The sequence below is a fragment of the Pseudomonas rosaeacicularis genome, assembly GCF_057128745.1.
This window is the reverse complement of record NZ_JBSKHT010000023.1, coordinates 57,672-109,169: the sequence shown is the minus strand read 5'-3', so window position 1 is coordinate 109,169 and position 51,498 is coordinate 57,672. Positions and strand designations below refer to the sequence as shown.

Below are 51,498 nucleotides of genomic sequence, written 5' to 3'. Positions count from 1 at the left end.
AGAGTAGGTCATCGTCAAGATTAAATTCCGAAACCCCTCACCGCTTGCGCGGTGAGGGGTTTTGTTTTGGGCGGCCGAAAAATCCTCATCTGCGTAAGCCACCATCAATCACAACCCCGGGAACCACCTTCAAGGTTACACTTCGCCCCACTAAATCCATTGGCGAAGGAGCTGTCATGCCAGTCACATCCAATCTAAACGCCGGTTTCATGGTGGTACACGGCAACCGGCTGGATGAACTGCGCAGCTTGGTAGTCTCATGGATGCGGCGCTACCCGCTGGCCCCACTAGAGAACGAAGTCGCCTTGGTGCAAAGCAACGGGATTGCCCAATGGCTAAAAATGGCTTTGGCCGAAGATGCTGTTGATGATGACCAAGGGGGATGTGGCATCGCCGCTGCCGTCGATGTGCAACTTCCCGGCAGTTTCATGTGGCAGCTTTACCGATTGGTATTGGGCCGCGAAGAAATCCCCCTCACCTCGTTGCTCGACAAGGCACCCTTGACTTGGCGTCTGATGCGCCTGCTCCCTGCTCTAATCAATCAACCTCATTTCGAACCACTGCAGCGCTTCCTGACAGCGGACACTGACCTGCGCAAGCGGTATCAGTTGTCCGAACGTCTCGCCGACCTCTTTGACCAGTATCAGGTATACCGCGCCGACTGGCTGGAAGACTGGGCCGCAGGCCGTCACCAGTTGAAAAACGTCCGTGGCGAAGCCAAACCGTTAAAAACAGAAAATTGCTGGCAAGCCGAACTATGGCGCGCATTGCTACTGGACGTCGGTGCAGAAGGCATGGCGCAGAGCCGCGCAGGCGTGCATCAGCGTTTCATGGAGCGCATCAAAAAGACGACCGAGGCGCCCTCAGGATTACCCGTACGCGTTATCGTTTTTGGCATTTCATCACTGCCCGCTCAAGCGCTAGAAGCTTTAGCCGGACTCGCCAGGTTCAGTCAGGTTCTGTTGTGCGTTCACAATCCATGCCGACACCACTGGGCCGACATCGTCGCCGACAAAGATCTGCTTCGGCATGAGTACAAACGCCAATCACGCAAACCCGGCATGCCGGTAGTGCTAAACCCTGAAGCCCTGCATCAGCACGCCCATCCCTTGCTGGCTGCGTGGGGAAAACAGGGCCGTGACTACATCAATCTGCTCGACAGTCACGATGATCCCAACAACTACCGCTCTGCTTTCAGAGATGGGCGGATCGACCTCTTCAGCGAGAGCGATCCGCAAACCCTCCTCAATCAACTGCAAGACGACATTCTTGAGCTGCGCCCACTCAGTGAAACTCGCGAGCGTTGGCCTGCTGTTAACCCCGGACAAGATCGCTCGATCCGGTTTCACGTCGCTCACAGTGCCCAGCGTGAAGTCGAAGTCCTGCACGATCAGTTGCTCGTACGCTTCCACAAAGATCCCAATCTCCGCCCCCGCGACATCATTGTCATGGTCCCCGACATCGATAGCTACGCCCCGCACATTCGCGCCGTGTTTGGGCAGCTTGATCGTGATGATCGACGCTTCATTCCGTTCACCTTGGCGGACCAGGGGCAGCGAGGCCGTGAACCGCTGCTGATCGCCGTCGAGCACCTGCTAAAGATTCCCGACAGCCGCTTTCCCGTCAGTGAAATTCTTGACCTGTTGGACGTCCCCGCACTCAGAGCCCGCTTTGGCATTAACGAGCGGGACTTGCCCACCTTGCACCGCTGGATCGAAGGTGCGGGTGTGCGCTGGGGGCTCGATGCACGACAGCGCGCGGGGCTTGGGCTTCCAGAGTTGCTCGAACAGAACAGCTGGCACTTCGGGCTGCGACGTATGCTGCTGGGTTACGCCGTCGGAGCAGGAGCGGCGTACGAAGGGATTGAGCCATATGACGAAATCGGTGGCCTGGATGCCGCGCTGATCGGACCTTTGGTGTCGCTGATCGACGCGTTACAAGTAGCTCACCACGAACTGTCGCAGCCCGCCGAACCACAGGTGTGGGGCAAGCGGCTGCAAGCGATCATGCAGCTGTTCTTTACGGCCGACAGTGAGCACGACGATTACTTGCTCGCCCAACTGGAAACCCTGCGCGAGACGTGGCTGGAAACCTGTGAGTCCGTCGGACTGCACGAAGTGCTGCCCCTGACCGTGGTCCGTGAAGCCTGGCTTGCGGGACTTGATCAAGGGCGTCTCTCACAGCGCTTCCTTGCGGGTTCGGTCAACTTCTGCACGCTGATGCCGATGCGCGCGATACCGTTCAAAGTCGTCTGCCTTCTGGGCATGAACGACGGCGATTACCCCCGGGCTCAACCGCCTCTGGATTTCGATCTCATGGGCAGTGACTATCGCCCCGGGGACCGATCCCGCCGCGAGGATGACCGCTATCTGTTGCTTGAGGCGTTGCTCTCCGCGCGCGAGCAGCTGTACATCAGTTGGGTGGGCCGCAGCATTCGCGACAACTCCGAACGCCCGGCATCAGTGCTTATCGGTCAACTGCGCGATCACCTATCCAGCGGCTGGAGGCTGGCAAACGCAGCCGAGCCCGAAGACAACAAAAAGCGTGATCCGGGTCAGCAGTTGTTGCACAAGTTGACCCTAGAACACCCGTTGCAGCCCTTTAGCGCCAAATACTTTCACGAGAGCCCTGAGTACTTCAGCTTCGCTCGCGAATGGCAGGTGTTGCACGAGACTGCTGCGGCAAAACCGGAGCAATTGCAGCTAACAAAGCACCAGCAAGAAGAGCCGCTGAGCCTCATGCAGTTGCAGGATTTCTTGCGCAATCCGGTCAAACATTTTTTCAGTCAGCGCCTGAAAATCTTTTTCGAAATGGCTGAAGCGCCCCTCGCCGATGAAGAACCCTTTGTTCTGGATGCGCTTGAGCGTTACGGCCTGAGCGACAGCCTGCTACAAGCGGCGCTGGCCCAGCCCGATCAAATCGAGGCCGCGCTTCATGCCCAGGCCAATCGTTTGCAAGACAGTGGTCTGCTGCCAATGGCGGGGTTTGGAACCAGCCTTCAGGCAGAACTCATCGAGCCATTGCCCGATCTGGTTCAGCGCTATCACTCGCTGTTGATTCGATGGCCCGAGCGACTGCACAGCGCACTGCCAGTGACTTATCAGCACCAAGGTGTGGAGTTCGACGGTTGGGTGGATGGCTTGCATCAAAACGCCTCCCACGAACTGCTGTCAATTACGGCCATCCCCAATGCCATCGGCGGCAAGAAAACCCGTAAATGGCATCGCCTGACCCGCCCCTGGGTCAATCATCTGGTGGCGTGCGCGTGTGATCTGCCCTTGACGACTGCGCTGGTTGCGAGCGACGAGACGCTGTTGTTGGCACCTTTGGAAAAAAACCAAGCGGCGCAAACGCTCAATGACCTGCTGCTCGCCTGGCAGCTCGGCATGCAGCGCCCGTTGCCCGTTGCAGTGAAGACGGCGTTTGCCTGGCTCGGCCAGACCGACGAAACAAAAGCCGAGGCCTCTGCGCGCAAGGCGTACGAAGGGGACGGCCAGACCACCGATGGCGAGCGACGCGAGAGCACCGCGCTGGCTCGGCAGTTTCCGGACTTCAACGCACTGCTCGATAGCGAAGAATTCGTCGGCTGGTGTGAGGCGCTGTACAAACCGATTTTCGACGCGCCTTGGCAATCGCTGTCCAGCGAAGAGGCGGGAGCATGAGTATCCAGACCAACAAACCACTGGCCCTGAGCTTCCCACTCAAGGGCAGCCAACTGATCGAAGCCAGCGCCGGCACGGGCAAAACCTTCACCATCTCTGCGTTGTACTTGCGACTTGTGCTGGGCCACGGTGGTGAGCTGTCGGGATTCGGCCGCGAACTGCTGCCACCGCAAATTCTGGTGGTAACTTTCACCGACGCCGCGACCAAGGAGCTGCGCGATCGCATCCGCACGCGTCTGGCCGAAGCCGCGCGATTCTTTCGCGCAGAAATTGAAGCGCCGGACGCGCTCATCGCTGATTTGCGAAACGAGTTTGAACCCGAGCAGTGGGCTGCGTGTGCTAGCCGTCTGGACATTGCCGCGCAGTGGATGGACGAGGCGGCGGTTTCGACCATTCATAGCTGGTGTCAGCGCATGCTGCGCGAACACGCCTTCGACAGCGGCAGCCTGTTCACCCAGACGTTGGAAACCGACCATAGCGATTTGCTCAGCGAAGTGCTGCGCGATTACTGGCGCAAGTTCTGCTACCCCATGACCGGCGACGCGTTGGACTGGGTGCGAGCCAACTGGAGCGGGCCAGCGGCGCTATTGCCGCGCGTACGAGCGTTGTTTGGCAGCGACAGACCTGTCGTCACCCAGAGCCCGACTCAGGTGATTGAACAGTCGATTCACGAGCGTCGCGAAGCGCTGAGAGTCCTGAAATCGCCTTGGGCCAATTGGGCCGCCGAGCTGCATGCGATCTGCATCGACGGCGTGCAATGCAAGATCGTCGATGGCCGCAAGATGCAGGAGCGCTATTTCAGGCCGTGGTTCGACAAGCTCATTGCCTGGGCCAACGATGAAGCTCAGGAGCAACTCGACCTTGGCACCGGCTTCACGCGCCTGACCCCCGACGGCATCGCCGAAGCGTGGAAAAGCAATCCGCCTTCGCACCCGGCGTTCGAGGCGATGGTTGAGCTGAAAGTTGCGCTGGACACGCTGCCCACGCCAGACGCTGCAGTCCTGGAGCACGCGGCTCAATGGGTCGGTGCGCGTTTTGAAGAAGAGAAACGCCGCCGCGCGGAAATGGGCTTCGATGACATGCTGATGCGTCTGGATGCAGCCCTTCGGGGCAGCGGCGGCGAGCGTTTGGCGACGCTGATTCGGGAGCAATTCCCGGTCGCGCTGATCGATGAATTTCAAGACACGGACCCTGTGCAATATCGGATATTCGACAGCATTTATCAGCTCGAACACAGCAACGACGAGACTGGGCTGTTCCTGATCGGCGACCCGAAGCAGGCGATCTACGCCTTTCGCGGCGCCGACATCTACACCTATTTGCGCGCCCGCACAGCCACTCAAGGGCGCTGGCACACACTGGACACCAACTTTCGCTCAAGTCACGCCATGGTCGAAGCCGTGAACCATGTATTCGCCCGTGCCGAAACCAGCGCGACAGGGCGTGGTGCGTTTCTTTTTCGTAACGCTGAAAGCAACCCCGTGCCCTTTGTCTCGGTGGCGGCGCAGGGACGAAAAGAGCACTTCCAGATCGACGGCACTGTTGCGCCCGCACTGACTGTCTGGCAGCTGGAAACGGATCAGCCAGTGTCTGGCACCGTTTACCGCCAGCAACTGGCGGCCAGTTGTGCGAGTGAGATTTCGCGGCTGTTGAACGCCGGCCAGCAGGGCCACGCAGGATTCGCCAAGACAGGCGAAACGCTGCAAGGCCTGGTGCCAGCCGACATCGCGATTCTGGTGCGCGATGGCAAGGAGGCCCAGGCCGTTCGCGCTGAAATGTCAGCGCGTGGGATACGTAGCGTTTATTTGTCGGACAAGGATTCAGTGTTCGCTGCCCAAGAGGCCCATGACCTTTTGGCCTGGCTCAAAGCCTGCGCCGAACCCGACGCCGAGCGCACGCTACGCGCCGCTTTGGCCAGCATCACGCTTGATTTGCCCTTGGCGGAGCTTGAACTGCTCAATGAGGACGAATTGGCGTGGGAAACCCGGGTCATGCAGTTCCGTGGCTATCGCGCGATCTGGCGCAGCCAGGGCGTGTTGCCGATGCTGCGGCGCTTGCTGCACGATTTCAAATTGCCGCAAGCACTTATCCTGCGCAGCGACGGCGAGCGCGTGCTGACCAACCTTCTGCACCTGTCCGAATTGTTGCAGCAAGCCGCCGCCGAACTCGATGGTGAGCAGGCGCTGATTCGTCATCTGAGCGAGCACCTTGCGTTGTCGGGCCAAGCAGGCGAAGAGCAGATTCTGCGTCTGGAAAGCGATGAGCAATTGGTCAAAGTCGTGACCATCCACAAGTCCAAGGGCCTGGAATATCCACTGGTTTTCCTGCCGTTCATTTGCTCATCCAAACCGGTAGATGGCAGTCGTTTGCCGCTGCACTTTCACGACGAGCAGGGCCGTGCGCAGATCAGTTTGAAACCCACGGCTGCGCTGATTGAACAGGCGGACGACGAGCGTCTCGCCGAGGATCTGCGCCTTCTGTACGTGGCGTTGACCCGGGCCCGGCACGCGTGCTGGCTGGGTGTCGCCGACCTCAAACGCGGTAATAGCAGCAGTTCGATTCTGCACCGCTCGGCCGTGGGGTATCTGCTCGGCGGCGGGGCTATGCTGACCGAATCCACGGCGCTGAAGATCTGGCTGCAAGCACTGATCGAAGGCGCGCCCTCACTCAGCGTAGAGCGGGTGCCGGAGCTGACCAAAGAAATGTTTGTCCCGCCGCAGAATGAAGCCGCGCTGGTCAAGCTGCGCGAGCCCCGGCGCAGCGCCAAAGAGAACTGGTGGATTGCGTCCTATAGCGCGTTGCGCATCGGCGACATCATCACCGACAGCGGCGATCAGTCTCCTGACAGCCCTCAGGCGCAGAAGCTGTTCGACGACGAGCGTCTGGACCCGGATGCACCGCGCGAGGTGCTGGTCAGCGGTGGCGATATCCACAGATTTCCACGCGGCCCAAACCCAGGCACCTTTTTGCATGGCTTGCTGGAATGGGCTGGCGGCGAGAGCTTTTCCGTCGCCGCTAATGATCCGAAGGCGCTGGAAAGCGCGGTCGCCAGACGCTGCAATCGACGCGGTTGGGAAGGCTGGATTGTCACATTGAGCGACTGGCTGCAGCACCTGCTGACCTTGCCGTTGCGCCTTGCCGAGGATGATCAGCCGGTGGCGTTGTGCGATCTCGATCAGCCCAATCAGTACCGTGTCGAGATGGAATTCTGGTTTGCCAGCCACAAAGTCGACGTTGCGCAAATGGACGCGCTGGTACGCCGCTACACCCACAACGGCGCGCCTCGCGCAGCAGCAGAAACCTACTCGCTCAATGGCATGTTCAAGGGCTTCATCGACCTGACGTTCGAGCATCAAGGCCGGTATTACGTGGCCGATTACAAATCTAACTGGCTGGGTCTGGATGACGACGCTTACACCGAGCACGCCATGGAAACTGCGATCCTCGACAACCGCTACGACCTGCAATACGTGCTGTACCTGCTCGCGCTGCATCGTCAGCTAAAGGCGCGTCTGGCCGATTATGACTACGACCAGCACATGGGCGGCGCGCTGTATTTGTTCGTGCGTGGCAGCCGTTCGGCCAGTCAAGGCGCCTGGTTTACCCGGCCGCCCCGAGCGCTGATCGAAAACCTCGACTTGCTGTTTCAAGGCCGGCCGTTGATCCAGGAAGACGTGTTGTCAGGAGAGTTTGCATGAGCCGTACCTTCGAGCAATTGCTGCCCACGGCGCTGGACGCGCAAAGCCTGATCGATCTTAAACCCCTGGCCGATGTCGATGATTTGCTGTTGTTGCTTGCGCGATGGGTTGAACGTGGCTGGTTGCGCGCGCTGGATAAAGCGTTCGTGGCGTTTCTCAGCGAACTGGACCCTACGGCGGACTCTTTGGTGCTGCTGGCGGCGGCGTTGACCAGCCACCAGTTGGGCCATGGTCATGTTTGTCTTGATCTGTATGAAACCCTGAAAGAGCCTGATTTCGCTTTGTCGCTACCCCCCGAAGGGGACGTGCAAAGCGGGCCGATGTTGCTGCCGTCCCAACTGCTCGTCGCACTCGACGGCGCCGCGTGGTGTCAGGCACTGGCGAGCAGTCCGTTGGTGGCTCAGGCCGGGGATTTGAGTGAGGCCGCGTCCCGTAAGCCATTGGTGTTGTCTGATCGGCGTTTGTATTTGCGCCGTTACTGGACTTACGAGCGGCGCATTGATGCCGCACTGAACATGCGTTTGAATCAGGTTGAGGCGGCGCCGGCTGATCTGGCTCAGCGTCTTGATGCGCTGTTCGGCCCGGCAAATGCTGCGCCTGACGCGCTGATCGACTGGCAAAAACTGGCCTGCGCCATCGCGACACGCGGCGCCTTCAGCATCATCACCGGCGGGCCCGGTACCGGCAAAACTACCACTGTGGTGCGCCTGCTGGCTTTGTTGCAATCACCCGCTGTTGAGCAAGGCAAGCCGCTGCGAATCCGTTTGGCGGCCCCCACGGGTAAAGCCGCCGCGCGCCTGACCGAATCCATTAGCCATCAAGTGCAATCGCTGGAAGTGCCCGAGGCGGTGCGGCAAAAAATCCCGAGCGACGTCACCACAGTGCATCGATTACTGGGAAGTCGTCCGGGTACGCGTCACTTCCGTCATCACGCGGGCAATCCGTTGCCGCTGGACGTGTTGGTGGTCGACGAAGCCTCGATGATCGACCTGGAAATGATGGCCAATCTGCTGGATGCGCTGCCATCGCACGCGCGTATGGTTTTGCTGGGTGACAAGGATCAATTGGCCTCGGTGGAAGCGGGCGCCGTGCTTGGAGATTTGTGTCGTGATGCCGAGGCGGGTAGGTACAGCCCACAGACTCAAGCGTGGCTGGAGTCGATCAGCGGTGAAGATTTGAGCCACAGCGGCCTGACTCAAGGCAGCGATGCGCAATACCCATTGGCGCAGCAAGTGGTGATGCTGCGTCACTCTCGACGCTTTGTGCAGGGCAGCGGCATTGGGCAACTGGCCAAGCTGGTCAATCAGCAGCAGGACCAGCAGGCCCGCGCGCTGTTGGCTGGCGGCACTTACAAGGATCTGTTTTCCCTCGCGCTCAAAGGCGAGCAGGATCGGGCGCTCACCAGGTTGTTGCTCGATGGGCACGGCGACGGTCCCCAGGGCTATCGGCATTATCTGGGCGTGCTCGCGGCGCTGCGTCCTGAGGCGCTAGCGCCGATTGAAGACCCGAGCTGGACACAATGGGCGCGGGCGGTGCTTGGCGCGTTCGATGAATTCCAATTGTTGTGCGCCGTGCGCAAAGGGCCGTGGGGCGTTGAAGGCTTGAACCAGCGCATCACTCGGACGTTGTTCGACGCGCAGATGATCGAGAGCGATCAGCAATGGTACGAAGGCCGCCCGGTGCTGATGACCCGCAACGACTACGGGCTGGGCTTGATGAACGGCGACATCGGCATTGCCCTGCGTTTGCCCGAAGGTGCGCCGCAAGAACAGCGCCGAGCGCTTTGCGTGGCGTTCCCTCGTAACGATGGCAGTGGTGGCGTGCGCTTTGTTCTGCCAAGCCGGCTGAACGATGTGGAAACCGTGTATGCGATGACCGTCCACAAGTCCCAAGGCTCGGAATTCGCGCACACCGCGCTGATCCTCCCCGAAGCGCTGAACCCGGTGTTGACCAAAGAGCTGATCTACACCGGCATCACCCGCGCGAAAAACTGGTTCAGCCTGATCGAGCCCAGACAGGGAGTTTTTGAAGAAGCGCTGCGGCGTAAAGTGAAGCGGCTGAGCGGGTTGATGCTGGAGTTGTGATATCCGCAACCCCGTTGGAGCGAGGCTACGCCGTTCTGTTGGAGCGAGGCTTGCCCGCGAAGCTGAGAATGCGGTGTGTCAGGTAGATCGCATCGCAGCCTTCGGCAGCTCCTACAAAGAGCCTTGCTCCAACAAAGGGAAATCACATCCCCATAAACTTCTTGATCCGCTCGCCACTCTGCGCCGCGCGAATCACTTCCGGCGAGGCATCTAGCTGCACAACGCCATTCTCCATAAAGATCACTCGGTCCGAGATCGACATCGCAAAATCCATCTCGTGAGTAACGATCAACATGGTCATGCCTTCTTTGGCCAGGTCGCCAATCACCTTGAGCACATCGCCCACCAGCTCAGGGTCGAGCGCTGACGTCGGCTCGTCGAACAACATGATCTGCGGGTCCATCGCCAACGCCCGGGCGATGGCGACACGCTGCTGCTGACCTCCTGACAATTGATGCGGATATTTCAGCGCATGAGCCAGCAAGCCAACCTTGTCCAGCAAGGCGTAGGCACGTTGCTCACTGATGGCTTTGTCGCGGCCGTGGTAGCGCGGCGCAAGGGTGACGTTGTCTAGAATGGTGCGGTGCGGGAACAGGTTGAAGTTCTGGAACACCATGCCGATGCGCTGCACGCCCTTGCGGATTTGCGGCGCGTTGGGGCTGTCGCCGGCGTGAATGAAGCCTTCGCCGAACAGAATGATCTCGCCCTTATCGATGGTTTCCAGGCTGTTCACGGTACGGATCAACGAGGTCTTGCCCGAGCCCGACGGCCCGATGATGGAAATCACCTGACCGACGTTCACGTCCAGATTGATGCCCTTGAGCACTTCATGTTGGCCGTAGCTCTTGTGGATGTTCACCAGTTGCAACGCCGGTGCAGAGCCAGGTCCGGACTCCGCGCGATTACCCGCCGAAGCCTGTGCCACCAGAGAAGAGCGAAGGCGCTGCAGGCTCACATCGTCCAGCGTCTGTGGCTTGCGATTGTTCAACTCCAGATGCTGTTCGAGCCAATGAAACAGCCAGCCGAACACCGTCACGATCAGCACGTAATACACCGCCACCGCCGACAGCGTTTCCATCACCAGGAAGTTTTGCGCGTACAGCCGCTGGCCCACAGTCAGCAGTTCGGTCAGCGAAATCACTGATATCAGCGAGGTGAGTTTCACCACCGTGATGTATTCGTTGATCAGCGTTGGCAGAGAAATCCGAAACGCTTGGGGGATGACGATCAAGCGCTGCAATCCGATCAGACCAACACCCAGCGCGCGCCCGGCTTCCTTCTGCCCTTTGGCGACGGAAATCAAGCCGCCCCGGTGAATCTCTGCCATGTATGCCGCTTCGGTGACAACCAGCGCCAACAGCCCGGAGTAGAAGGGGTTGGACAGTACTTCTCGGGTGAACGGAAACATCTGCGGCAGGTTGTAAACGAACACCACCAAAACCAACAGCGGGACGCTACGGAAGAACCAGATATAAATCGACGCCGGTACACGAATCCAGCGCGTGGTCGAGAGCTTGGCCGAAGCCAGCAGGAAACCCAGCAGCATGCCGATGAACCAGGCGAGCCCGCTGAGCTCAATCACCGTGATGCACGACTCCCAGAAGTCCGAGACCGAAAACAGAGAAAAAAAGTAAGACCATTCGAATTGCATGTACACCTCAGCGCGGCAGATCCCTGTAGGAGCGAACTTGTTCGCGAGAGATCGGCCTGACACACCGATGTCTAGCCAACAAGTTGGCTCCTACAGGGGGGAAGCTTTCGGCCGTTAGTTAGCCGGTTCTTCCAGGTTGTATTTCTTCAGCAGCGCCGCGTACTCACCGGACTTCTTGGTCTCGTCGAAGGCCTTGAGCAGCGCTTGATACAGCTCGTCGTTGCCTTTCTTCACGTAGATGCCCAGCGTCTGTTGATAGATCGAATGCTCGGTGCTGACCACCACGCGGCCTTTGGTGCGCTCAGCGATCATGCCGGCAGCGCCGTCGATTTCCACCTGAGCCTGAACGTTGCCCGACAGCAGCGCCTGAGTCACTTCAGGCGCGGACGGGAATTCGCTGACTGAGATCGCACCCTTGTTGTTCGGGATGCAGTAGTCGGTCGACAGCTTGTTGAACTGCGCCACCCAGGTCGTGCCCTTTTCCAGGCCGACTTTCAGGCCGCACAAGTCTTCCGGCACCTTGGGTTTGATCGTGCTGTCCTTGAGCACCATGATCGCCGCGCCGGTCTTGGCGTACGCGATGGTCTGCGCCTGGGTCTGGCGCTCAGGGGTGATGTACATGCCTGAGATGATTGCGTCGTAGTGCCCAGCGTTGAGGCTGAGGATCAGGCTGGAAAACTTGGTATCGACGAACTCGGCTTTGAGGTCCATGTGCTTGGCCAGCATGCGCGACAGGTCCGGGTCGGAACCCACCACGTTTTTCTTCTCGTCGTAGGATTCGAACGGCGGATAGGTGATTTCCATGCCGACTTTGAACTGGCCAGGGGTCACAGTCGAAGCGGCGTGGGCCATGGTGGCGCCGAGGACGGCAGCGGCAAGCACGGTCAAGCGGACAACTGAGTTCATTTTGTTGCGCATCGTCGATGACTCCACGTCAGGAAGGAAAGGCACGGCTGGTGATAGGGCGTTGTCGTTGAACGGCATCAAGACGCTTCCTGCGTCTGGTTTTTCAGGTGGCCGAAGCTCGAAGGCTTGCGCGCCTTTTCGTACAACTTGATTTCTCCAGCTTCCACTTTGCGGCGCAGATACTGGTAGGTCTGCAACGCCTGGCCGAACATATGTTCGCCAATGGTGATCTCTTCGTAATCTTTGCCCGCTTGCGCAAACTGCGGCAGCGGCTTGATCTGGGTGTGGAAATCGCAGGCGTAAAACAGCGGAAAGGAATAACGCTCCTCGCTGACCGTGCGCACCCGATGAGCCGTAGCAACGAACGTACCAGCGGTCATCACCTCCAGCATGTCGCCGATATTCACAACAAATGCGCCTTCCACGGGGGGCGCGTCGATCCACTGACCCTGATCGTTCATCACTTCAAGGCCGGGCTTGTCGGCAAGCAACATTGTGAAGTACTCGTAGTCGGTGTGCGCACCAATACCGGGCGCATCCTGCGCAGCGCCGTCGAAGGGGTAATGAATCAGCCGCAGTTTAGAGGGCGGGCGCGTTACCAGTGCCTCGAAATAGCCCTCTTTCAGGCCCAATGCCAGTGCGAAGCCATCGAACAGCCTGCGGCCCAACGCAAATACGGCTGCGTAGTAAGCCTCGACGGCGGGGCGAAACCCCGGCAGATCAGGCCACTCGTTGGCGCCAATCAGCGGGGTTTTGGCAATCACCAGCGGGTCTTCGTCACCCACTTCAAAGCCAATATCGAAGGCTTCTTTGTGATCTGGTTTGCCCTTGGCGTAGACCTCTTCGCCCTCTGGCACAAAACCTTTATGGCTGCGCGAGGTGCCGATGTAATGCTGCATCTTGTAGTCAAGCGATTGCGCGAACAGGTCCTTGGCGGCCTGACGCAGGCCATCGATCAACGCAGGGTCGATGCCGTGATTCTTCACATACAGAAAGCCGACTTCACGGGCGGCCTTGCCCAGTTCGTCAGCGACCGCTTGACGCTGGTCGATGTCAGCGCTGAACAGGCCAGCGATGTCCACCACCGGAATGCTGTTGAAGTTGGCGACCCCAGCGGGTTTGGCTTGGATTTGATCAGGCATGGCGAAACGCTCCTTATCGGCTTGTTGTATGGGTGAAGCGCTGAAAATGTTCGCGTTGGGCTTTGGCCATCCACACGTTCAGCGACCACAGATCGGCCACCGGAACATTGGTGAAAGGCAGGTGATGTAGATAGCCATCGGCGCCGAATTCAGGGGTCAAGGTGCTGACCTGATAACCGCGAGCTGCTTGCGAGCGCCAGATCGCTTCCCAGTGCTGCTGATGGAAGTCCAACTCTTTGGCGTACTCGGGGGCGGCGGGGTGTGGGACTTGCGGGCCCTGGTCGTAACCGACGCGGGCCTGAATGTGATGCACGCGTTCGACGAAGGCGCTGAGGTCGTCTTCGGGGTCATTGAGCAAGCGCTCGCATGTCACGATCCAGTGGCTGATGTCGCTGGTGAAACGCAGCTCTGGGAGTTGGCGAATCAACTCCAGCGTCACCCAGGGATTGAACAGCGAACGGGCGCGGTGGGATTCGAAAGTGACCATTTGCCCATGCTTGCGAGCGACGTCCATGGCGCGACCGAAGAAGTCCACTTGCTGCGCCAGTTGCCAACGGTCGTTGCCGGCCAGCAAATTGACGAAGCGCGGAGACATTTCTGCCGCCCAACCGAGCTTTTTATCGAGATCGATCAGGTGCTCGTCGACCGTCGCCGATTGCTCGGGCAACACATCGTAGGCCGTGAAGACGGTACTGATGTAGCCGACGTCATTGGCACGCAGGAACGCAGCAAATTCAGCGCGCTCGCTGGCGGCCATGGGCAGGCGGGCTTCCATGCCGTCGAACCCGGCTTCGAGCATCTCATCGAGTGCGCAAGCCTTGCTCGCGGTATAGCCCCACAGCGTGCGGAAAATTTCCAGTTTCATCGAACGACCCCAAAGATTGCTGTGGACAGCTGACACGGCTCCGCCACGGCGCAAACCGAAACGGGTAACAAACGGCAGTGACAATCTGAAAAGGCAAACTTCGGGCCGTGTCTCTGTGGACGGGCTCCTTTATTGGAGCCGATCTTAGGGGCGTGCGAGGAGCTGGAAGAATAGGAATCCTCAAATGCATAGTTCAGAGATTTCTAAACTATAAAAAAATGTTTCATAAAGTTCTCTACCGGGTAGGAGCACGCAGGTACTATCTTTTTTTGCAGCGACTGACGACGATCTCCAAAAGATCGACCCCGCCCCGCGTTTTAGAGCGGTCAGGCGAGTGTGCAGGGGACTGCCTCGCTTTTATAAGCTCTGCGGCAATGTCCCGCTGGGCAAGCAAATCGAACAGAACCGACACCGCTGTGGACCAGCATCGCCAAGGCGATGAATCAGCGGCAACCGTGATGAATGCCAGAGGCTTTGCGATGCAAAAATTACTGATCAATGGTCAGGACCATGACGTGGATGTCGCCGATGACATGCCGCTGTTATGGGTCCTGCGCGATGTGCTGGGCATGACCGGCACCAAATATGGCTGCGGCATCGCCCAGTGCGGCGTTTGCACAGTCCACCTGGACGGCCAGGCGGTGCGCTCTTGCGTGCTGCCAGTGAGCGCGGTGGCGGGGCGCAAAGTCACCACCATTGAAGCCGTCGCTCAACTGCCGGTCGGCCAGGAAGTACAAAAAGCGTGGCTCGAACACGAAGTCGTGCAATGCGGTTACTGCCAGCCAGGCCAGATCATGTCCGCCGTCGCGCTGTTGCAGGCTTACCCTGACGCCAATGATGAGCAGATCACCACCGCCATGGCGGGGAATCTCTGCCGCTGCGCGACCTACACGCGCATTCGTGCCGCCATCAAAAGCGTCAGCAAGGCCTGAGGAGATAACCATGACTCTTAACAATCGATCGACCGTGTCAGTCTCTCGGCGCGGGTTGCTCAAGGGCGGCGCGCTGTCTTTGGGCGGATTGCTGATCAGCGCCTGGTTACCGCCGTTGGTGACGCGCAGTTTCGCCGCTGAAGCGGTGAGCGCGGCGCGCTTGGGTGACGCTGCGTCCCCTGGCTTTGGCGCTTTCGTACGTGTCGGCCGCGACGGCCGCGTGACGGTGATTTCCCCGAAAATCGAAATGGGCCAGGGCGTGCAGACCGGCATCGCGATGATGGTGGCCGAAGAGCTGGAAGTGCCGCTGAGTCAGGTAACGATCGAAGAAGCGCCGCCTAACGCTGACCTCTATACCGATAACTTGCTGCAGTTTCAGGCCACCGGCGGTTCGTCCTCAACGCGCTACACCTGGGAACCGTTGCGTCGTGCCGGCGCCAGCGCCCGTGTCTTGCTGACTCAAGCCGCGGCCCTGCGCTGGAAGGTAGCGCCGAGCCAGTGCCACGCCGAAAACGGCCAGATCCTGGGCCCCAACGGTCAAAAAGCCGCTTATGGCGACCTGGTCGAGGCGGCCTCCGCGCTGCCGATCCCCAAGGACGTTCCGCTCAAGCTCATCGCTGACTTCAAACTGCTGGGCACGTCGGCACAACGGCTCGACACGCCTAACAAGGTCAACGGCTCGGCAGTGTTCACGATCGATCTGAAAATCCCGGACATGCTGATCGCCTCTTCGTTGACCTGCCCGGTGGTGGGCGGCACGTTGCGCAGTGTCAAGGACGAGGCCGCACGCAAAGTGCCCGGCGTTCGTGATGTGGTTCGGCTGGATAACGCCGTTGCGGTGACTGCCACCAATTTCTGGTCCTGCCAACAGGCGCTCAAAGCGCTTGAGATCGAATGGGATCTGGGTCCGCACGCTGGCATCGACTCAGCGCAGCTGGATCAGGCCCTGCTCGATGCCAGTTCCAAAGATGGCGTGTTCGCCAAGCAGGCTGGCGACATCGCCGGCGCACTGAAAAACGCTCCGAGCCATTTCGAAGCGGTCTACCAACAACCGTTTTTGTCTCATTCGCCGCTGGAGCCGATGACTTGTGTGGCTCACGTGCGCCCGGACATGTGCGAGCTGTGGGTAGGTTGCCAGGCGCCAGGTTTTGCGCAGATGGGCGCCGCGAAAATCAGCGGCATGCCGGTGGAAAAAGTAGTGATCCACAACCAGCTCATCGGCGGTGGATTTGGCCGTCGTCTGGAGTCTGACTTTATCTTTCAGGCCGTGGACATTGCTCGCCAGCTCAGCTACCCGATCAAGCTGATCTGGAGCCGCGAAGAGGACATGACCCACGACAAATACCGTCCGCATTACGTCGACCGGATCAATGCCGCGCTGGACAAGGACTTGCGTCCGGTTGGCTGGGAGCACCGCATTGCCGGGGCATCCGTGGTGGCGGCGTACCTCGGCAAGTTGCCTGAGAACGGTGTGGATGGCGATGCTGTTGAAGTCGCGATTGATCCGATCTATGCGCTGGACAGCTTGCAGGTGCGGTACATCCGTCAGGACCCGGACGCGATCCCGGTTTCGTGGTGGCGCGGTGTCGGCCCGCTGCGCAGCACCTACGCAATCGAGTCTTTCATCGATGAGCTGGCGCACAACGCCAAAGCCGACCCGGTGGAATATCGCCTGAGCCTGATGCAAGCGCAGCCCCGCGCACGCGCCGTGTTGCAGAAGGCCGCCGACCTGGCTGACTGGAAAACACCATTACCCAAGGGCCAAGGGCGCGGTGTGGCCGTCAGTGCGGTGTTCGGCAGTTTTGTCGCCACTGTCGTTGAGCTGGAAATGCAGGGTGAAAAGGGCTTTCGCATCAAACGGCTGATTACCGTGGTCGATTGCGGCTTCGCCAATAACCCCACTTCCGTTGCCTCGCAGATGGAAGGCGGCACGCTGTTCGGGCTGTCGGCGGCGCTGTTCAATGAAATCCTCGTGGAAAAGGGTCAGGTGGTGCAGAACAACTTCCACGCGTATCGGCAGATCCGCATGAGTGATGCGCCGCCGGTTCAGGTTCATCTGATGCCGAGCGTTGAAAGCCCGGGCGGTGTGGGCGAAACGGGGGCGGTGCCTGCCGCTGCGGCTTTGGTCAACGCGTTATACGCCGCGACCAATGTGCGTGAGCGCCGGTTGCCACTGAGCCGTTTTGGCTATTTCACTGTTTGAGGAGCGCAGTCATGAAAACGTTTAACTATGCGCTCGCTGTCGTGAGTGCAGCTTTTGCTTTATCGGCCCAAGCTGCCGACCCCGAGTTGATCACCAAGGGCGAATACCTGACACGTGCGGCCGATTGCGTGGCGTGTCACCTGGCGCCGGGTGGTAAACCCTACGCCGGTGGCCTGTCGTTCAAGCTGCCGTTTGGCACGATCTACTCGCCCAACATCACGCCCGATAAAGAAACCGGGATCGGTAACTGGACCGATGACGATTTTGTCAGCGCGCTGCAAAAAGGCGTCGGCAAGGACGGCAAGCACTACTATCCAGCCTTCCCGTATACGTCCTACACGGCGATGTCCCGCGAAGACATTCTGGCGATCAAGGCGTACCTGTTCAGCCTGGAGCCGATCAACCAGAAACCGCCTGAGAATGACCTGTCGTTCCCGTTCAACCAGCGTTGGGGCATGTTCTTCTGGAACGCGATTTTCGCGTCCAATGAGCGCTTCGTGCCGGACAGCAAGCAGTCACCGGAATGGAACCGCGGGGCGTATCTGGTGCAGGGGCCTGGGCACTGTGGCGAATGCCACACCCCGCGCAATATTTTTCAGGCCATGAGCAAGGGCAACTCGCTGGCCGGTGGCGAGCTAGGTAACTGGCGCGCTTACAACATCAGCTCCGACACCCAGTACGGGATTGGCGCCTGGCCGGTGGAATCGCTGGTCAGCTACCTCGGCCAGGGTTATGCGCCAGGTTACGGTGGAGCGGGTGGTCCGATGGCCGACGCTGTTGAGCACAGCTTGCGTTATCTGGACCCTGCGGACCTGAAGGCGATTGCGGTTTACCTCAAATCGACCCCTGCTCGCAGCGAAGGCATTGCTCGCCCGGCTGCGAAGATCAACGACCAAGCGAACAGTCCGCTGGGCCACAAGCTCTTCGCTGATGCTTGTGCGTCCTGCCATCGCGCGGACGGTACTGGCAATCAGTCGCCGGCTGCGATGTTGATGGGGCTCAAGACGGTGAATGACCCGGCGGGGACCAACCTGATCGCCACATTGCTGGAAGGGCACACGGCCTCCGCTGTGCGCGTCGACCAGCGCATGCCGAACTTTGCCCGCGCCTACAACGACACCGAACTGGCTGCGGTCAGCACGTTCGTACTGCGTCGGTTTGGGCAGAGCAATGGTGAGGTCAAGCCGGCGGATGTGGCGAAGAATCGGGAGAACGCGTTGCACTAACTGATGGCGCGGATTCTCGTCATCTTGTGGGAGCGGACTCGTTCGCGAAGGCGATGCATCAGGCGCAGCACATGCGTCGGATGTACAGACCTCTTCGCGGACAGGTCCGCTCCCACGGGTTTTTGGAGCCGATAAGATTTGCCTAACGCCCCCTTGTTGGAGCGAGGCTTGCCCGCGAAGCTGATCACGCGGTTGGCCTGACAGACCGCAATCGCTGCTTCACGATCGAGCCTCGCCAAGCGGGTTTCGCCTTATCTGTAGGCGCGAACTTGTTCGCGAGGCGTCAGGTCAGGCAACGCATACAGCTGATTAATCCAAAAATCCCATTACCTTCGTCTCCCCTAACAAAAACGCCTTGTTCTGCTCGGTGCTCTCGCGGATGTAATCCCACAGCAACGTAATCCGTTTGAGCTTGCGCAAATCTTCCCGGCAATACATCCAGAAGTGCCGAGTGATGTTCACTTCTGCCTCCAGCACCGGCAATAGCCTTGAATCCTGCGCCGCCAGAAAACACGGCAAAATCGCCAGCGCTCGTCCCTGTAATGCCGCCACGTACTGCGCGATCACACTGGTGCTGCGCAGTGTTGCGTGGGCGCCGGGCAGCAGGTTGCTCAGGTATAAAAGCTCCGAACTGAATGCCAGGTCATCGACGTAACTGACGAAGGGATGACCGGCCAGATCCTCGACCCGTTTGATCGGCGGGTGGCTGTCGAGGTAATCCTGAGTCGCATACAGCCGCAAGCTGTAGTCGCACAATTTGCAGCACACGTATGGGCCGTGCTCGGGGCGCTCCAGGGCGATGACGATGTCTGCCTCGCGTTTTGACAGGCTGATGAAGTGCGGTAACGGCAGGATGTCCACCGAGATCGCCGGATAGGCATCGGTGAAGTGGCTCAGTTGCGGGGTGATGAAGAAGCTGCCGAAACCTTCTGTGCAGCCCATCCGCACATGACCGGACAGTGCGACGCCGGAGCCGGAAACCTGTTCGCAGGCAATGTGCAGTGTGCTTTCGATGGACTCGGCAGACCCCAGCAAACGCTGCCCTTCGGCCGTCAGGATAAAGCCGTTGTTGCGCGACTTTTCGAACAGCAATGTACCCAGTGAGGTTTCCAGCGAATTGATCCGGCGCGACACGGTGGTGTAGTCGACAGCAAGGCGTTTGGCGGCGGTGCTGGCCTTGCGGGTGCGGGCGACTTCGAGGAAAAACTTCAAATCGTCCCAGTTCAACGTGCTCAGGGACGTGATGTTTTTTTGCATGTTGGACCTGCTTTTATGTGCGTTCTTATTAGAAGTTTGCACATCTATACTCCAATGCACGGCATGGAGCCAATGGCTCGCTGTAGGAGCGAACTTGTTCGCGATGCGTCAGTAATCCCTCGCAACAGATTTGCTGTAGGAGCTGCCGAAGTCTGCGATTGCGGTGGGTCATGAGAAATCGCATCGCAGCCTTCGGCAGCTCCTACACAGTGCAAGCCTTTGAATCGTGATATCGCCTAAGAAAACCCGCATCACCCCACATGCCATAACACCCTGCACAACAATAATAAGCGGAGGAGTTTATGAAGAACGCGATAACCGCAGGCCCCGGCGTGCTCGACGCCAGCCCTGCAAAGAAAGCCAAATCCTACCGGCTCGCTGGCGCTGCGAGCATGGCGGGCACCACCATCGAGTGGTACGACTTTTTCCTCTACGGCACCGCCGCCGCCCTGATCTTCAACAAAATATTTTTCCCCGCGCTCGATCCGATCATCGGTGTACTCGCAGCGTTCGCAACCTACGCCGTTGGCTTTCTCGGACGGCCGTTGGGCGGAATCGTCTTTGGCCACTTCGGCGACAGAATCGGTCGTAAATCGATGCTGCTGTTCACGCTGATGTTGATGGGGATTCCAACGATCATCATCGGCCTGATCCCCACCTACGAGCAGATCGGTTACTGGGCCGCTGTGATTCTGGTCGCGATGCGTTTCCTGCAAGGCATGGCGGTCGGCGGCGAGTGGGGCGGGGCGGTGTTGATGGCTGTGGAACACGCCCCCGAAGGCAAAAAAGGCTTTTATGGCAGCCTGCCACAAACCGGCGTCGGTGCAGGTCTGGTCCTGGCGTCTTTGGCGATGGGGATGGTGGCGAAACTGCCGGAAGCGGACATGCTCAGCTGGGGCTGGCGCCTGCCGTTTCTCGCCAGCATCGTCCTGCTGGGCGTCGGTTGGATCATCCGCCTGAAAGTCCCGGAGTCGCCCGATTTCGAAAAGCTCAAGCAAGACAACATCGCCGTCAAAGTGCCTTTGTTCCGCGTATTCCGGGACCACCCACGGGAAACCCTGACGATCATCGGCGCGCGCACGGCCGAGAACGCCTGGTTCTATATGTCGGTGACCTTCGCCTTGGCGTACGCGGCCAATCAGCTGCAAATCCCCCGTGGCGACATCCTGAACGCCATCACCGCAGGCGCCGCGCTGTCGCTGATCACCATGCCGCTGTGTGGGGCGATTTCCGATTGGGTCGGTCAGAAACGTCTGTATTTCGCCGGGCTTTTGCTGCTCTGCGCGTTCATCTATCCCTTCTTCGCCATGCTCGGCACACGCGAACCTCAATTGGTCTGGTGGGCGATGGTGCTGGCGGTTGGCGTGGTTTTCCCGATTCTGTACGCGCCGGAATCCCTGCTGTTCGCCCGGCAATTCCCTGCGGAAATTCGCTACAGCGGCATCTCGGTGTCAGTGCAACTGGCCGGTGTGCTGGGCGGCGGATTCGCACCCATGATTGCGACGCAGTTGCTGGCGGTCGGTGGCGGCAGCCCGCACTACGTGATCGTTTATCTGCTGGGCATGGCGCTGATTGCATTGGTCTGTACGGCGCTGATGAAGCGCGACCCGCCACGTTTCAAACCGTCTTGAGATTTCGCTTTGCAGGCAGTCGTTACGACCGCCACCTTGAATGGAGATAGCTGAAATGAACGCCTCACTGAATAAAAACAACACTACCGTGGCTCGCGTAAAACTGCTGATCAACGGCCAATGGGTCGACTCGCAAACCAGCGAATGGCTTGACGTCATCAACCCTGCCACCCAGCAAGTGCTGGCGCAGGTGCCGTTTGCCACCACCGCTGAAGTGGACGCCGCCGTTGCCGCTGCACAAGAGGCGTTCAAGACCTGGCGCCACACTCCCATCGGCGCACGCATGCGCATCATGCTCAAGCTGCAAGCCTTGATCCGCGAGCACTCAAAACGCATCGCCGTGGTGCTTAGCGCCGAACAAGGCAAGACGATTGCCGATGCCGAGGGCGACATCTTTCGTGGGCTGGAAGTGGTCGAGCACGCGTGCTCCATCGGCACGTTGCAGATGGGAGAGTTTGCGGAAAACGTCGCGGGCGGCGTCGATACCTACACGCTGCGTCAGCCAATCGGTGTCTGCGCGGGGATCACGCCCTTCAACTTTCCGGCCATGATCCCGCTGTGGATGTTCCCGATGGCCATTGCCTGCGGCAACACCTTCGTCCTCAAACCGTCCGAACAGGACCCGATGTCGACCATGCTGCTGGTTGAGTTGGCGGTGGAGGCGGGCGTTCCGGCCGGCGTGTTGAACGTGGTCCACGGCGGCAAAGACGTGGTGGATGCGATCTGCACGCACAAGGACATCAAGGCGGTGTCTTTCGTCGGTTCGACGGCAGTTGGCACCCACGTTTACGACTTGGCGGGCAAGCACGGCAAGCGTGTGCAATCGATGATGGGCGCGAAAAATCATGCGGTGGTGCTCCCGGATGCCAATCGCGAGCAGACACTCAACGCGTTGGTCGGCGCAGGTTTTGGCGCGGCCGGTCAGCGTTGCATGGCGACTTCGGCAGTGGTGCTGGTGGGCACAGCGAAACAGTGGATTCCGGATTTGAAAGCGCTGGCGCAGCAGCTGAAAGTCAACGCTGGCAGCGAGGCGGGCACCGATGTCGGGCCAGTGATTTCCAAGCGTGCCAAGCAGCGCATTCTTGACCTGATCGACAGCGGCGTGAAAGAGGGGGCGACCTTGGAACTCGACGGCCGCGACATTATCGTGCCGGGCTACGAGGAAGGCAATTTCGTCGGCCCGACGCTGTTCACGGGTGTGAATACCCACATGCAGATTTACACCCAGGAAATCTTCGGTCCGGTGTTGGTGGTGCTGCAGGTCGACACCCTCGATCAGGCGATTGAGCTGGTCAACGCAAACCCGTTCGGCAACGGCGTCGGCCTGTTCACCCAGAGCGGTGCGGCGGCGCGCAAGTTCCAGAGTGAAATCGATATCGGCCAGGTGGGCATCAACATCCCGATCCCGGTGCCTGTGCCGTTTTTCAGCTTCACCGGCTCGCGCGGTTCGAAGCTGGGCGACCTGGGTCCGTATGGCAAGCAAGTGGTGCAGTTCTACACTCAGACCAAGACCGTCACCAGTCGCTGGTTCGATGACGACAGCGTCAATGATGGGGTGAACACCACCATAAACCTGAAGTAGAGCGCTGCCCGTCATCCTGACGCCGGGTTATCGGGTAGAGCATATCGAACCGTGAGAGCGGACCTGTCCGCGAAGAGGCCAGTTTGCAACGTAACGATTCGTTGCCTGACAAATAGTCTTCGCGCACAAGCCCGCTCCCACAGGGGCGTTTTATCGTTTGCAAACGTACTTCGTATCCAGCCATTCGAAGGGAGAACAACAATGAAAATCGCATTCATCGGCTTGGGCAACATGGGCGCGCCCATGGCTCGAAACCTGATCAAGGCCGGTCACGACCTCAACCTGTTCGATCTTAATCAGCAGGTGCTGGCGGATCTCGCAAGCTTGGGCGGGCGCATCACCGAATCGCCCAAACATGCGGCCCAGGGTGCCGAACTGGTGATTACCATGCTGCCGGCCGCCGCCCACGTACGCAGCGTTTACCTGAATGACGATGGCGTGCTGGCGGGCATCGCTTCTGGTGTGCCAGCGGTGGATTGCAGCACCATTGATCCTCAGACCATTCGAGACATTGCAACGCGGGCCGCCGAGCAAGGCGTGACCTTGGGCGACGCGCCTGTGTCAGGTGGCACTGGCGGCGCACAGGCGGGGACGTTGACCTTCATGGTGGGCGCCAGCACCGAACACTTCACCCGGCTCAAACCGGTACTGGCTCAGATGGGCAAAAACATCGTCCATTGTGGCGATCTGGGCACCGGTCAAATCGCCAAGATGTGCAATAACCTGCTGCTCGGCATCTCCATGATCGGCGTCGCCGAAGCCATGGCTTTGGGCAATAGTCTGGGTATCGACACTGATGTGCTGGCGGGCGTGATCAACAGCTCGACGGGCCGTTGCTGGAGTTCGGAAATCTATAACCCCTGGCCCGGCGTCGTCGAAACAGCGCCTGCGTCGCGAGGTTATACCGGAGGTTTTGGCGCCGATTTGATGCTCAAGGATTTGGGGCTTGCGACCGAGGCGGCGAAAGTCGCGAAGCAACCGGTCATCCTCGGCGCTGTCGCGCAGCAGCTGTATCAGGCCATGAGCCTGCGGGGTGACGGCGGCAAGGATTTCTCGGCGATTGTTGAGGCGTACCTGAAGCAATCGTGATGTTGCGCGGCCACGGTATTCCTGTGGGAGCGGACCTGTCCGCGAAAGCGTCGGTACATCCGACATAGATGCGTTGGATTCACCGACCTCTTCGCGGACAGGTCCGCTCCCACAGGTTGGGAAATTCCCCTTCCTCAGTCAAACCCGCTCCAGCTTTTTATGGGGCAGTGCCGGGAGCTTCACGATCAGCTGGTCACCCTGACGCACCACACCGCCTTTGATCACCACGCCCATGACGCCGGTCTTGCGAATCACCTCGCCGTCGGGTTTGCGCTCGACTACCGCCGATAGCAGCCCTTTTTGCAGCCCGTCTATTTGCGAACACGGATTGCGAAGACCGGTCAGGCGCACCACGGCGCAATCACCCAATTGCAGCTCGGTATCGACAGGCAGCGCCAACAGGTCGACGCCGCGTGTGGTGACGTTTTCGCCGAGCATTGAGGCTTCAACCGAAAAGCCTTGCTCGCGCAGTTCATCAAACAATTCGTCATGGATCAAGTGGACCTGACGCAGATTGGCGCGGGTCGGGTCCCGGGCGACGTCGGACCGATGCTTTACGGTGACGCCGCAATGCGCATCGCCTTCAACGCCCAGGCCTTCGAGCAGGGTGATTTGCTCTACGGCCTGTTTGCTGAAGGTGTGGCCAGGGCTCAGGCTGACAGCGGTGATGGTGGCATTCATAGCTTCAGGACACCTCAGGATGTAAAAACCGGAAGGCCTGAGACTAGGCGGCATCGCTGGGGCCTGCCAACTTTTTCAAGACGAAAAGCGGGCCGGATTGTGGGAGGTAGCTTGCTCGCGATTGGTTAATCCTGACAATGCTATGTAGCTGACGCACCGCATCGCGAGCAAGCTCCCTCCCACGACCCGGCTGTTTCTCACCAAGCGATGTCCACCGGGGAATCTGGATGAGTGGGGCGGGTTCAGCTATCAGGCAAATACAAAATACTTGCGCACTGTTTCCACCACTTCCCACGTGCCTTTCATGCCCGGCTCGACGACGAAAATGTCACCGGCGCGCAGGTGAATCGGCTCCATGCCGTCCGGGGTGATGATGCAGTATCCCTCGCGAAAATCGCAGTACTCCCACTTCACGTATTCCACGCGCCATTTGCCTGGGGTGCAGATCCAGGTGCCCATGATCTTGCTGCCATCTTCGCTGGTGTAGGCGTTGAGGTTGACGGTGTGCGGTTCGCCTTCGATGCGCTCCCATTTGCAGGCGTCGACGACGGGCAATGGCGTGGTGTCGCGAAGAACGGTGATCGGCTTAGACATGACAGCTCCAGATGAGAGGCAAAGTTTGCGCTTGCACACCTTAGGGCTGACGCTGCGCGCTCAGTTGTCTGGGCTCGACATCGGGATGCCCAGAAACGCGATGTCGGGATTCAATGTGCGCACCAGTGCTTTTACATAAGCAGGCAAAGCACTGAAATCAGCCGAGCAGAGCAACAACTTGCGATCGGCCCATGGGTCGCTGAGGGGCAGACTTTTGAACCGTGCCGAATCCCGAAATCGCTCGATCGCTGCTTGCGGCACGATGCCCAAACCTGCGCCGCGCAAGACCATGCGCATCACGCCGTCATAGCTTTCGGCGCGCACACGGATTTTCAGCCGTCTACCGGCGTGCAGCGCTTGCTCCTCCAAATAGATCGCCATCGCACTGGCAACACCCAGGCCGACGAATTCGTAATCCAGGCTTTGAGCAAAACGCAGGGTGGCTTGATCGGCAAGGGGATGATCAAGGGGCGCGATAAGGGTCAGTGGGTCGGCGCGAAACGGTTGGGTTTGCAGGCCGGTAGCGTCGACGGCGTCGGAAATGATTCCGATGTCTGCCGTCCCGTAGCGTACCGCGTGCAGGATGCGCAGGCTGGGGTGTTCTTCCAGATTGATGTCGATATTGGGATGGCTCACCAGAAACCCGGCCAGCAATTCAGGCAGGTATTCGCTGAGCGCCGAGGTATTGCACAGCAGGCGGATCTGGCCTTTGAAACCCTGCACGTAATCGGTGAGATCGACCTGCATGCGCTCCACCTGTTGCAGGATCAATCGCGCGTGTTGCGCGAGCGCCTTGCCGGCAGAAGTCGGCGTCACCCCACGGCGGCCACGTTCGAGCAGCGGGATGCCCAACGAAGACTCAAGCCCTCGAATCCGTGCGCTCGCGGACGCTAGTGACAGATGACTGTGCGCTGCGCCGGCGGTGATGTTGCCCGCTTCGAGGACATGGAGGAAAAGCTTGAGGTCGATCAGGTCGAAGTGCATTGGCAATATCTCGCGGTAGCGACGTACTTGTAGGAGCTGACGAGCAGCGCGAGGCTGCGATACGTGTAGCGGCCAAAATTGCAGTTGGTCTGGTAGATCGCTTCGCAGCCTCGCGGTGCTCGTCAGCTCCTACAGGAAGTGAGTTTCGCTGTGGTTCTGCCTTGGACTGAGGCTGGCTCAGTATATTGCAGATTTTCAATGAACGAGGTTCCGGGCACGATGGCCCCATGAACACACTCTTCGCGCTGTATGAAAAACTCGGGCTGAGCCTTTCATTACTGGTTCTTGTCACTTTTTTGATGGCCGGCACGGTCAAGGGCATGATCGGCATGGGCTTGCCGACTGTGGCCATGGGCATGCTTGGTCTGGCTATGTTGCCGACGCAGGCTGCTACGTTGTTGATCATTCCATCAACATTTACCAACCTCTGGCAACTGGCAGCGGGAGGGCATTTGCGTGGGTTGATCAAGCGGTTGTGGCCGTTGCTGGCGATGATCGTCGTCGGCACCACGCTATCGTCATTATGGTTGGGCGTGGGCAGTGGCAAATCCATGGGACGGGCATTGGGCGGGGCATTGGTTGTGTATGCGTTATGCGGCCTGTTTCTGCCGACGCTCAAGGTGCCGCCCAAAGCCGAGTATTGGCTGGGGCCGCTGTGTGGGTTCATCACCGGGGTCGTTACTTCGGTGACCGGTGTCTTCGTGATCCCTGCAGTGCCTTACATCCAGGGGCTCGGGCTGGATCGCAATGAACTCGTGCAGGCGTTGGGGATGTCATTTACCGTTTCCACCCTGGCGCTGGGCGCGGGGCTGTTCTGGCAGGGGGCGCTGGGTGGCGGCGAGATGGGGGCTTCGGTGCTTGCGCTGATTCCGGCGCTGCTGGGGATGATGATCGGCCAATGGTTGCGACAGCGAATCAGCGCAGTGCTGTTCAAGCGCGTGTTCTTCGTCGGCATGGCTGCGCTGGGCGTTCACCTGATTATCGCGGGCTGACACTGCGCCGCCCATCGCTGGCGGCGCAGGCCAAGCTACGATCAGGCCGGGTTTTTCACACTCGCACGCTCTTGGACTTTTGCCTGCCAGGCCGTTAGCGCCGTGCATTCTTCCGGGATGGCGATGCTGGCAAAACCTGCGAAAACCAATCCCGCTAGCACTGTGATGTCGGCCATTGAAAAAGCTTCACCGGCTATGTACGGCTGGGTCCGGAGTACTTGGTCAAAGTACTTCATACCATTGACCGCTTTATCACGCTGACGATTGCCCCACTCAACACGCCCCTCCCATTCCGGACTCTTGTGCGGCTGTAGCCCTTCGCCCAGACCGGGTGTGGCGTGGTGGAAATAAATCCCCACCGGATCGGCCAACTCAGACTCAGCACGCTTCTGCATCATGTGGATCAGGGCCTTTTCCTTAGGCGTCTTGCCGGTCAGGATCGGGTTGCCATCCAGGTTATCCAGGTATTCAGTGATCGCCGTGCATTCGGAAATGTAGGTGCCGTCGTCGATCTGCAAAACAGGCACCGTACCTAGCGGATTGATCGCAAGAAATGCGGGTTGCTTGTGTTCGGCTGCAGGCAAATCGATCTTGATGAACTCAATGTCAGCGCCCAAGCCTTTTTCAGCGAGCACAATGCGGATGCGTAACGGGTTGGGGAAACCGGGGATGTCGAAAATTTTCATGTCAGCTCCATAGCTGTCTATCTACTGGTAGGTATACACTGCGCGCAATGCTTTGCTGATGTCAAAGCCTATCTACCGATAGAGAGAATTTTTTCATGACTATCACTGATACCCGAGAAATCATCATGGCGACCGCCCGGAAAATGGTGCAGACCCGTGGCTACAACGGCCTGAGTTTTCGTGAACTGGCCAAGGATGTCGGAATCAAGAGCGCAAGCATTCACTATCACTTCCCCACCAAAGGCGATTTGGGCGCAGCGCTGGCCAAGCGTTACACCGAAGATGGCGTGACTTACCTGAACGGTTTGCGAGCCGAATCGGATGATCTCGGCACCTGGATGAAGGGCTACACCGATATCTTTCGTGCAGCATTGCTTAACAACAATCGCATGTGCCTGTGCGGGATTATGTCTGCGGAGTTCGATGACCTGCCGCAGGAAGTACGGGCAGAAGTCGACGCCTTCACCGACGTCAACGTCCAATGGTTGTCCGGCGTGCTCCAGGCTTGCAGGCCAGAGCTTTCGCCTGAAGAACAAAAACGTCAGGCGATGGCCATTTATGCAGCCGTAGAAGGCGCGCAATTGGTCGCCCGAGGTCGTGGCGACATCTCGGTTTTCGACTTGACGGTTGAGGCTTACAAATCAGCGGGACTGCTGCCGGGCTGAAGCGCCAAGGAGGTAAAAACCCGCGCTGGCTTTTGCAAAAAACGAGGCTAATATCCACCTCAGTTTTGAGCGGAGGACAACAGTGAAAGCCAGATCCGATGAGTTACAGGTGTTCGTGTCGGTGATCGAATGCGGATCGATTTCGGCCGCCGCCGAGCAAGTTGGGCAGACGCCCTCGGCGATCAGCCGAACGTTGTCGCGGCTCGAAGCCAAGCTCGATACCACGCTGATCAACCGCACCACGCGGCGCATGGACCTGACTGAGGAAGGCAAGTTTTTTCTTGAGCGCGCCAAACAGATTCTGGCGCAGATGGAGGAGTTGGAAGAGCGCTTGTCATCGCGCCAGCAAGCGCCTTCGGGGCGTCTGCGAATAAATGCTGCCTCGCCGTTCATGCTGCATTCGATCGTGCCGTATGTGGCTGAATTTCGCGCGCTGTACCCCGGTGTGCAGCTGGAATTGAACAGCAACGACCTGATCATCGACCTGCTGGAACAGAGTACTGATATCGCTATTCGTATTGGCGCCCTGGCGGATTCGACCTTGCATGCGCGCTCCCTTGGCACCAGCCCGCTGAATATCCTGGCCAGCCCCGATTACCTGAAAAAGCATGGCACCCCCAAAACCGTCGAGGCATTGGCCGAGCATTCGTTGCTGGGCTTCACTCAAACTGAAACCCTCAATGACTGGCCGTTGCGCCACACCGAGGGCGACCGTCTTCTCATCCACCCGGCGGTCTCGGCCTCTAGCGGCGAAACCCTGCGCCAACTGGCCTTGGCGGGGGAGGGCATCGTTTGCCTGTCGCACTTCATGACCCACGAAGACATCCGCACCGGGCGCTTGAAAGTCCTGTTGCCCGACGCCAATAGCGGCTATCGCCAACCGATCCACGCCGTGTACTACCGCAACTCGCAACTGGCCTTGAGAATTCAATGCTTTCTGGATTTTATTCAGCAGAAGCTGGCCGGTTATGCCGCGTGAATAACGCGCTTACTGTAGGAGCGAACTTGTTCGCGAGGCGGCCTGGCTGACACACCGCATCTGCCGCCTCGCCAACAAGTTGGCTCCTACAGGTCAAACATTGGACACCGGCTCGAACTCGGCCCGCAACATCGCGACAAACGCCTCGCGCGCGGGGTGGTGCTCGGAGTTTTCGTGCCAGTAAAACAGGTTGTCGATTGACGTCAGTTCCGCAAATTCATAACCGACCCAACCAGCACCTTTGCGGTACTGCTCGTAAACGCCCTTGGGGACCAACGCGACGCCGGCACCCGCACTGACACAGCCGACAATCGTGCCGTAGTTGGCAATGCTGATGATCGGCTGCGTCTGGCCGTTTTGCAGCAGCCAGCGTTCCAGCGCCGCGCGATAGGGACAACCTTCGGGCCACATGAAGATCGACTTGCCCTGCAAATCCGCCGCGCTGTGCAATGGGCCTAACGACTGCGATGCAATTAGCACCAAATCCTCCCGGTACATGCTCGTGCGCTTGAGCCGGGGACGCTTCACATCAATGGCGACAATGGCACCATCGAGCTTGTTGTTCTGCGTGGCATCGAGCAGTTGCATGCCCGTGCCGGTGACCAACTCCAACGACACGTCCGGGTATTTGGCGTGGTATTTGGCCAGCAATCGTGGCAATCGCGCCGTTGCCGAAGACTCAATCGCACCGATGCGCAATGGGCCAGAAGGCGCGGCATCAGGGTGCACCGCGCGCTTGGCTTCATCCGCCAGCGTCAGCATTCTGCCTGCGTAGGTCAGGAAGATTTCTCCCGCCGGGCTGATCTGCAAACCCCGCCCCTGACGGTAGAACAACGCGACGCCCAATTCTGCCTCCAGCGCCTTGATCCGCGCCGTGATATTGGACGGCACGCAATGCAGAACCTCTGCGGCGCGGGCGATGCTGCCGGTGTCGGACACCGTCTTGAACATGCGGATTTGAGCCAGTTCCATAACTCACCAAAAGTGAATGGTTGCGTCATTATTGTTCGGTTGTGGTAAGCATAAGTTGTTTCGATACTGAGGGCGAAGCTTAAAAAGTCCCACCCTGAAGGAGTCTCGAATGAACGCCGTCACCCAACCCCCATCGACCTTCTCAAGCCAGGATTGCATCGATGCGAACAAGGCGCGGCGTTGGAAAACCGTGAAAATCGCGTCGGCGACCTTGTTCGTGGTGACGTGCTGGGGGTTTTCGCCCACCGGCATCCGCATCGGGCTTCTGGGCTACGATCCGGGGCATCTGGCGCTGCTGCGCTTTTTGATCGCATCGTTGTTCATGGCGCTGATTGCCACGTCGATGAAGATCTCGCTGCCACGTTTGCGGGACATCCCGCTGCTGGGCGTGCTGGGGTTTTTCGCGGTCAGCCTGCACCACATCGCGCTCAATTTTGGTCAGGCCGGGGTCAGCGCTGGCGCCTCCAGCGTGCTGGTACAGTCGACGCCATTGTTCACTGCGCTGCTGGCGCATTTCGTGTTCAGGGAGAAAGTCAGCGCCTGGGGTTGGAGTTGCGTGCTGCTAGGCATGATCGGTGCCGCCATCGTCGTAACCGGTGATCGCGGCCTGGGTCATATGGATGCGCGAGCATTGCTGGTCCTGCTGGCGGCGTTTTCCTGGAGCATTTATTTCTCACTGCAAAAGCGTCACTCCCATCGTTACGATGGCTTGACCATGGTCTGCTACACGGTCTGGTCCGGCACCGTCTTTTTACTGATTTACCTGCCTGGCCTGATGGGCGAGGTGCTCAATGCGCCGCTGCGGGTCAACGTGGCGGTGGGCGTGCTCGGGTTGTTTCCCAGCGCGCTGGCGTATCTGGCCTGGGCGTATGTGCTCAATCATATGGAGGTGAGTCGCGCGTCGATGAGCCTCTACCTGACGCCGCCGACGGCGATTGCGATTGCGTCGGTGATGCTGGGGGAGTTGCCCTCGCCGATGGTGATAGTCGGGGCGGTAGTTGTGTTGGCGAGTGTGCTGGCGCTGAATCTGCGGCGTGAGAATGTTGGGGTGCTTGCTGCTTCGCGATGAGGTTCTGTAGGAGCGAATTCATTCGCGAAGTGGTTTCTCAGGCACAGATGATGTTGGATGTGCCGACGTCTCGCGAATGAATTCGCTCCTGCAGATCCTCTGCCAAGAGTCGTTGGATTCGTGATCTAAAGGCAACATTCATTTGGCTTGTCATACCTTTTTCGAAGGTAATCATCAGCAGATACTCACTCCCATCATTTACATAAGCGACGGGAGTCAGCCCATGAATATCTTCATCACCGGCGCCGCAGGTTTTATCGGCGGCTCCATTGCAACTGGCCTTGTGCAACGCGGCCACCACGTCACCGGCCTGGTTCGCAGCGCCGAACAAGCGGAAGAAATGAAAGCCCTTGGCATCGTGCCAGTGATCGGCACGCTTGAAGACAACGCACTGCTGACCGAGCAGGCACGCAAATCCGATGGCGTGATCAACGCCGCCAGCAGCGATCATCGCGGCGCTGTCATTGCATTGATCGAAGGCCTCAAAGGCTCGAACAAACCGTTTCTGCACACCAGCGGTTCGAGCATCGTGGGTGATGCCTCGGGCGGCAAAGGTGGCGGCGAGGTGTTCTTCGAGGGCCAGTTGCCTGCCGCGACCCCTGACAAAGCGGCGCGCGTGGCCATCGATGATCTGGTGATCGCCTCGGCCAAAGACGGCGTGCGCTCTGCGGTGATCTGCAACACGTTGATCTACGGTTTGAGTCTGGGCGTCGATCGCGACAGCGTGCAATTGCCGCGCTTGCTCAAACAGGCCCGCAAAAGCGGCGTAGTTCGCCATGTCGGCCCCGGCGAAAACGTCTGGTCCAACGTGTTCATCGAAGACGTGGTCGAGCTATACGCGCTGGCGCTGGAGAAAAATCCGGCCGGGACTTTCTACTTCGTCGAGAGCGGCGAAGCCTCGTTCGTCGACATGACCAATGCCATGGCCCAGGCTTTGGGGCTTGGCAAATCCGAAGACTGGCCGCTGAAAGATGCCGAGGCCGAGTGGGGCTACGAAATGGCCAACTATGGCCTAGGTTCCAACAGCCGGGTGCGCGGCAAGAATGCTCGCGAACTGCTGGGCTGGGTGCCGAAACGTACGTCGGTCATTGACTGGATCAAGCACGACATGATCAAAGCGTGATCCGCGTTCTGTGACGCGATAACGGCCACCTACGGGTGGCCGTTTGCGTTTATGGCCGGTTTCATCATTAATGGCAGCGCTTGACGTTACTCTTCTCCAGCATTCAGACAGCAGCCATACAGCACGCGCGTACGATGCTGTCGCGCTAAGTCATTTTGATGCTGCCGCGCTACGTGATTATGGTGCTGCCGCGGTACGTGATTACGGTGCTGTCGCACTACGCCATTAAGGAGCCTCATGCGAGTCGTTATGCTCAAGACCCTCGCGCTGTCGGTCATTTTCGCCGCCAGTACACCCGTGTTCGCCGTCGCGCTGGAGGGCGGTGCCGTTGCGTCGCCCGACCAATATGGCGCAGACGTCGCGTCACAGATTCTCAAGAAGGGCGGCAACGCGGTCGATGCCGCCGTCGCCACAGCCTTTACCCTGGCCGTGACCTACCCCGAAGCCGGCAACATCGGTGGCGGGGGTTTCATGACTTTGTTCATGAACGGCAAACCCTATTTCCTCGACTACCGCGAAACCGCGCCCAAAGCTGCCAGCCGCGACATGTATCTGGATGACAAAGGGGAGGTCATTAAGGGCATGAGCCTGATCGGCGCCCGCGCGTCAGGTGTGCCGGGCACGGTGATGGGCATGTGGGAAGCGCATCAGAAATTCGGCAAATTGCCTTGGGCCGAACTGCTGACCCCGGCCATCGGTTACGCCAGGAACGGCTTCAAAGTGGCCGACAAGCAATACCAATACAGCGCCGAATCGATCAAGCAGCTCGGTGGCAAGACCAACTTCGGTGACTACTTCGGCAGCATGAAAGCAGGCGAGTTATTTCGTCAGCCAGAGCTGGCCAAGACCCTGGAACGCATCGCCAACAAAGGCGCCAACGAGTTTTATCAGGGGCAGACTGCCGACCTGCTGGTCGCGCAGATGCAGCGTGACGACGGCCTGATCACCAAGCAGGACCTGCAGGACTACAAAGCCCAGTGGCGCAAGCCGCTGCACGTCAACTGGCAGGGCAACACGCTGTACACCGCGCCGCTGCCAAGCTCGGGCGGTGTGGCATTGGCGCAACTGATCGGTATCAAAGAAGAGCTGGCGGATGATTTCAAAGGCGTGCCGCTCAATTCGGCGCGCTACGTTCACCTGCTGGCTGAAATCGAAAAGCGCGTGTTTGCCGATCGGGCTAATTACCTGGGCGATCCGGATTTCTCTGTGGCGCCGGTCAATCAGCTGACGGACCACGCCTACCTCGTCAAGCGCGCCCATGAGGTCAACCCGACTGCGATTTCGCCGACTGAAAATGTCAAGGCCGGGCTTGAGTCGCACCAGACCACACACTTTTCCATCGTCGACTCCAAAGGCAACGCCGTCAGCAACACCTACACGCTGAACTGGGATTACGGCAGCGGCGTGGTGGTCAAGGGCGCAGGCTTTTTGATGAACGACGAGATGGACGACTTCAGTGCTAAGCCGGGCGTGGCCAATACGTTTGGCGTGGTGGGTGGAGAAGCCAATGCCATCGAACCTGGCAAACGCATGTTGTCCTCGATGAGCCCAAGCCTGGTGACGCGGGACGGCCAAGTGACGCTGGTGTTGGGCACGCCGGGCGGCTCGCGGATTTTCACCACCGTGTTTCAGGTGCTGAACAATATCTACGACTTGCACATGCCGCTCAAAGACGCCGTGGCGGCGGGGCGCGTGCATCACCAGTTGTTGCCCAAAGACACGATCTACACCGAGAACTTCGCGCCGCTTACTGCACCGGTGGCTGATGAGCTGAAAGCGATGGGCTACACGCTAAAGGAGCAAGGCTGGTCGATGGGCAACGTGCAGGCGATCAAGATCGACGGCACGAAGGTCGAAACCGCGTCCGATCCACGTGGGCGGGGAGCGGGGATGGTGGTGAAGTGAGCTTGTTGACCTGACGCGGATCGTCCTGCCGGCTCTGGTTCCGTGGGAGCGGACCTGTCCGCGAAGGCTATGTGTCAGGCGATGAATATGTAGCGAATGTGCCGACCTCTTCGCGGACAGGTCCGCTCCCACAGGTTGTTGCGGTCGTGTGGGAGGGAGCTTGCTCGCGATGGCGGTCAGTCACGCGCCAAATCCGTCAGTGATGCTCACGCGTTGCGCGGAATTTCACGTCGGGCCAGCGCTCTTCCATCAGGGCAAGGTTCACGCGGGTCGGGGCGAGGTAGGTCAGGTGACCGCCGCCGTCCACTGCCAGGTTTTCCACGGCCTTGTTCTCGAATTCCTCAAGCTTCTTCTTGTCCGGGCAATCGATCCAGCGCGCTGAATAGACCGTGATCGGCTCGTAGGCGCATTCGACTTTGTATTCTTCCTTCAAGCGGCTGGCGACCACATCGAACTGCAGCACACCAACGGCGCCGAGGATGATGTCGTTGCTGCGCTGCGGGAAGAACACCTGCGTGGCGCCTTCTTCGGCCAGCTGTTGCAGGCCCTGACGCAGTTGCTTGGACTTGAGCGGGTCCTTCAGGCGCACCCGACGGAACAGCTCCGGTGCGAAGTGCGGAATCCCGGTGAAACCCAATGCTTCGCCTTCGGTGAACGTGTCACCGATCTGGATGGTGCCGTGGTTGTGCAAACCAATGATGTCGCCGGCGTACGCCTCTTCCAGTTGCTCGCGTTCGGAGGAGAAAAACGTCAGCGCGTCGCCGATTCGCACATCTTTGCCCGTACGCACATGGCGCATTTTCATGCCCTTGTCGTACTTGCCCGAACAGATGCGCATGAACGCAATCCGGTCGCGGTGTTTGGGGTCCATGTTCGCCTGAATCTTGAACACGAAACCGGCGAACTTTTCTTCCGTCGGCTCCACCGTGCGCTCGTTGGCAACGCGAGCCAGTGGCAGCGGTGCCCAATTCACCACGGCGTCGAGCACGTGATCGACGCCGAAGTTACCAAGCGCAGTCCCGAAAAACACCGGGGTCAGTTGGCCGTCGAGAAACTCCTGCTGATTGAACTCATGGCAAGCGCCCTGAACCAGTTCCAGCTGATCAACGAAGCGATCGTACTCGTCGCCCAGATGCTCGCGGGCTTCATCGGAATCCAGCTTCTGGATGATCTTGACGTCGGTGCGCTCATGCCCGTGGCCAGCGGTGTAGACGATGATGTAATCGTCGGCCAGGTGGTAAACGCCCTTGAAATCGCGGTAGCAGCCAATCGGCCAGGTGATCGGCGCGGCTTTGATTTTGAGGACGGCTTCGATCTCGTCCAGCAGCTCGATCGGGTCGCGAATGTCGCGGTCCAGCTTGTTGATGAAGCTGACAATCGGCGTGTCACGCAGACGGCAAACGTCCATCAGCGCAATGGTCCGTGGCTCAACGCCTTTACCGCCATCGAGCACCATCAGCGCCGAGTCGACCGCGGTCAGGGTGCGGTAGGTGTCTTCGGAGAAGTCTTCGTGGCCCGGGGTGTCGAGCAGGTTGATCATGTGATCGCGATAGGGGAACTGCATGACCGACGTCGTGATGGAAATACCACGTTGTTTCTCCATTTCCATCCAGTCGGATGTCGCATGGCGGTCGGATTTACGGGATTTCACCGTACCCGCAACGGCAATCGCCTTGCCCATCAACAGCAGTTTTTCGGTGATGGTGGTCTTGCCCGCATCCGGGTGAGAAATGATGGCAAAAGTGCGGCGTTTCGCGACTTCGGCGGCCTGTCTGGTCATGGGAAATCGCCCGAGAGGTGATTCAAAAAAGGGCGGCGATTATAGCTTAAACGAAGGCAATAACCGAACCGTTCAGTCGATAAAGGGTGGCCAGATGGTGTCTCACGTGGGAACCTTTGAGGTCGTGGAGACGTCCACTCCCTCGCAACAACACTTGTCGAGGCCTGCTAAATCAGCAAGTTAGCTTGACGAAGCTGCGCTCATGGCTTGTGTATTCGCCGAAGTTTCACCCTTTCCGGCGACCCACCCGCTGCTCTTCGCGAACGTTCGCACGGCTACCCGACTGGGTCAGTCAGGCGCGACGCGTTCGCCGACTGAAATAAGGAGTCCGCCTGTGGCTAATCGCTATGGCAAGGGGCTATTGGGAGGCGCGATTACGATCGTGCTCCTGGCCCTGCTGGTCCACTGGATCGGCATCGACACGTTCAAGCAGTATCAAGACGATCTGCTGTTTTACCTGCAAGCGCATCTGATTCTGGTGCTGGCCTCAATGCTGGCAGCGCTGGTGGTCGGGATCCCGACCGGCATCCTGTTGAGCAGACCGAGCATGGTTCACCGCGCCGAACGCTTCATGCAGATCTTCAACATCGGTAACACTATCCCGCCCCTTGCTGTACTGGCCATTGCCCTGGGTATCCTCGGTATCGGCAGTGGTCCGGCCATCTTCGCGCTGTTTCTCGCCTCATTGTTGCCCATCGTGCGCAACACCTACGAAGGTTTGAAGAACGTTCAGGGTTCGCTCAAGGAAGCCGCCACCGGTATCGGCATGACACCGCGTCAGGTGCTGTGGCGTGTCGAGTTGCCCAACGCTGTGCCGATCATGATCGGCGGCGTGCGTGTGGCACTGGCGATCAACGTCGGCACCGCGCCACTGGCGTTCCTGATCGGCGCCAATAGCCTGGGCAGCCTGATCTTCCCCGGCATCGCACTGAACAATCAGCCGCAATTGCTGCTGGGCGCGGCGTGTACCGCCTTGCTCGCGCTGCTGCTCGACGGTCTGGTGACATTGGGCAGTCGTATCTGGCTGGAACGCGGCCTGGCTCGTTGAGCCGCCGTGCTGTGAAAGGAATTTCAATGAAGAAGTTATGCACACTTATAGCGGGCGTGAGCCTGTTGCTGACCGGTTTCGTCCAGGCGGCAGAGACTTCGGCTGAACGCCCATTGCTGCGCATCGGCGCGCGCGTGTTCACCGAACAGACCATGCTCGCCGAACTCACCGCGCAATACCTGCGCGACAAGGGTTATCAGGTTCAGATCACCGGCGGCCTGGGCAGCAACCTTGCGCGCAGTGCTCAAGAATCCGGCCAGCTGGACATGCTCTGGGAATACACCGGTGTGTCCCTCGTGGCCTACAACCATGTCGATGAAAAGCTCGACAGCGAGCAGACCTACCAGCGGGTAAAAGAGCTGGACGCCAAGAAAGGCCTGGTCTGGCTTTCGCCGTCCAAGTTCAACAACACCTACGCCCTGGCGCTGCCCGACAAAGTCGCCCAGCAGTACCCGCAGATCAACACCATGTCTGACCTGACCGTGGTGCTCAAGGATGAAGCGAAGAAGCGCCACATCGTCGCGCTGGACACCGAGTTTGCCAACCGTTCCGACGGTCTGGTGGGGATGGTCAAGCATTACGACATGAACCTGAATCGCGAGAACACCCGTCAAATGGATGCGGGGCTGGTCTACACCGCACTGCGCAACGGGCAGGTATTTGCCGGGCTGGTTTACACCACCGACGGTCGCTTGAACGCTTTCAAATTGAAGGTGCTGCAAGACGACAAGCACTACTTCCCGGACTACACCGCAGCACCGGTCATCCGCAAAGAGTATCTGGACAAGCACCCGCAACTGGCCGCGCAGCTCAAGCCGCTGGCTGATCTGCTGGACAACCAGACCATGATCGCCTTGAACGCGCGTATCGATGTCGATCACGAAAGCCCGACCGCTGTGGCCGCTGAATTCCTGCGTGCCCATCCGATCAATCCGAGCGCGGGTGACGCGCCGCTGAAACCGGAGGAAAAGCCATGAATTTTCTCAGCACTTTCTCCCACATCGATTGGAATCAGGTGTTCCACCTGACGTTGCAGCACATCACGCTGGTCGGCATTGCGGTGTCGTTGGCCATCGTCGTCGGCGTGCCACTGGGCGTGTTGATGACGCGCTTCCCGACCCTCGCCGGGCCCTTGCAAGCGAGCGCCACTGTTCTCCTGACGATTCCGTCGATCGCGCTGTTTGGCCTGCTGTTGCCGTTTTATTCCAAGTTCGGTCAGGGCCTGGGCCCGATGCCTGCGATCACCGCCGTGTTTCTGTACTCGCTGCTGCCGATCATGCGTAACACCTACCTGGCGCTGACCGGCGTCGAGCCTGGTATTCGCGAAGCCGCCAAAGGCATCGGCATGACCTTCAGCCAGCGTTTGCGCATGGTTGAACTGCCCATCGCCGTGCCAGTGATCCTGGCCGGCGTGCGTACCGCCGTGGTCATGAACATCGGCGTCATGACCATCGCCGCGACCATCGGTGCCGGTGGTCTGGGCGTGCTTATTCTTGCTTCTATCAGTCGTAGCGACATGTCGATGTTGATCGTCGGCGCCGTGCTGGTCAGTGTGTTGGCGATCATCGCCGACCTGTTCCTGCAATGGCTGCAACGCTCGCTGACTCCAAAAGGATTACTGAAATGATTGCCAAGCAAATGATCGAACTGCAAAACCTGACCAAGACTTTTCAGAGCAACGGCAAAGAAGTCAAAGCCGTGGACTCAGTGAGCCTGACCGTCAATGAAGGCGAGATTTGCGTATTCCTCGGCCCGTCGGGTTGCGGCAAAAGTACGACGCTGAAAATGATTAACCGTCTGATCATGCCGACCTCCGGCAAGATCCTGATCAACGGCGAAGACACGACCGGCATGGACGAAGTCGAGCTGCGCCGTGGCATCGGTTACGTGATTCAGCAGATCGGTCTGTTCCCCAACATGACCATCGAAGAGAACATCGTGGTCGTACCGAAACTGCTCGGCTGGGACAAACAGAAGTGTCACGACCGCGCTCGCGAGCTGATGAGCATGATCAAGCTTGAGCCCAAGCAGTATCTGCATCGCTATCCGCGTGAATTGTCCGGCGGCCAGCAACAGCGTATCGGCGTGATCCGCGCGCTGGCGGCCGATGCGCCGCTGCTGCTGATGGACGAACCGTTCGGCGCGGTCGACCCGATCAACCGCGAGATGATCCAGAACGAGTTCTTCGAAATGCAACGTGCGCTGAACAAGACCGTGATCATGGTCAGCCACGACATCGACGAAGCTATAAAGCTGGGCGACAAGATCGCGATCTTCCGCGCTGGCAAGTTGCTGCAGATCGATCATCCGGACACGCTGCTGGCGCACCCGGCAGACGATTTTGTCAGCAGTTTCGTCGGTCAGGACAGCACGCTCAAACGCCTGCTGCTGGTCAAAGCCGAAGACGCCGCCGACAACGCACCGTCGGTCAGCCCGGAAACGCCAGTGGCCGACGCGCTGGAAATCATGGACGAAAACGACCGCCGTTATGTAGTCGTCACCGACAGCGAAAACAAAGCCATGGGCTATGTGCGCCGTCGCGACCTGCACCGCCAGGCCGGCACGTGCGAGCAATACCTGCGCCCGTTCAACGCCACCGCCGCCTACGACGAACACCTGCGCATCCTGCTGTCGCGCATGTACGAGTTCAACCGCTCGTGGCTGCCGGTGCTGGATGCTGAAAACGTCTTCCTGGGCGAAGTGACGCAGGAGTCGATTGCGGCTTACCTCAGCTCCGGCCAATCACGCGGGATGAAGACCAGCATTGTCTCGCCTGCGGAAGTGGCGGAGCAGGCTGCTAACTAAGGCTCTTGATTCTGCCCGAAGGGTTGGCTTATTCCTGAAACGGTTGCTTTTGATTCTGTCCGAAGGGCGTAGGAGCCCTGCTTGCAGGCGATCGGGCGGGAACCGGCCGTCAATGGGCTGATGTGGTGTGTCTGTCATATCAGAAGCGGTTGGTTTGCTGCCGGTTCCCGGCAGATCGCTGGCAAGCCAAGCTCCTACGCCCTTCGGGCAGAAGCCTGAAATCGCCATCACCGGGAACATCACCCTGTCACATCGGTCGGTTACTACAGGGTGCATCCAGAGGTCGAAACGCCCGTCCGGCAAAAACGGGCGAAATGGCGACATTTTTTGTTGATCTCGGGCGTCTCAAGTCCTACAGTTCGCGCCGAACGTCCAAGCTGGAAACGATCCATCCGGCTCAAGTACTGACGACGAGACAGCAAGGCCAGGGAAGCGTCGCTCTCCATGGCCTTTTTTGCTTTCGGCGGACATGCCTTGGGAAGTAGGCGAACCAAAGTGGGGATACACACGGAGGACGTTCATTTGCACCCATTGTTAATTTCAGTTTGCCAACAGGAGTTCCCAGCATGTCGATCCAGGTCGAAGACTATTTCGAAAAAACCACCTTCGATAAAATGAAGGCGTTTGCCGACAAGCAAGAAACCCCATTCGTGGTCATCGACACCGCGATGATCAGCAAGGCCTACGATGACCTGCGCGCAGGCTTCGAATTCGCCAAAATCTACTATGCCGTCAAAGCCAACCCGGCTGTTGAAATCATTGACCTGCTCAAAGAAAAAGGCTCGAGCTTCGACATCGCCTCGATCTATGAGCTGGACAAAGTGATGAACCAGGGCGTCAGCCCGGATCGCATCAGCTACGGCAATACCATCAAGAAATCCAAAGACATTCGCTACTTCTACGAGAAGGGCGTGCGCCTGTTTTCCACCGACTCCGAAGCCGACCTGCGCAACATCGCCAAGGCCGCTCCGGGTTCGAAGGTCTACGTACGTATTCTCACCGAAGGCTCGACCACGGCTGACTGGCCTTTGTCGCGCAAATTCGGTTGCCAGACCGACATGGCGATGGACTTGCTGATCCTTGCGCGTGAGCTGGGCCTGGTTCCGTACGGCATTTCGTTCCACGTTGGTTCGCAGCAGCGCGACATCAGTGTCTGGGACGCTGCCATCGCCAAAGTGAAAGTAATCTTCGAGCGCCTGAAAGAAGAAGACGGCATCGTTCTCAAGCTGATCAACATGGGTGGCGGCTTCCCGGCCAACTACATCACCCGCACCAACAGCCTGGAAACCTACGCTGAAGAAATCATTCGCTATCTGAAAGAAGACTTCGGTGATGACCTGCCGGAAATCATTCTGGAGCCGGGCCGTTCGTTGATCGCCAACGCCGGCATTCTGGTCAGCGAAGTGGTGCTGGTGTCGCGCAAGTCGCGTACCGCCGTCGAGCGTTGGGTGTATACGGACGTGGGCAAGTTCTCCGGCCTGATCGAAACCATGGACGAAGCCATCAAGTTCCCGATCTGGACCGAGAAGAAAGGCGAAGTCGAAGAAGTGGTCATCGCCGGCCCGACCTGCGACAGCGCCGACATCATGTACGAGAACTATAAATATGGCCTGCCGCTGAACCTGGCCATCGGCGACCGCCTGTACTGGCTGTCCACCGGCGCGTACACCACCAGCTACAGCGCGGTTGAGTTCAATGGCTTCCCGCCGCTGAAATCGTTCTACGTCTAAGCCGGTTCTGGTCATACAAAAAGCCCGCGAATAATCGCGGGTTTTTTTATTTCGCAGACAGTTGTTTGAATTGCCTGACTCTAATGGCTGGTTCTGAGGGCCGCCATTTCACTGCACAAGCGCTGGACCTGCTTGAGTTCGACCATGATCAGCCTCATCCCTGCAACGAGTCTGCTCAATGTTGCAACGTTCTCAATGTCTGCAAAACTGTCATTGGCTTGCCCAAGCAGGTGATTGATTCGTTGGTATTGGGCCAGGAAATTGGCCGCCGCCCCCATACCCGAAAGGTAGTGGCCACGAGTCATGTGCCAACGATCGCGGGCTAAGTTCAAGTGGTCCGGGGCAGGGCGTTGGGCATTGGCGGCTTGCAAGTGCACCGACATAAAGTCAAAAACCCTGGGAAGCACTTGATAAATGGCCTCGCGCACCTTCTGGTGTCCGGGGGTGCTGATATGGCAAATTTCAGAAAACGCGCATACCCACTCTTGATGGTATTGCAGCAGTTCGAGGCAGTCCGTTATAGGCTCGTTGCCGGATGCGGGATGAAGGCTTGCCGGCACAGCCACACTGCTCAAGTGTGATACTGAGCGTCTTTTTTCGACCGCCGATAAAGCTGTAACGTGTGAGTCCAGATATTGTGTGAAGCGTCCAACTTCCTCAAGGTGCCCGGTCATGAGCCGGTAAAAGCCTGGGTCAGTTTTAAGTTTCCAAAGTCTGGCTTGACTGGCGCCCTCCCTCATTTCGACGTACGGCGGCGGGGTAACGCCCAGTTTGCCGAGTTCTGCAGCCTGGGTGAATTCACCCACTACGCCCGGCGTCGTCTCGATAAATGCCATGCAGGCGTCAATCTCATCGAACTGACGTTGAGTAATAAATGTTCCGGTCATATTTTCTTTCCGAAAAAGCCGGGACGTAGCAGCGGTGTGCTCCCGCCCCGGCGTTGCTCTCAATGATCAGACTAATACTTTCAGGTAGCCCGAGAGAGCGAGAGCGTCGGAAACGAGTTCCGAGACGGTGGATTCGTCCGTCGTGTCGGCAGAGCGATACACGTCGATGTAGGATTTTTTAACCGCGATGATCTTCCTGAACTGTGCGATGTAAAGATCGCGATGATCATCAAAGGCATGACAGGCGCCGATAAAATCCCTTTTCATGCCGCATATCCGCAATCCAGCTGTTTTGTCGTAACTAAGCGTAAGCAAATCGTCCATCTGTTTGCGGATCGCGTTGCGTGCGTCCATCAGTCCAAAATAGTTGATCAGGGACTCCAGTTTTTCCATTACTTGCTGGGCCAGTTCGATAGCCTTTTCAACCACGGCGACTTCGGGTCCGGCCATACCCAGCTTGGCGATTTCCTGAGCATTCAGCATTGTGTCCTTGCCCACCTGGGTGAAGCTTTTGGCTTCGATAAGTGCCATGGCCTCCGTCAGTGTCTGCCGCTTTTGGTCCAGGTTCGTCAAGCGCTCCTGGATTTCCAGAATTTCCACGGGCAGACGTTGCTGCTCAGCCTCTAATTGGACGAGGTATTGACGGGTGGCGACCCGGTCGATGGGTTGCGTCATAGGGACAAGCAACTTTTGAAGTGTGGTGTAACCCTGGCTAACGATTTTCAGGACCTTTTCAGCCTGACTGCTAATGTCCTCCAGAATCTCCTGTCTGTCCGAGTCCCCTGCGCTGGCGAGTTCCGCCTGATATTCCTTCAGCGTTTTGGTATTGCTCGGAAGTTTTGTACTGGTGGACAAGGCCACTTCCCTGAGGTTGAACACTGCGTCTCGCATGGCGTCATCCACGCCGACAACGCGGGAATGCAGGCTGGGAAGGTAATCGGTCTGTATAAAGAGTCGGCGGACTTCAATGCCGGCCTGACCCGCGTCACCAGCAGACTGGCGAAGGATCGAAGTATCCAGATCAGGGTATTCGATGAAGGAAGGGAATCGAGTAACGTTATTCATTTTTTATCTCCGTATTCTTCTCTGAACTCGTCATCTGCCTGCGCAAAAACGGCTTGCAGGGCCTGCGCGTCTTTTTCGATGGTTGCCCAAGGCGCTACAACCAGATTGAATTGATTCTTGAATCGACGAAGGCTAAGCCCGTCGTCGATTCCGTTGATTTCCTCGCTCGACATGGCGATGAAGGTGCTCAGCGTGTTCCACACAGTGATGAGGTTCTTGGTCGCGATGTCCGCGTCGATAACCAGAAGGTCCAAATCCTGAAAGTCTGCGCGTACCCGGTTAAGCGATGCCAGAACGCGGCTCTTGGAGTCCATGAGCGCAATGTCAGCTTCTTGTTGCTGGCGCAATTGATTGCGTTCCTTGCGAATCTTCTCGGCCTCCACACTCACGTAAATGATGTAGATCAGGCCGGAGGTGATACCGCCAATGGCCTCTTTTACAAGTTGTTTGTATTCTTTGTTCTTTTCTTCAATGTCTTTGGCGCGAGCATCAATTTTTGTTTGCAGTGATTTGATTTCACTGTCCAGCGAGTTATTGTCAATCGTTGCAAGCCTCAGTTTGATTTCAGGAATAACCTTGTTTGCGAGCTCTTTACCAAACTTGTCCAGTCTCTGTTTTATCGTATTGGCTTCTGTTTCTCGCTCTCGGACTTTTTCCAGGATTTGGTCAAGAAAGTAACCGATGTCCTCGCGATCGATTTTTTCGATGCCCGGAAACTTGGCACCCAGTTCCAGCTCAACGCGACGTAAGTCAGCAAGCGTTTTAATATCGTATTTTTCGATCAAGCCCAAGGCTTTGATGTCATCAAAAACTTCGGTCATGCTGTTGCCATACACCTGCATCGATACGGCAAAGGTTTTCAGTTTGTCACTCACCGTCAGCAGGTCAGTGCGCAGAGGATTCCATTGGCCAGCATGGTCATGAATCAGTTGGAACGAACGCTGAAAGTCGGTGGGTTCCAGTCCTTTTCCTGGACCTGTGTCGAACCCCAGGTAAGCGATGACGTCCTTGATTTCAACGGGAAGCGCCAGTCCAGCCAATTCATATCGCTTGAGATGTTTAACCTGTTCCTTTGTTAATATCAGGCCGGTGTCTCGAGTTTCATCCGAATCCGCAACGGACTTGGTAAACAGTGACAACGGTTCCTCTGCGGCTGCTTGGGCAATATTTAAATTGTTAAGTTGCATGATCATTAATCCTTTAATGATTCTGGTTTTACATGTTTGAGATGTTTTTTCTCATTGTCATGCAGTGGGGCTTTGCTGTTCTGCACGTCGAAAAGAGTAAGTTGTTGTCTGTTGAGCGTCAAATAGGAAAGAAGGTCTGAAGATGTAGGAAGTTTCTAATGCCAATTATTGCGGAAAGCTAACGTCCCCGGATCTGCGGGGTGAGCCCAGCTGCGTGAAATATAAAGTTATCCAATCCTGTGCCGATGTCTGCACAACACTTGGGTGGGATAGAAAGCCAGATCGGTATTAGTCAGCTTGAAATAGTTTGGCGTGCTCATGTTTATCCTGTTCATCACCCAACTCGGCGGCACGTTTGAAATATTTAACCGCCAGCGCACGTATGTCAGGTTGGGCGGCTGACAACAGCGTTTTGCGACTGACACGCAAAAAATTGAGGTTGCCGGTGCTTAACGCGGTGTTGAGCCATAACAAGGCTTCTTCGTTCTGTCCTTGGTCGGCCAACACACTGGCGTGGCTGAATTGGCCCCTGAAATCTCCCGCCTCAGCCGAGCGCTGATACCAGATGTAGGCTGAGGGCAAGTCTGGTTCGCAGACCAATCCTTCTTCCAGGTATCGCCCGACCAGATTCATAGACTTGGCGTGCCCCATCTCGGCCGCGCGGCGATAACAGGCTAGGGCTGCCGATTGATCCTCGGCAACGCCCCGGCCGGTCGCCAGCAGATTGCCCAGGTTGTACAAACCCCAATCGAGCCCGCCATCGGCAGCGCGCCGATAACACTTTGCGGCGAGCGTGGCATCGGCGCTGCAACCCCAGCCATGCTCATAACAACGCCCCAGCATGTTTGCAGCCATCGCGTGACCGTTATGGGCTGCAATCCGAAACCAGGTAACGGCCAGTGCCGGGTCGCGTTCGATACCGTTTCCGTCGAGCAATATCTGGCCGAGCAACGCCTGGGCATCAACGATCTGCGCCTTGGCGGCCAGCAGAATCGCCTGCGCCGCTCGCGCCGGGTTCTCGTCGAGCATCTCTCGAAGCTGCTCGCCGTCGAGCACTTCTTCACGGCGCAGGTTCCAGGTCATGTCACACCTCGACCCAGCGGCGCAGCAGGTTGTGATAAGTACCGGTGAGTTGAATCAGCGACGGGTGATCGGGTACATCGCGCGTCAGTTGCTGGATCGCATTGTCCATCTCGAACAGCAGCGCGCGCTGGCTGTCTTCGCGCACCAGGCTTTGCGTCCAGAAGAACGAGGCGAAACGGGCACCGCGTGTGACTGCGTTGACCTTGTGCAGGCTAGTGGCCGGGTAGAGCAGCAGGTCTCCCGCCGGCAGTTTGATTGCGCGGGTACCGAAGGTGTCCTGGATTTCCAGCTCGCCGCCCTCGTAATCCTCTGGGTCGCTGAAAAACAGCGTGGACGACAGATCGGTGCGCACCCGTTCAGCGCTGCCGTTGGACTGGCGCACTGCGTTATCGATGTGGAAATCAAAGCTTCCGCCCGCCGTGTAACAGTTCAATAACGGGGGAAACACCTTGTGCGGTAGCGCCGCTGACATGAACAGCGGGTTCTTCCAAAGCCGTTCAAGCATCGCCGCGCCGATCTCCAGCGCTAGGGGATGGCCCTGCGGAAGCTGCAAATTGTGTTTGGCCTTGGCCGATTGAAAGCCTGCGGTCAGCTTGCCGTCCGCCCAGTCCGTTTGCTCCAGCGCATGACGGATGCGCACCACTTCCTCACGGGAAAACAGGCCGGGGATATGTAGGAGCATGGGATGTGGCCTGTAAGACTCTCGATCGGGTGAATGGTAGTGATTCTTATTGTCTGTGTAAAACGGCGCGAGCGCGCCTAGACGCACAGAAGTGAAAAATATGTCATGGCGAAATGTAAAGAATGTAAATTTGTCGCAAATAACAATCTTTCGCAATTGTTACAAATACCCGTTTACCCTATATTCCGCCGCCTCAACTCCTTGGGGAAGGAATCCAATTATGTCGCGCCCAACACAATCATCCGCTCCATCACAGCGCTCGATCGCCTCTGCGGTAGGTGTGGCCATTGCCGCGATGTCCGCCGGTCATCTGGCCCAGGCGGCTGAAAACAGCGAAGACAAACCGATCAATCTGGGCGCCACGAGCATTACCGGTGAACAAGCTGAAACCAGCTATAAGACCGATGACTCGGCGTCCAAGAAGTACACGGCGCCCCTGCGCGAAACGCCGAAGAGCGTGACCGTCATCCCGCAACAAGTCATCCGCGACACCGCTGCTACCAGTCTGGCCGACGCGTTGCGCACCACGCCTGGCATCACATTTGGTGCAGGCGAGGGCGGTAACCCGAACGCTGACCGTCCGATCATTCGCGGCTTCAATGCTGAAAGTGATGTCTTCATCGATGGCATGCGTGACGTCGCCGCGCAGAGTCGCGAGATCTTCAACGTCGAATCGGTCGAAGTCAGCAAAGGGCCGGGCTCGGCGTTCACGGGCGCAGGCTCCACCGGTGGCAGCCTGAACCTGATCACCAAAGGCGCTCACCTGGGCGACGCTTATAACGGCGGTTACACCTTCGGTTCCGACCAGACCCAGCGCTATACCCTGGACGTGAACCAGCAGATGACCGACACCTCGGCGGTGCGTCTGAACCTGATGAAGCACGATTCCAACGTGGCCGGTCGCAACGATGTGGACAACAGCCGTTGGGGCTTCGCGCCGTCGTTCGCGTTCGGCCTGGGCACCGACACGCGGGTCAAAGTCGATTACTACCACCTCAAAACCGACGACATGCCGGACTACGGCATCCCGCTGACCAGCACCACCGGTCGCAGCAAGTACATCGTCGACAAGCCGGCCCACGTTAACGAGAACAACTTCTACGGGCTGACCGATCGCGATTACCGCAAGAGCGTCAACGACAGCGGCACGTTCCGGATCGAGCACGACCTGAACGACAACCTGACGCTGTCCAACAGCTTGCGCATGTCGCGTTCGACGCTGGATTACATTGTCACCAACCCCGACGACAGCCGTGGCAACGTGGCCAATGGTCTTGTTTCGCGCTCGGCCAAGAGCCGCAACTCAACATCAAGCGGCTTCGTCAACCAGACCGACCTGACCGCTAAGTTCAACACGGCGTTCATTGAGCACAGCCTGGTGACCGGGATTGAGTTCTCGTACCAAGACACCCACAACCGTGGCTACAACGTGCTCAGCGCAACCGGCGGCACCATCGGCTCGGTTTGTAATGCTGCATTGTTGCGCTCCGGCGACTGCACCAGCCTCTACAACCCGTCGCCGAAAGATCCATGGAACGGCACTATCACTGACAGCCTGGCTTACACCGACACGGACACCAAAACCAGTGCCGCTTACGTGTTCGACACACTGAAGTTCAACGAGCAATGGTCCCTGAATCTGGGCCTGCGCTATGACGATTACGATGTACGTTCCAGCGGCTACAGCACCGGTGGCCGTGGCGCGGTGGCGGGCGACTTCGACCGTCAGAACACCAGCCAGCTGTGGAACTACCAGGTCGGCCTGGTCTACAAGCCACTGCCCAACGGAAGCATCTACGCGGCATGGTCGACCTCGAGCAACCCGTCGGGTGAAACCAGCGGTAACGGCGGTCAGGAAATCGCCGCGAACAACTCTGACCTCGATCCGGAAAAGAACCGTAACTACGAGCTCGGCACCAAGTGGGACTTCTTCAACGACGACCTGTCGCTGACCGCGGCGCTGTTCCGTACCGAGAAGACCAATGCACGTGTCACCGACCCCGATAACACGACGTTCCAAGTGCTTGATGGCGAGCAGCGTGTAGACGGTTTCGAGTTCACCTACACCGGCAAGATCACCAGCAAATGGAAGGTCTACGGCGGTTATACCTACATGGAAAGCGAGATCGTCAAAGCCACCAGCAAGGCAGACGAGGGCAATCATATGCCGAGCACACCGCGTAACAGCTTCAACTTCTGGTCGACGTACGACCTGATGCCCAAGCTGACCGTGGGTGGCGGCGCGACCTTCGTCGATTCGCGTTTCGGCAACGAAGCCAACTCGGTGGAAGTGCCGTCCTACTGGCGCTACGACGCCATGGCGACCTACGCGTTGACCAAGAATGTTGACCTGCAACTGAACGTGCAGAACCTGACCGACAAGCGCTATTACGACCAGGTGTTCACCACCCACTACGCGCATATGGCCGCTGGCCGGACCGCATTGATGAGTGCCAGCTTCCACTTCTAAACGGTGGATAAAGCAAAGCCCCGCTTACCGAAGGTGAGTGGGGCTTTTGCGTGAGTGGGGCGTCCTGCGCTCCTACAAGTTCTGCGTGCAGCGTTCATCTGTAGGAGCGAATTTATTCGCGAGCAGTTGAAGTGATTACGCTAAACAGAATTAGACACAGATGAGAATCCATTCCGTTTCGGCGCATACTGCACGCGCAACGGTTATCGAGGTGGTTGAGGGTGTTGAAGAAAGTCCTGTTTCAAGTTCACTGGTTCTTTGGCATCACGGCGGGCTTGGTCCTGGCGCTGATGGGCATTACCGGGGCGCTGTATTCGTTCGAGGACGAAATCCTTGATGCCATCAATCCCACGGCGCTGTTCGTGCAACCGCTGGACGCTCAATTGCCACCGGTCGAACTGGTGCGCAAGCTTGAAGCACAAGCCCATGACACCGTCGCCATGCTGCGCATCGAAGTCGACGGCGACAAAGCGGCTCAGGTCTGGTTCAAGCCAGCACCGGGCGAGCGTCGGGGGCCGATGCGTAATTTCGACCCGTACACCGGCGACCTGAAACCGGATGCCACCGGGCAGGAGGTTTTCGGCTTCATCCTGCAACTGCACCGCTTTCTGGCCGCAGGTGAATACGGCAAGCAAGTGACCGCCGCCTGCACGCTGATTCTGGTGTTCTTCTGCCTGTCGGGCCTTTATCTGCGCTGGCCGCGCAAGCCCCTCAACTGGCGCGTGTGGCTGACCCTGGACTGGGCGAAGAAGGGGCGCAGTTTCAATTGGGACCTGCACTCGGTGTTCGGTACCTGGTGCCTGGTGGTTTACCTGCTCCTGGCGACCACAGGCCTGAACTGGTCTTACGAATGGGTCAGCAATGGTCTAAATAAACTCATTGGCGATCCACCGGTGGCCGGCGAACAACCGCGCAAAGGTGGCGGGCGTGGCGGTAATCAGCCGCAGGCCGACGCACCGCCGGCAGTGGTCGACTATGCAGCGATCTGGGACACCATTCAGAAAACCGCTGGCCCGGGGCTCAAGATGTACAACCTGCGTCTGCCCCCGATGGCAGGCCAACCCGGACAAGTGTTCTACCTGCTGAAAGATTCCCCGCATCCGCGCGCGCTGAACCAGATCACACTCGATCCCGCGACCGGCCAGGTCAAAGCCGTATCGCGCTACGCCGAGAAAGGTTTGGGTTCGCAGTTGCTGATCAGTAATTACGCGCTGCACACCGGCAGTTACTTTGGTCTGATAGGGCGCATCGTGATCACCGTGGCCGCGCTGATGATGCCGCTGTTTTTTGTCACCGGTTGGCTGCTGTACCTGGACCGTCGTCGCAAGAAGCGTGATGTGCGCGATGCGCGCGGCGGAATTTCCGTGAACAGGGGGAGTGCTGCCAGCCCGGCATGGCTGATCGGGTTCGCCAGTCAGAGCGGCTTTGCCGAGCACCTGGCCTGGAAATCCGCCCGGCAACTGCAGTCCGCGGGCGTGCCGGTGAAGGTTCAGCCCCTGAGCGACATCACCGAACACGACCTGAACCGCAGCCACAACGCACTGTTTGTGATCAGTACCTTTGGCGACGGCGAAGCACCGGACAACGCGCGTGGCTTCGAGCGCAAAGTGCTGGGCCAGCCGTTGTCGCTCGGGAACCTCAACTACGGAGTGCTGGCGCTGGGCGACCGGCAGTATCAAGACTTTTGCGGGTTCGCACGGCGACTGCATGGATGGCTTGCTGCGCGGGGAGGCAATCAACTGTTTGCCCCGGTGGAGGTCGACAGCGGCGACGTTGACGCGCTCGGGCACTGGCAACAGCAGTTGGGACACCTGACCGGCAGCACGCCGCCTAACACCTGGCAAGCACCGGCGTTTGACAACTGGACGCTGGACCAACGTGAGTGGCTGAACCCTGGCAGTGCGGGTTCCAGGGTGTATCTCCTGAGCCTGACGCCGCCAGCAGCGACAGTTTGGGACGCGGGGGATCTGGTGGAAATCCTGCCGCGCAACAGCCACGCGGCCGTCGAGCAATTTCTCGCCGGCATGGGTATCCCGTCGGACACCCAAGTGACCGTTGATGGATTGCAGGAAACCCTGAGCCAAGCCCTGGCTTCGCGCCAGCTACCTCAGAACCGTGGTCATCTGGTCGGCCTGCATGCCCAGGCATTGATTGATGCGCTGGTACCGTTGGCGATGCGCGAG

At 58.5% G+C, this 51,498-nt stretch carries 38 protein-coding genes (1 of these 38 cut by a window edge); 22 read left to right on the top strand and 16 right to left on the bottom strand.

All coding sequences use genetic code 11. From position 1 onward, the window contains the following. Nucleotides 1-176 precede the first annotated feature (176 nt). From recC to recD, 3 genes are read left to right on the top strand one after another with little or no spacing between them, the layout of a single operon-like run. Nucleotides 177-3,662 (top strand): exodeoxyribonuclease V subunit gamma, encoded by a 3,486-nt coding sequence (recC, locus tag ACWKWM_RS25855; protein ID WP_483848831.1) that lies wholly within the window; start codon nucleotides 177-179, stop codon nucleotides 3,660-3,662. Beyond that, nucleotides 3,659-7,360: an exodeoxyribonuclease V subunit beta gene (recB, locus tag ACWKWM_RS25850; protein WP_483848830.1), complete on the top strand. Its 3,702-nt coding sequence runs from the start codon at nucleotides 3,659-3,661 to the stop codon at nucleotides 7,358-7,360. The genes recC and recB overlap by 4 nt, the downstream gene beginning before the upstream one ends. After that, nucleotides 7,357-9,444, top strand: coding sequence for an exodeoxyribonuclease V subunit alpha (gene recD / locus ACWKWM_RS25845; protein WP_483848829.1), 2,088 nt, complete (start codon nucleotides 7,357-7,359; stop codon nucleotides 9,442-9,444). The genes recB and recD overlap by 4 nt, the downstream gene beginning before the upstream one ends. Before the next feature lie 142 nt (nucleotides 9,445-9,586). On the opposite strand, the gene ACWKWM_RS25840 is transcribed toward recD, so the two are convergent. From ACWKWM_RS25840 to ACWKWM_RS25825, 4 genes are all read right to left on the bottom strand, one after another. After that, nucleotides 9,587-11,095: an amino acid ABC transporter permease/ATP-binding protein gene (locus ACWKWM_RS25840; protein ID WP_483848828.1), complete on the bottom strand. Its 1,509-nt coding sequence runs from the start codon at nucleotides 11,093-11,095 to the stop codon at nucleotides 9,587-9,589. A 114-nt stretch (nucleotides 11,096-11,209) separates the two neighbouring features. Next, nucleotides 11,210-12,013 carry an ABC transporter substrate-binding protein gene (locus ACWKWM_RS25835; RefSeq protein ID WP_483848827.1) on the bottom strand — a complete coding sequence of 268 codons (804 nt, stop codon included), beginning with the start codon at nucleotides 12,011-12,013 and terminating at the stop codon, nucleotides 11,210-11,212. Between the two features lie 65 nt (nucleotides 12,014-12,078). Further along, complete coding sequence (locus tag ACWKWM_RS25830; RefSeq protein WP_483848826.1) at nucleotides 12,079-13,143, bottom strand: isopenicillin N synthase family dioxygenase; 1,065 nt, start codon at nucleotides 13,141-13,143, stop codon at nucleotides 12,079-12,081. A 13-nt stretch (nucleotides 13,144-13,156) separates the two neighbouring features. After that, nucleotides 13,157-14,008 carry a sugar phosphate isomerase/epimerase family protein gene (locus ACWKWM_RS25825; protein WP_483848825.1) on the bottom strand — a complete coding sequence of 284 codons (852 nt, stop codon included), beginning with the start codon at nucleotides 14,006-14,008 and terminating at the stop codon, nucleotides 13,157-13,159. A 479-nt stretch (nucleotides 14,009-14,487) separates the two neighbouring features. On the opposite strand from ACWKWM_RS25825, the gene ACWKWM_RS25820 reads away from it, so the two are divergent. Genes ACWKWM_RS25820 through ACWKWM_RS25810 form a run of 3 tightly spaced genes read left to right on the top strand, consistent with a single transcriptional unit; the run spans nucleotide 14,488 to nucleotide 18,369 of the window. Beyond that, a complete protein-coding gene (locus ACWKWM_RS25820) occupies nucleotides 14,488-14,940 on the top strand; it encodes a (2Fe-2S)-binding protein (protein WP_483848824.1) in 453 nt (150 codons plus the stop codon). A gap of 10 nt (nucleotides 14,941-14,950) precedes the next feature. Beyond that, the gene (locus ACWKWM_RS25815) at nucleotides 14,951-17,143 is read left to right on the top strand and encodes a xanthine dehydrogenase family protein molybdopterin-binding subunit (RefSeq protein WP_483848823.1); all 2,193 of its coding nucleotides are present in this window, start codon (nucleotides 14,951-14,953) and stop codon (nucleotides 17,141-17,143) included. 11 nt (nucleotides 17,144-17,154) lie between these two features. Next, the gene (locus ACWKWM_RS25810) at nucleotides 17,155-18,369 is read left to right on the top strand and encodes a c-type cytochrome (protein WP_483848822.1); all 1,215 of its coding nucleotides are present in this window, start codon (nucleotides 17,155-17,157) and stop codon (nucleotides 18,367-18,369) included. A 309-nt stretch (nucleotides 18,370-18,678) separates the two neighbouring features. Here ACWKWM_RS25810 and ACWKWM_RS25805 read toward each other — a convergent pair whose 3' ends face one another. Continuing rightward, nucleotides 18,679-19,626 (bottom strand): LysR family transcriptional regulator, encoded by a 948-nt coding sequence (locus tag ACWKWM_RS25805; RefSeq protein WP_483848821.1) that lies wholly within the window; start codon nucleotides 19,624-19,626, stop codon nucleotides 18,679-18,681. A gap of 302 nt (nucleotides 19,627-19,928) precedes the next feature. Here ACWKWM_RS25805 and ACWKWM_RS25800 point away from each other — a divergent pair, with 302 nt between their 5' ends. The 3 genes from ACWKWM_RS25800 (at nucleotide 19,929) to mmsB (ending at nucleotide 23,928) form a co-directional block, all read left to right on the top strand. Continuing rightward, complete coding sequence (locus tag ACWKWM_RS25800; RefSeq protein WP_483848820.1) at nucleotides 19,929-21,257, top strand: MFS transporter; 1,329 nt, start codon at nucleotides 19,929-19,931, stop codon at nucleotides 21,255-21,257. A gap of 55 nt (nucleotides 21,258-21,312) precedes the next feature. Beyond that, nucleotides 21,313-22,839 carry a CoA-acylating methylmalonate-semialdehyde dehydrogenase gene (locus ACWKWM_RS25795; protein ID WP_483848819.1) on the top strand — a complete coding sequence of 509 codons (1,527 nt, stop codon included), beginning with the start codon at nucleotides 21,313-21,315 and terminating at the stop codon, nucleotides 22,837-22,839. 201 nt (nucleotides 22,840-23,040) lie between these two features. Then, nucleotides 23,041-23,928 carry a 3-hydroxyisobutyrate dehydrogenase gene (gene mmsB, locus ACWKWM_RS25790; protein ID WP_483848818.1) on the top strand — a complete coding sequence of 296 codons (888 nt, stop codon included), beginning with the start codon at nucleotides 23,041-23,043 and terminating at the stop codon, nucleotides 23,926-23,928. Between the two features lie 138 nt (nucleotides 23,929-24,066). Here the strand turns inward: mmsB and ACWKWM_RS25785 are convergent, their stop codons facing one another. The 3 genes from ACWKWM_RS25785 to ACWKWM_RS25775 form a co-directional block, all read right to left on the bottom strand. Further along, complete coding sequence (locus ACWKWM_RS25785) at nucleotides 24,067-24,609, bottom strand: MOSC domain-containing protein (protein WP_483848817.1); 543 nt, start codon at nucleotides 24,607-24,609, stop codon at nucleotides 24,067-24,069. 249 nt (nucleotides 24,610-24,858) lie between these two features. Continuing rightward, nucleotides 24,859-25,203: a cupin domain-containing protein gene (locus ACWKWM_RS25780; protein WP_268797906.1), complete on the bottom strand. Its 345-nt coding sequence runs from the start codon at nucleotides 25,201-25,203 to the stop codon at nucleotides 24,859-24,861. A gap of 60 nt (nucleotides 25,204-25,263) precedes the next feature. Next, the gene (locus ACWKWM_RS25775) at nucleotides 25,264-26,187 is read right to left on the bottom strand and encodes a LysR family transcriptional regulator (RefSeq protein ID WP_483848816.1); all 924 of its coding nucleotides are present in this window, start codon (nucleotides 26,185-26,187) and stop codon (nucleotides 25,264-25,266) included. A 227-nt stretch (nucleotides 26,188-26,414) separates the two neighbouring features. Between ACWKWM_RS25775 and ACWKWM_RS25770 the strand changes: the two genes are divergently transcribed. After that, complete coding sequence (locus tag ACWKWM_RS25770) at nucleotides 26,415-27,179, top strand: sulfite exporter TauE/SafE family protein (protein ID WP_483848815.1); 765 nt, start codon at nucleotides 26,415-26,417, stop codon at nucleotides 27,177-27,179. A 41-nt stretch (nucleotides 27,180-27,220) separates the two neighbouring features. Here ACWKWM_RS25770 and ACWKWM_RS25765 read toward each other — a convergent pair whose 3' ends face one another. After that, nucleotides 27,221-27,865: a glutathione S-transferase gene (locus tag ACWKWM_RS25765; protein WP_483848814.1), complete on the bottom strand. Its 645-nt coding sequence runs from the start codon at nucleotides 27,863-27,865 to the stop codon at nucleotides 27,221-27,223. A gap of 95 nt (nucleotides 27,866-27,960) precedes the next feature. On the opposite strand from ACWKWM_RS25765, the gene ACWKWM_RS25760 reads away from it, so the two are divergent. Next, entirely contained in the window at nucleotides 27,961-28,530 is a 570-nt protein-coding gene (locus ACWKWM_RS25760) for a TetR/AcrR family transcriptional regulator (protein ID WP_483848813.1), read from the top strand. An 82-nt stretch (nucleotides 28,531-28,612) separates the two neighbouring features. Further along, nucleotides 28,613-29,509, top strand: a complete 897-nt coding sequence (locus ACWKWM_RS25755) for a LysR substrate-binding domain-containing protein (RefSeq protein ID WP_483848812.1) — start codon at nucleotides 28,613-28,615, stop codon at nucleotides 29,507-29,509. 93 nt (nucleotides 29,510-29,602) lie between these two features. Here ACWKWM_RS25755 and ACWKWM_RS25750 read toward each other — a convergent pair whose 3' ends face one another. Next, entirely contained in the window at nucleotides 29,603-30,481 is an 879-nt protein-coding gene (locus ACWKWM_RS25750; RefSeq protein ID WP_483848811.1) for a LysR family transcriptional regulator, read from the bottom strand. 109 nt (nucleotides 30,482-30,590) lie between these two features. On the opposite strand from ACWKWM_RS25750, the gene ACWKWM_RS25745 reads away from it, so the two are divergent. The 3 genes from ACWKWM_RS25745 to ggt all read left to right on the top strand — a co-directional run bounded on the left by ACWKWM_RS25745 (nucleotide 30,591) and on the right by ggt (nucleotide 34,578). Beyond that, on the top strand, nucleotides 30,591-31,550 hold the full coding sequence (locus ACWKWM_RS25745; RefSeq protein ID WP_483848810.1) for a DMT family transporter: 960 nt from the start codon (nucleotides 30,591-30,593) through the stop codon (nucleotides 31,548-31,550). Nucleotides 31,551-31,773: 223 nt separating this feature from the next. Continuing rightward, nucleotides 31,774-32,673 (top strand): NAD-dependent epimerase/dehydratase family protein, encoded by a 900-nt coding sequence (locus ACWKWM_RS25740; protein ID WP_483848809.1) that lies wholly within the window; start codon nucleotides 31,774-31,776, stop codon nucleotides 32,671-32,673. Between the two features lie 237 nt (nucleotides 32,674-32,910). After that, nucleotides 32,911-34,578: a gamma-glutamyltransferase gene (gene ggt / locus ACWKWM_RS25735; RefSeq protein ID WP_483848808.1), complete on the top strand. Its 1,668-nt coding sequence runs from the start codon at nucleotides 32,911-32,913 to the stop codon at nucleotides 34,576-34,578. A 196-nt stretch (nucleotides 34,579-34,774) separates the two neighbouring features. On the opposite strand, the gene ACWKWM_RS25730 is transcribed toward ggt, so the two are convergent. Continuing rightward, on the bottom strand, nucleotides 34,775-36,358 hold the full coding sequence (locus ACWKWM_RS25730) for a peptide chain release factor 3 (RefSeq protein WP_483834076.1): 1,584 nt from the start codon (nucleotides 36,356-36,358) through the stop codon (nucleotides 34,775-34,777). A gap of 334 nt (nucleotides 36,359-36,692) precedes the next feature. On the opposite strand from ACWKWM_RS25730, the gene ACWKWM_RS25725 reads away from it, so the two are divergent. From ACWKWM_RS25725 to ACWKWM_RS25705, 5 genes are all read left to right on the top strand, one after another. Further along, nucleotides 36,693-37,406, top strand: coding sequence for an ABC transporter permease (locus ACWKWM_RS25725; RefSeq protein WP_483848807.1), 714 nt, complete (start codon nucleotides 36,693-36,695; stop codon nucleotides 37,404-37,406). Between the two features lie 26 nt (nucleotides 37,407-37,432). Continuing rightward, nucleotides 37,433-38,383, top strand: a complete 951-nt coding sequence (locus ACWKWM_RS25720) for a glycine betaine ABC transporter substrate-binding protein (RefSeq protein ID WP_483848806.1) — start codon at nucleotides 37,433-37,435, stop codon at nucleotides 38,381-38,383. Further along, complete coding sequence (locus ACWKWM_RS25715) at nucleotides 38,380-39,033, top strand: ABC transporter permease (protein ID WP_483848805.1); 654 nt, start codon at nucleotides 38,380-38,382, stop codon at nucleotides 39,031-39,033. Before ACWKWM_RS25720 ends, ACWKWM_RS25715 begins: the two co-directional genes overlap by 4 nt. An 11-nt stretch (nucleotides 39,034-39,044) precedes the next feature. After that, complete coding sequence (locus ACWKWM_RS25710; RefSeq protein WP_483848836.1) at nucleotides 39,045-40,211, top strand: osmoprotectant ABC transporter ATP-binding protein OsmV; 1,167 nt, start codon at nucleotides 39,045-39,047, stop codon at nucleotides 40,209-40,211. 566 nt (nucleotides 40,212-40,777) lie between these two features. Continuing rightward, nucleotides 40,778-41,941 carry a type III PLP-dependent enzyme gene (locus ACWKWM_RS25705; protein WP_483834080.1) on the top strand — a complete coding sequence of 388 codons (1,164 nt, stop codon included), beginning with the start codon at nucleotides 40,778-40,780 and terminating at the stop codon, nucleotides 41,939-41,941. 80 nt (nucleotides 41,942-42,021) lie between these two features. Here the strand turns inward: ACWKWM_RS25705 and ACWKWM_RS25700 are convergent, their stop codons facing one another. From ACWKWM_RS25700 to ACWKWM_RS25680, 5 genes are all read right to left on the bottom strand, one after another. Next, on the bottom strand, nucleotides 42,022-42,828 hold the full coding sequence (locus tag ACWKWM_RS25700; RefSeq protein WP_483848804.1) for a hypothetical protein: 807 nt from the start codon (nucleotides 42,826-42,828) through the stop codon (nucleotides 42,022-42,024). 66 nt (nucleotides 42,829-42,894) lie between these two features. Next, complete coding sequence (locus tag ACWKWM_RS25695) at nucleotides 42,895-43,893, bottom strand: alpha-xenorhabdolysin family binary toxin subunit B (RefSeq protein WP_483848803.1); 999 nt, start codon at nucleotides 43,891-43,893, stop codon at nucleotides 42,895-42,897. Beyond that, nucleotides 43,890-45,080 (bottom strand): alpha-xenorhabdolysin family binary toxin subunit A, encoded by a 1,191-nt coding sequence (locus ACWKWM_RS25690; RefSeq protein WP_483848802.1) that lies wholly within the window; start codon nucleotides 45,078-45,080, stop codon nucleotides 43,890-43,892. The genes ACWKWM_RS25695 and ACWKWM_RS25690 overlap by 4 nt, the downstream gene beginning before the upstream one ends. Before the next feature lie 288 nt (nucleotides 45,081-45,368). After that, entirely contained in the window at nucleotides 45,369-46,163 is a 795-nt protein-coding gene (locus ACWKWM_RS25685; RefSeq protein WP_483848801.1) for a tetratricopeptide repeat protein, read from the bottom strand. Nucleotide 46,164: 1 nt separating this feature from the next. Continuing rightward, nucleotides 46,165-46,845, bottom strand: a complete 681-nt coding sequence (locus ACWKWM_RS25680; RefSeq protein WP_483848800.1) for a Fe2+-dependent dioxygenase — start codon at nucleotides 46,843-46,845, stop codon at nucleotides 46,165-46,167. A gap of 220 nt (nucleotides 46,846-47,065) precedes the next feature. Between ACWKWM_RS25680 and ACWKWM_RS25675 the strand changes: the two genes are divergently transcribed. Then, complete coding sequence (locus ACWKWM_RS25675; RefSeq protein WP_483848799.1) at nucleotides 47,066-49,315, top strand: TonB-dependent receptor; 2,250 nt, start codon at nucleotides 47,066-47,068, stop codon at nucleotides 49,313-49,315. Between the two features lie 224 nt (nucleotides 49,316-49,539). Continuing rightward, nucleotides 49,540-51,498 carry the 5' portion of a PepSY domain-containing protein gene (locus ACWKWM_RS25670; protein WP_483848835.1) on the top strand. The gene runs 588 nt beyond the window's last position, so the window shows 1,959 of its 2,547 coding nt (coding positions 1-1,959); its start codon is at nucleotides 49,540-49,542; the stop codon falls past the right edge of the window.

Coding starts and splice junctions, on each gene's coding strand:
- ACWKWM_RS25785 (WP_483848817.1), bottom strand. CDS start 24,609: ATGAATGCCACCATCACCGCTGTCAGCCTGAGCCCTGGCCACACCTTC.
- ACWKWM_RS25720 (WP_483848806.1), top strand. CDS start 37,433: ATGAAGAAGTTATGCACACTTATAGCGGGCGTGAGCCTGTTGCTGACC.
- ACWKWM_RS25825 (WP_483848825.1), bottom strand. CDS start 14,008: ATGAAACTGGAAATTTTCCGCACGCTGTGGGGCTATACCGCGAGCAAG.
- ACWKWM_RS25830 (WP_483848826.1), bottom strand. CDS start 13,143: ATGCCTGATCAAATCCAAGCCAAACCCGCTGGGGTCGCCAACTTCAAC.
- ACWKWM_RS25685 (WP_483848801.1), bottom strand. CDS start 46,163: ATGACCTGGAACCTGCGCCGTGAAGAAGTGCTCGACGGCGAGCAGCTT.
- ACWKWM_RS25690 (WP_483848802.1), bottom strand. CDS start 45,080: ATGCAACTTAACAATTTAAATATTGCCCAAGCAGCCGCAGAGGAACCG.
- ACWKWM_RS25760 (WP_483848813.1), top strand. CDS start 27,961: ATGACTATCACTGATACCCGAGAAATCATCATGGCGACCGCCCGGAAA.
- recC (WP_483848831.1), top strand. CDS start 177: ATGCCAGTCACATCCAATCTAAACGCCGGTTTCATGGTGGTACACGGC.
- ACWKWM_RS25840 (WP_483848828.1), bottom strand. CDS start 11,095: ATGCAATTCGAATGGTCTTACTTTTTTTCTCTGTTTTCGGTCTCGGAC.
- ACWKWM_RS25805 (WP_483848821.1), bottom strand. CDS start 19,626: ATGCAAAAAAACATCACGTCCCTGAGCACGTTGAACTGGGACGATTTG.
- ACWKWM_RS25775 (WP_483848816.1), bottom strand. CDS start 26,187: ATGCACTTCGACCTGATCGACCTCAAGCTTTTCCTCCATGTCCTCGAA.
- ACWKWM_RS25675 (WP_483848799.1), top strand. CDS start 47,066: ATGTCGCGCCCAACACAATCATCCGCTCCATCACAGCGCTCGATCGCC.
- ACWKWM_RS25730 (WP_483834076.1), bottom strand. CDS start 36,358: ATGACCAGACAGGCCGCCGAAGTCGCGAAACGCCGCACTTTTGCCATC.
- mmsB (WP_483848818.1), top strand. CDS start 23,041: ATGAAAATCGCATTCATCGGCTTGGGCAACATGGGCGCGCCCATGGCT.
- ACWKWM_RS25835 (WP_483848827.1), bottom strand. CDS start 12,013: ATGCGCAACAAAATGAACTCAGTTGTCCGCTTGACCGTGCTTGCCGCT.
- ACWKWM_RS25780 (WP_268797906.1), bottom strand. CDS start 25,203: ATGTCTAAGCCGATCACCGTTCTTCGCGACACCACGCCATTGCCCGTC.
- ACWKWM_RS25810 (WP_483848822.1), top strand. CDS start 17,155: ATGAAAACGTTTAACTATGCGCTCGCTGTCGTGAGTGCAGCTTTTGCT.
- ACWKWM_RS25705 (WP_483834080.1), top strand. CDS start 40,778: ATGTCGATCCAGGTCGAAGACTATTTCGAAAAAACCACCTTCGATAAA.
- ACWKWM_RS25710 (WP_483848836.1), top strand. CDS start 39,045: ATGATCGAACTGCAAAACCTGACCAAGACTTTTCAGAGCAACGGCAAA.
- ACWKWM_RS25695 (WP_483848803.1), bottom strand. CDS start 43,893: ATGAATAACGTTACTCGATTCCCTTCCTTCATCGAATACCCTGATCTG.
- ACWKWM_RS25700 (WP_483848804.1), bottom strand. CDS start 42,828: ATGACCGGAACATTTATTACTCAACGTCAGTTCGATGAGATTGACGCC.
- ACWKWM_RS25750 (WP_483848811.1), bottom strand. CDS start 30,481: ATGGAACTGGCTCAAATCCGCATGTTCAAGACGGTGTCCGACACCGGC.
- ACWKWM_RS25770 (WP_483848815.1), top strand. CDS start 26,415: ATGAACACACTCTTCGCGCTGTATGAAAAACTCGGGCTGAGCCTTTCA.
- ACWKWM_RS25680 (WP_483848800.1), bottom strand. CDS start 46,845: ATGCTCCTACATATCCCCGGCCTGTTTTCCCGTGAGGAAGTGGTGCGC.
- ACWKWM_RS25745 (WP_483848810.1), top strand. CDS start 30,591: ATGAACGCCGTCACCCAACCCCCATCGACCTTCTCAAGCCAGGATTGC.
- ACWKWM_RS25800 (WP_483848820.1), top strand. CDS start 19,929: ATGAAGAACGCGATAACCGCAGGCCCCGGCGTGCTCGACGCCAGCCCT.
- ACWKWM_RS25715 (WP_483848805.1), top strand. CDS start 38,380: ATGAATTTTCTCAGCACTTTCTCCCACATCGATTGGAATCAGGTGTTC.
- ACWKWM_RS25740 (WP_483848809.1), top strand. CDS start 31,774: ATGAATATCTTCATCACCGGCGCCGCAGGTTTTATCGGCGGCTCCATT.
- ACWKWM_RS25765 (WP_483848814.1), bottom strand. CDS start 27,865: ATGAAAATTTTCGACATCCCCGGTTTCCCCAACCCGTTACGCATCCGC.
- recB (WP_483848830.1), top strand. CDS start 3,659: ATGAGTATCCAGACCAACAAACCACTGGCCCTGAGCTTCCCACTCAAG.
- ggt (WP_483848808.1), top strand. CDS start 32,911: ATGCGAGTCGTTATGCTCAAGACCCTCGCGCTGTCGGTCATTTTCGCC.
- ACWKWM_RS25815 (WP_483848823.1), top strand. CDS start 14,951: ATGACTCTTAACAATCGATCGACCGTGTCAGTCTCTCGGCGCGGGTTG.
- ACWKWM_RS25795 (WP_483848819.1), top strand. CDS start 21,313: ATGAACGCCTCACTGAATAAAAACAACACTACCGTGGCTCGCGTAAAA.
- recD (WP_483848829.1), top strand. CDS start 7,357: ATGAGCCGTACCTTCGAGCAATTGCTGCCCACGGCGCTGGACGCGCAA.
- ACWKWM_RS25820 (WP_483848824.1), top strand. CDS start 14,488: ATGCAAAAATTACTGATCAATGGTCAGGACCATGACGTGGATGTCGCC.